This is a genomic window from Candidatus Solirubrobacter pratensis (assembly GCF_000425945.1).
In the GTDB taxonomy this organism is placed as follows: Bacteria; Actinomycetota; Thermoleophilia; order Solirubrobacterales; family Solirubrobacteraceae; genus Solirubrobacter; species Solirubrobacter pratensis.
The window spans coordinates 114,207-170,496 of sequence record NZ_KE384482.1; the positions used below are offsets into that span (position 1 = coordinate 114,207).

General features: G+C 71.1%; 55 protein-coding genes, 1 tRNA gene and 3 pseudogenes (1 of these 59 running past the window's edge). 23 read left to right on the plus strand and 36 right to left on the minus strand.

Translation table 11 applies throughout. From position 1 onward, the window contains the following. Positions 1-709 (plus strand): annotated as a pseudogene (locus H958_RS48040) (hypothetical protein); the annotation flags it as partial. 257 nt (positions 710-966) lie between these two features. Here H958_RS48040 and H958_RS45730 read toward each other — a convergent pair. After that, on the minus strand, positions 967-1,518 hold the full coding sequence (locus H958_RS45730) for a CGNR zinc finger domain-containing protein (protein ID WP_081686564.1): 552 nt from the start codon (positions 1,516-1,518) through the stop codon (positions 967-969). Between the two features lie 263 nt (positions 1,519-1,781). On the opposite strand from H958_RS45730, the gene H958_RS48625 reads away from it, so the two are divergent. Next, the gene (locus H958_RS48625) at positions 1,782-2,015 is read left to right on the plus strand and encodes a hypothetical protein (RefSeq protein WP_156028479.1); all 234 of its coding nucleotides are present in this window, start codon (positions 1,782-1,784) and stop codon (positions 2,013-2,015) included. Positions 2,016-2,462: 447 nt separating this feature from the next. After that, positions 2,463-2,765, plus strand: coding sequence for a hypothetical protein (locus H958_RS0133475; protein ID WP_028061841.1), 303 nt, complete (start codon positions 2,463-2,465; stop codon positions 2,763-2,765). 135 nt (positions 2,766-2,900) lie between these two features. Here the strand turns inward: H958_RS0133475 and H958_RS47170 are convergent, their stop codons facing one another. Beyond that, the gene (locus H958_RS47170) at positions 2,901-3,065 is read right to left on the minus strand and encodes a hypothetical protein (protein ID WP_156028480.1); all 165 of its coding nucleotides are present in this window, start codon (positions 3,063-3,065) and stop codon (positions 2,901-2,903) included. Between the two features lie 318 nt (positions 3,066-3,383). After that, positions 3,384-4,274, minus strand: coding sequence for a helix-turn-helix transcriptional regulator (locus tag H958_RS42360; protein WP_051325179.1), 891 nt, complete (start codon positions 4,272-4,274; stop codon positions 3,384-3,386). A gap of 104 nt (positions 4,275-4,378) precedes the next feature. Here H958_RS42360 and H958_RS0133490 point away from each other — a divergent pair, with 104 nt between their 5' ends. After that, the gene (locus tag H958_RS0133490) at positions 4,379-5,299 is read left to right on the plus strand and encodes an SDR family NAD(P)-dependent oxidoreductase (protein ID WP_028061842.1); all 921 of its coding nucleotides are present in this window, start codon (positions 4,379-4,381) and stop codon (positions 5,297-5,299) included. Between the two features lie 140 nt (positions 5,300-5,439). On the opposite strand, the gene H958_RS0133495 is transcribed toward H958_RS0133490, so the two are convergent. Beyond that, positions 5,440-6,087, minus strand: coding sequence for a dihydrofolate reductase family protein (locus H958_RS0133495; protein ID WP_028061843.1), 648 nt, complete (start codon positions 6,085-6,087; stop codon positions 5,440-5,442). Between the two features lie 116 nt (positions 6,088-6,203). Between H958_RS0133495 and H958_RS47175 the strand changes: the two genes are divergently transcribed. Continuing rightward, positions 6,204-6,362 carry a hypothetical protein gene (locus H958_RS47175; RefSeq protein ID WP_196807702.1) on the plus strand — a complete coding sequence of 53 codons (159 nt, stop codon included), beginning with the start codon at positions 6,204-6,206 and terminating at the stop codon, positions 6,360-6,362. 131 nt (positions 6,363-6,493) lie between these two features. Here the strand turns inward: H958_RS47175 and H958_RS0133505 are convergent, their stop codons facing one another. Then, positions 6,494-7,198 (minus strand): hypothetical protein, encoded by a 705-nt coding sequence (locus H958_RS0133505; protein WP_028061844.1) that lies wholly within the window; start codon positions 7,196-7,198, stop codon positions 6,494-6,496. A gap of 12 nt (positions 7,199-7,210) precedes the next feature. Then, complete coding sequence (locus tag H958_RS0133510; protein WP_028061845.1) at positions 7,211-8,065, minus strand: class II glutamine amidotransferase; 855 nt, start codon at positions 8,063-8,065, stop codon at positions 7,211-7,213. A gap of 559 nt (positions 8,066-8,624) precedes the next feature. Between H958_RS0133510 and H958_RS0133520 the strand changes: the two genes are divergently transcribed. Next, a complete protein-coding gene (locus tag H958_RS0133520) occupies positions 8,625-10,097 on the plus strand; it encodes a DUF2252 domain-containing protein (RefSeq protein WP_081686551.1) in 1,473 nt (490 codons plus the stop codon). A 133-nt stretch (positions 10,098-10,230) separates the two neighbouring features. Here H958_RS0133520 and H958_RS0133525 read toward each other — a convergent pair whose 3' ends face one another. The 3 genes from H958_RS0133525 to H958_RS47180 all read right to left on the minus strand — a co-directional run bounded on the left by H958_RS0133525 (position 10,231) and on the right by H958_RS47180 (position 12,389). Continuing rightward, the gene (locus H958_RS0133525; RefSeq protein ID WP_028061847.1) at positions 10,231-11,226 is read right to left on the minus strand and encodes a 1-acyl-sn-glycerol-3-phosphate acyltransferase; all 996 of its coding nucleotides are present in this window, start codon (positions 11,224-11,226) and stop codon (positions 10,231-10,233) included. Further along, positions 11,223-12,062, minus strand: a complete 840-nt coding sequence (locus tag H958_RS0133530) for a patatin-like phospholipase family protein (protein WP_028061848.1) — start codon at positions 12,060-12,062, stop codon at positions 11,223-11,225. Before H958_RS0133530 ends, H958_RS0133525 begins: the two co-directional genes overlap by 4 nt. A 162-nt stretch (positions 12,063-12,224) precedes the next feature. Further along, complete coding sequence (locus tag H958_RS47180) at positions 12,225-12,389, minus strand: hypothetical protein (protein ID WP_156028482.1); 165 nt, start codon at positions 12,387-12,389, stop codon at positions 12,225-12,227. 155 nt (positions 12,390-12,544) lie between these two features. Here H958_RS47180 and H958_RS44635 point away from each other — a divergent pair, with 155 nt between their 5' ends. After that, the gene (locus H958_RS44635; protein ID WP_028061849.1) at positions 12,545-13,237 is read left to right on the plus strand and encodes a hypothetical protein; all 693 of its coding nucleotides are present in this window, start codon (positions 12,545-12,547) and stop codon (positions 13,235-13,237) included. 72 nt (positions 13,238-13,309) lie between these two features. Here the strand turns inward: H958_RS44635 and H958_RS0133545 are convergent, their stop codons facing one another. The 4 genes from H958_RS0133545 to H958_RS0133560 form a co-directional block, all read right to left on the minus strand. After that, positions 13,310-16,108 (minus strand): hypothetical protein, encoded by a 2,799-nt coding sequence (locus tag H958_RS0133545; protein WP_028061850.1) that lies wholly within the window; start codon positions 16,106-16,108, stop codon positions 13,310-13,312. Between the two features lie 384 nt (positions 16,109-16,492). Next, the gene (locus H958_RS48940) at positions 16,493-17,536 is read right to left on the minus strand and encodes an NHL repeat-containing protein (RefSeq protein WP_051325180.1); all 1,044 of its coding nucleotides are present in this window, start codon (positions 17,534-17,536) and stop codon (positions 16,493-16,495) included. A gap of 161 nt (positions 17,537-17,697) precedes the next feature. Beyond that, on the minus strand, positions 17,698-18,513 hold the full coding sequence (locus tag H958_RS42380; protein WP_196807705.1) for a nitroreductase: 816 nt from the start codon (positions 18,511-18,513) through the stop codon (positions 17,698-17,700). Beyond that, complete coding sequence (locus H958_RS0133560; RefSeq protein ID WP_028061851.1) at positions 18,513-19,022, minus strand: DUF4863 family protein; 510 nt, start codon at positions 19,020-19,022, stop codon at positions 18,513-18,515. The genes H958_RS42380 and H958_RS0133560 overlap by 1 nt, the downstream gene beginning before the upstream one ends. 207 nt (positions 19,023-19,229) lie before the next feature. Here H958_RS0133560 and H958_RS0133565 point away from each other — a divergent pair, with 207 nt between their 5' ends. Beyond that, positions 19,230-19,916, plus strand: a complete 687-nt coding sequence (locus tag H958_RS0133565) for a TetR/AcrR family transcriptional regulator (protein ID WP_028061852.1) — start codon at positions 19,230-19,232, stop codon at positions 19,914-19,916. A 55-nt stretch (positions 19,917-19,971) separates the two neighbouring features. On the opposite strand, the gene H958_RS0133570 is transcribed toward H958_RS0133565, so the two are convergent. Then, positions 19,972-20,544: a TetR/AcrR family transcriptional regulator gene (locus H958_RS0133570; protein WP_028061853.1), complete on the minus strand. Its 573-nt coding sequence runs from the start codon at positions 20,542-20,544 to the stop codon at positions 19,972-19,974. Between the two features lie 102 nt (positions 20,545-20,646). Between H958_RS0133570 and H958_RS0133575 the strand changes: the two genes are divergently transcribed. Then, positions 20,647-21,336: an SDR family oxidoreductase gene (locus tag H958_RS0133575; RefSeq protein WP_028061854.1), complete on the plus strand. Its 690-nt coding sequence runs from the start codon at positions 20,647-20,649 to the stop codon at positions 21,334-21,336. A 106-nt stretch (positions 21,337-21,442) separates the two neighbouring features. Beyond that, positions 21,443-21,625, plus strand: a pseudogene (locus H958_RS49310) (HD domain-containing protein); the annotation flags it as partial. Positions 21,626-21,840: 215 nt separating this feature from the next. Here H958_RS49310 and H958_RS0133585 read toward each other — a convergent pair. Further along, entirely contained in the window at positions 21,841-22,314 is a 474-nt protein-coding gene (locus H958_RS0133585; RefSeq protein WP_028061856.1) for a nuclear transport factor 2 family protein, read from the minus strand. Positions 22,315-22,446: 132 nt separating this feature from the next. Here H958_RS0133585 and H958_RS0133590 point away from each other — a divergent pair, with 132 nt between their 5' ends. Next, positions 22,447-22,926 carry an Rrf2 family transcriptional regulator gene (locus H958_RS0133590; RefSeq protein WP_028061857.1) on the plus strand — a complete coding sequence of 160 codons (480 nt, stop codon included), beginning with the start codon at positions 22,447-22,449 and terminating at the stop codon, positions 22,924-22,926. 44 nt (positions 22,927-22,970) lie between these two features. Next, positions 22,971-23,183, plus strand: a complete 213-nt coding sequence (locus tag H958_RS47195) for a hypothetical protein (RefSeq protein ID WP_156028483.1) — start codon at positions 22,971-22,973, stop codon at positions 23,181-23,183. Here the strand turns inward: H958_RS47195 and H958_RS0133595 are convergent. Further along, the gene (locus tag H958_RS0133595) at positions 23,177-23,602 is read right to left on the minus strand and encodes a sigma-70 RNA polymerase sigma factor region 4 domain-containing protein (RefSeq protein ID WP_028061858.1); all 426 of its coding nucleotides are present in this window, start codon (positions 23,600-23,602) and stop codon (positions 23,177-23,179) included. The genes H958_RS47195 and H958_RS0133595 overlap by 7 nt on opposite strands. A 394-nt stretch (positions 23,603-23,996) precedes the next feature. Here H958_RS0133595 and H958_RS0133600 point away from each other — a divergent pair, with 394 nt between their 5' ends. Then, positions 23,997-25,598 carry an MFS transporter gene (locus tag H958_RS0133600; RefSeq protein ID WP_028061859.1) on the plus strand — a complete coding sequence of 534 codons (1,602 nt, stop codon included), beginning with the start codon at positions 23,997-23,999 and terminating at the stop codon, positions 25,596-25,598. 42 nt (positions 25,599-25,640) lie between these two features. On the opposite strand, the gene H958_RS48635 is transcribed toward H958_RS0133600, so the two are convergent. The 4 genes and pseudogenes from H958_RS48635 to H958_RS48845 all read right to left on the minus strand — a co-directional run bounded on the left by H958_RS48635 (position 25,641) and on the right by H958_RS48845 (position 27,051). Further along, the gene (locus tag H958_RS48635; RefSeq protein ID WP_231379427.1) at positions 25,641-25,832 is read right to left on the minus strand and encodes a hypothetical protein; all 192 of its coding nucleotides are present in this window, start codon (positions 25,830-25,832) and stop codon (positions 25,641-25,643) included. A 181-nt stretch (positions 25,833-26,013) separates the two neighbouring features. Next, positions 26,014-26,253: pseudogene (locus H958_RS49315) on the minus strand (pyridoxal-dependent decarboxylase); the annotation flags it as partial. After that, the gene (locus tag H958_RS48055; protein WP_051325182.1) at positions 26,175-26,723 is read right to left on the minus strand and encodes a potassium channel family protein; all 549 of its coding nucleotides are present in this window, start codon (positions 26,721-26,723) and stop codon (positions 26,175-26,177) included. The pseudogene H958_RS49315 and the gene H958_RS48055, both read right to left, overlap by 79 nt. Before the next feature lie 193 nt (positions 26,724-26,916). Continuing rightward, on the minus strand, positions 26,917-27,051 hold the full coding sequence (locus H958_RS48845; RefSeq protein WP_255325486.1) for a hypothetical protein: 135 nt from the start codon (positions 27,049-27,051) through the stop codon (positions 26,917-26,919). Positions 27,052-27,438: 387 nt separating this feature from the next. Here H958_RS48845 and H958_RS0133640 point away from each other — a divergent pair, with 387 nt between their 5' ends. From H958_RS0133640 to H958_RS42415, 9 genes are all read left to right on the plus strand, one after another. Then, positions 27,439-28,503, plus strand: coding sequence for a DUF2332 domain-containing protein (locus H958_RS0133640; RefSeq protein ID WP_028061862.1), 1,065 nt, complete (start codon positions 27,439-27,441; stop codon positions 28,501-28,503). Positions 28,504-28,665: 162 nt separating this feature from the next. Further along, complete coding sequence (locus H958_RS42395) at positions 28,666-32,811, plus strand: DEAD/DEAH box helicase (RefSeq protein WP_081686554.1); 4,146 nt, start codon at positions 28,666-28,668, stop codon at positions 32,809-32,811. A gap of 132 nt (positions 32,812-32,943) precedes the next feature. Then, positions 32,944-33,615 carry a hypothetical protein gene (locus H958_RS44650; protein ID WP_028061863.1) on the plus strand — a complete coding sequence of 224 codons (672 nt, stop codon included), beginning with the start codon at positions 32,944-32,946 and terminating at the stop codon, positions 33,613-33,615. A 105-nt stretch (positions 33,616-33,720) separates the two neighbouring features. After that, on the plus strand, positions 33,721-34,443 hold the full coding sequence (locus H958_RS0133655) for an SDR family NAD(P)-dependent oxidoreductase (RefSeq protein WP_028061864.1): 723 nt from the start codon (positions 33,721-33,723) through the stop codon (positions 34,441-34,443). Between the two features lie 81 nt (positions 34,444-34,524). Beyond that, positions 34,525-35,262, plus strand: a complete 738-nt coding sequence (locus H958_RS42405) for an HD-GYP domain-containing protein (protein ID WP_051325185.1) — start codon at positions 34,525-34,527, stop codon at positions 35,260-35,262. After that, a complete protein-coding gene (locus tag H958_RS0133665; protein WP_028061865.1) occupies positions 35,259-35,633 on the plus strand; it encodes a response regulator in 375 nt (124 codons plus the stop codon). The genes H958_RS42405 and H958_RS0133665 overlap by 4 nt, the downstream gene beginning before the upstream one ends. Next, entirely contained in the window at positions 35,630-36,664 is a 1,035-nt protein-coding gene (locus H958_RS0133670; RefSeq protein WP_028061866.1) for an LLM class F420-dependent oxidoreductase, read from the plus strand. Before H958_RS0133665 ends, H958_RS0133670 begins: the two co-directional genes overlap by 4 nt. Next, positions 36,661-37,161 (plus strand): GNAT family N-acetyltransferase, encoded by a 501-nt coding sequence (locus H958_RS44655; RefSeq protein WP_028061867.1) that lies wholly within the window; start codon positions 36,661-36,663, stop codon positions 37,159-37,161. Before H958_RS0133670 ends, H958_RS44655 begins: the two co-directional genes overlap by 4 nt. Then, positions 37,158-38,336: a glycosyltransferase gene (locus H958_RS42415; RefSeq protein WP_196807708.1), complete on the plus strand. Its 1,179-nt coding sequence runs from the start codon at positions 37,158-37,160 to the stop codon at positions 38,334-38,336. Before H958_RS44655 ends, H958_RS42415 begins: the two co-directional genes overlap by 4 nt. On the opposite strand, the gene H958_RS42420 is transcribed toward H958_RS42415, so the two are convergent. The 11 genes from H958_RS42420 to recO all read right to left on the minus strand — a co-directional run bounded on the left by H958_RS42420 (position 38,320) and on the right by recO (position 50,961). Continuing rightward, the gene (locus H958_RS42420; RefSeq protein ID WP_196807709.1) at positions 38,320-38,901 is read right to left on the minus strand and encodes an ABC transporter permease; all 582 of its coding nucleotides are present in this window, start codon (positions 38,899-38,901) and stop codon (positions 38,320-38,322) included. The genes H958_RS42415 and H958_RS42420 overlap by 17 nt on opposite strands. After that, positions 38,886-39,152 carry a hypothetical protein gene (locus H958_RS48060; RefSeq protein ID WP_196807710.1) on the minus strand — a complete coding sequence of 89 codons (267 nt, stop codon included), beginning with the start codon at positions 39,150-39,152 and terminating at the stop codon, positions 38,886-38,888. Before H958_RS48060 ends, H958_RS42420 begins: the two co-directional genes overlap by 16 nt. Further along, the gene (locus tag H958_RS42425; RefSeq protein WP_081686556.1) at positions 39,149-39,991 is read right to left on the minus strand and encodes an ABC transporter ATP-binding protein; all 843 of its coding nucleotides are present in this window, start codon (positions 39,989-39,991) and stop codon (positions 39,149-39,151) included. The genes H958_RS48060 and H958_RS42425 overlap by 4 nt, the downstream gene beginning before the upstream one ends. A gap of 395 nt (positions 39,992-40,386) precedes the next feature. After that, positions 40,387-41,649, minus strand: a complete 1,263-nt coding sequence (locus H958_RS0133695) for a hypothetical protein (RefSeq protein WP_028061868.1) — start codon at positions 41,647-41,649, stop codon at positions 40,387-40,389. Positions 41,650-42,109: 460 nt separating this feature from the next. Continuing rightward, a tRNA-Asn gene (locus H958_RS0133705) sits at positions 42,110-42,182 on the minus strand. 24 nt (positions 42,183-42,206) lie between these two features. After that, positions 42,207-42,902: a helix-turn-helix domain-containing protein gene (locus H958_RS44660; protein ID WP_156028484.1), complete on the minus strand. Its 696-nt coding sequence runs from the start codon at positions 42,900-42,902 to the stop codon at positions 42,207-42,209. A 44-nt stretch (positions 42,903-42,946) separates the two neighbouring features. Further along, a complete protein-coding gene (dnaG, locus tag H958_RS42435) occupies positions 42,947-44,869 on the minus strand; it encodes a DNA primase (protein WP_051325187.1) in 1,923 nt (640 codons plus the stop codon). Beyond that, on the minus strand, positions 44,869-45,876 hold the full coding sequence (locus tag H958_RS42440; protein ID WP_037412715.1) for a deoxyguanosinetriphosphate triphosphohydrolase: 1,008 nt from the start codon (positions 45,874-45,876) through the stop codon (positions 44,869-44,871). Before H958_RS42440 ends, dnaG begins: the two co-directional genes overlap by 1 nt. Before the next feature lie 54 nt (positions 45,877-45,930). Then, complete coding sequence (gene ppdK, locus H958_RS0133725) at positions 45,931-48,591, minus strand: pyruvate, phosphate dikinase (protein WP_028061870.1); 2,661 nt, start codon at positions 48,589-48,591, stop codon at positions 45,931-45,933. A 3-nt stretch (positions 48,592-48,594) separates the two neighbouring features. Further along, the gene (locus tag H958_RS0133730) at positions 48,595-48,981 is read right to left on the minus strand and encodes a DUF6636 domain-containing protein (protein ID WP_028061871.1); all 387 of its coding nucleotides are present in this window, start codon (positions 48,979-48,981) and stop codon (positions 48,595-48,597) included. A gap of 1,227 nt (positions 48,982-50,208) precedes the next feature. Then, on the minus strand, positions 50,209-50,961 hold the full coding sequence (recO, locus tag H958_RS42445) for a DNA repair protein RecO (protein WP_081686558.1): 753 nt from the start codon (positions 50,959-50,961) through the stop codon (positions 50,209-50,211). Here recO and H958_RS0133740 point away from each other — a divergent pair. Beyond that, the gene (locus H958_RS0133740) at positions 50,953-51,210 is read left to right on the plus strand and encodes a glutaredoxin family protein (protein ID WP_028061872.1); all 258 of its coding nucleotides are present in this window, start codon (positions 50,953-50,955) and stop codon (positions 51,208-51,210) included. The two genes, recO and H958_RS0133740, sit on opposite strands and share 9 nt — an antisense overlap. Before the next feature lie 75 nt (positions 51,211-51,285). On the opposite strand, the gene mutM is transcribed toward H958_RS0133740, so the two are convergent. The 5 genes from mutM to H958_RS0133765 form a co-directional block, all read right to left on the minus strand. Next, positions 51,286-52,140, minus strand: coding sequence for a bifunctional DNA-formamidopyrimidine glycosylase/DNA-(apurinic or apyrimidinic site) lyase (mutM, locus tag H958_RS0133745; protein WP_028061873.1), 855 nt, complete (start codon positions 52,138-52,140; stop codon positions 51,286-51,288). A 146-nt stretch (positions 52,141-52,286) separates the two neighbouring features. After that, positions 52,287-53,543 (minus strand): hypothetical protein, encoded by a 1,257-nt coding sequence (locus tag H958_RS0133750; protein ID WP_028061874.1) that lies wholly within the window; start codon positions 53,541-53,543, stop codon positions 52,287-52,289. Between the two features lie 79 nt (positions 53,544-53,622). Further along, positions 53,623-54,780, minus strand: coding sequence for a phosphopentomutase (locus H958_RS0133755; protein ID WP_028061875.1), 1,158 nt, complete (start codon positions 54,778-54,780; stop codon positions 53,623-53,625). A gap of 28 nt (positions 54,781-54,808) precedes the next feature. Beyond that, complete coding sequence (gene xerD, locus H958_RS0133760) at positions 54,809-55,750, minus strand: site-specific tyrosine recombinase XerD (RefSeq protein ID WP_051325190.1); 942 nt, start codon at positions 55,748-55,750, stop codon at positions 54,809-54,811. Between the two features lie 169 nt (positions 55,751-55,919). Further along, positions 55,920-56,290, minus strand: the 3' portion of a protein-coding gene (locus H958_RS0133765) for an NUDIX domain-containing protein (protein WP_028061877.1). Its footprint extends 175 nt past the window's final position; the window shows 371 of its 546 coding nt (coding positions 176-546); its start codon lies off the right edge, out of view; its stop codon occupies positions 55,920-55,922.

Here is a 56,290-nt window from a genome sequence, read left to right on the forward strand (position 1 = left end):
GCAGGACGTCACCGTCCCCACCTACCTCGGCTGCGCGCCGAGCAAGACGTTCTACGACCACATCGGCATCGCCGACATCGCAATCGCCCCCGACGCGTCGTTCTCCGGAAGCGCCACGCAGGAAGGCATCCTCGCCGGTTACGCAGCGACGTTCACCTACACCTTCAGCGGCCACCTCCACGGCACTGTCACGGGCGGTGCCGCCCGCTTCGCCGGCACCTTCCGCGAAGACATCGCCTACGACGACGGCACGTCGCGCTCCTGCACGACCGACGACCAAGCGTGGTACGCGACCCGGGAAGCGCAGGGGACCCAGTCTGCTTCGGCGCCCGCCGGGACCTACTCCGGCCGGACCCCGGAGCAGGCCGTCTTCTCGTTCCAGGTCTCGAACGACGGCACCGACGTGCTGAGCGTGACGGTCCCGACCTACCTTGGCTGCACGCCGAGCAAGACGTTCTACGACCACATCACCATCGCCGACATCCCACTCGCGGCCGACGGTTCATTCGCCGGCACGGTGCCCGTGAGCGGCGTGTTCTCCGGCCACACGGCGACGTTCACCTACACGTTCAGCGGGCGCGTCCACGGCACCGCCTCGACGGGCGTGACCCGGATCGCGGGCACGTACCGGGAGGACATCGCCTACACCGACGGCGTCGCGTACAGTTGCACGACGAACGACCAGGCGTGGTCCGCGCTCCACTCCTGAAGCGCTGGGCGATGAATCCGGTGCAACCAGCGCCTCGGCGAGCTCGCGGCGATGTCGTCGAGGTCGGCGAGCAGGCGACGCATGACGGCCGCCCCTCGCGCATGGCGCAAGCGACGGTATTCGAGCTCGCCCTCTCGGAACGCCGCGCCGTGCCTATGCACCGCGTGCACCGGTTCGAGTTGCGTGGCACTTCTGCTGGTCGTCTCGAGCGGGGATGTGTGCCGGCGTCAGGCCTGCGCGGTCGCCCGCAAGTTCGTTCAGCCCTCGCTCGGGGGTTCGACCTCTGTTCTCGCATGACGTGCGCGGTGACGACGCACCTTGCTTCGGTTGCCGCAGGCGTCCATCGTGCACCATCGGCGCGTGCCGTTGCGCGAGGCGTCTAGAAACCAGAGGATGCAGTTCTCTTCGGCGCAGCGGCGGATGCGCTGTGGCCTGTGCCGAAGGAGTGCGACGAGGTCGTGGGCAGCCAGCCAGGCTATGCGCCAGCGCTCTTCATCGACCTGCACGACGGACTCGGGGCCGTCGGCTCCGAGGCGGTCGCGCAGGTGGCCTCGGGCCAGCAGGGCGTTCAGGGCGTCGTGGGCGGCTGGTTGATCCGGCGCCAGCAGGGCTTGGCGGATCGCCTCGCGTCCCTCGCGAAGGACCGGCCCAAGCTGTTCGGCCGAGCACGGGGAGCGCAGATCGCGCTCGTCCAGCCAGGCAGCGACGCCCGCGGGGTCGGCGAGTGCGTCGACGGTGCGCCCATCGTTCACCCACAGCGTGTTGAGCAGGTCGAGGGGCAACGGCTCGCCGATCAACGGGCGGTCCATGGCCACAGTGTAACCGACGTAGCGTCGGACGCCAGGAAGCGCTGATCGGCCAATGTCCGCAGATGGGCCTTGACGAAGAGCGCATGTTCCGGCTATAGTTGTTTTGCAGGTTACATCGATCGACAAGAGAGCGGGCATGGCCAAGACCACGCCATGCCCACCGGCCTCGACGTCAGAACCCTCGCGCCAAAGCGTGCATCGGCGGCCCTGCTTGCACCGATCGAAGTCATGAATGTTTGAGTATGTGAAAGCGCAGGTTCGACATGAAGCCGACACGAATGCGTCTTACGCGGGTCGCGGCCGCCCTCAGTACGATCGCCATCGCCGCCGTGATGTCCACTGTGCGCGCCGGCACCGCCGCCGCCGACCCCGGTGCCGGGCAGGGAACCGCAGTAAGTGGGCCGACGTACATCACCACCGCCCCGTCCACAATCATCAACACGAATATCCAGGTCTCCGACGGCGACATCTCAATGGGAGACCAAACCGCCTCGTGATGGTCCGCCGTTGCCGCGGGGGCGCAGGCACCGCTGCTTCATTTGACAAGCGGGCGTCGGGACGACCACCAGAAACGCCGCGCGGCTCGACCGCGTGAGCGCGGTGCATAGGTACGGCGCCGGCGGCCCCCGAGATCCCCATCGGCCGAAGCTCGAGCATCATCGCGATCGCCATCGCGTGAAGGCAGCGGCGTGCCCCTCGTCTCAAGTGCTCCAGGACGCAGGCACGCCTGAGCGCGACCGTGCATCGGCTCCGCGTTGGCGCAGGAGCCCCGCAGGCGCCCGCGCCATCTCGTGTAAGCCGGAGCCGGCTACGTAGACGTCGGCTCGGTACCCGAACGGGGCGTACCGTCCTGCTGCACCCCCATCTCGACTCCGCTTAATCCAGCCGGACGCCACGTGTCAGTGGCAACCGTGGCGCGTGGCCGGGCCACTACAGTCGCCCGCGTGGACGCCGAGGAGCATCACCGCTGGTGGAAGCAGACGGGCCGCCGTCACGTCAACCAGATCCTCCACGACGACTGGAACCCCATCGGGTTCGAGCTGCCCGACGACGAGTACTCGAGCTACGCCGCAACCGTCGGTCGTCTGCTCCGAGAAGGCGCCGGCGCCGATGAAGTCTCCGCGTTCCTCGCCAACGCCCGAGAGCACATGGGGCTTCAGCGAGAAGACGTCGACGACCGAACCGACAGACGCATCGCGACGTCATTGCGCGCGTGGTATCGAGATCGGATGCGCGAACGCGAATGATCTCGCGCCCATGCAGACGCGCAGCGGATCCTCGCCCGTCGTTTGCGCGACGGCCTCAGGCGCAAGCAGCGGTGTGCTCGGGGAGCGGCGGCGCACCACGGCAGGGTCGCATGGGAAGCGAGCAGCCCTCGATGCTCAGTTCGGCTCGGGTTTTGCGATCGCGTTGAGTGGCGGGAGGAATCCGGCGACGCCCTCGTGCGCACTCGCCTCGAGCATGGTCGGAGGGAGATCGTGGCCGCGCATCGCGTCGGAGATGTCGCTGGTGTCGTTGCGCCACAGCTCAGACAGGTGGCTGGCCATCTCAGACGAAGGTCGTGAGCGCTGTGTGCTCGGCCGCGGGCGGGCACCGCTGACCGGCGCATCGAGAATCGCGTGGCCGTTGGCTTCGGCGTGGCGGGCGAGCTCGACCGCCGCCTCGGGTCGCCGTACGCCACGCTCTCGCAGCGCTCATGGCAGGCGTCGCCGAGCGCCGGGCAGGAGCGCTCGTTTCGCGCCCAGACGCGCAACGGCCACCCGGCCTCGGCGATCGCCCTTGCCGTCGGGGCCCTTGCTCGCCCACCCGACGAAGCCGACTGTGATTCGTGGTCATGCGTCCGAGTCTGCGCCGGACGCGACCCGCTAGGCAGAGGCCCCCGGTTCCCTAGGAACGAGACGGCCAGGCTCGCCGTGCCCAGGCGAAGACGCGGCCATGCTCGCGAGCAGCTGCAGAGTATGTGCCGACGAGCTCGCGGGCTCGGCGTGGTAGATCACGAGCGTCACGCCCTCACCGCCGGCGATCGCCAGCTTCTCGTAGCGCAGCACGAGCTGCCCGACCTGCGGGTGCTCGATCGGCGTGATCCCGCCGGAGGCGCGTGGTTGCACGTCATGACGTGCCCACAAGCGCCGGAACTCCTCGCTGCGCACCGACAGCTCCCCGACAAGCTGCTCGAACGGCGGGTCCTCAGGCTGGGCGCCGACCTGCGTGCGCAAGTGGGCGACCACGCTCTGCGCGATCTTGAGCCAGCCGTTGCCGTACAGCTCGCGCACGCCCGGGTCAAGGAAGGTCGCCCGCACGAGGTTGACGCCGGGCGTGTAGATCGGCGAGAGCGCGTGAGCCAATGGATTGGCGGCCAGGACGTCCATCAGCCGCCCGTGGACGAACGCCGGCGTCGCCGGCCACGACGCAAGCAACTGCACGATTCCCTCCGGAGCACGCTCCGGCTTCGGCTTGCGCCGCGCTCGCGGTCGCGGTCGCGCGGGCTGACCGAGCGCATGCAGATGCTCGGTGGCGTGCTCGTCGAGCTGCAGAGCCCGCGCCAGCGCATCGAGGACCTGCGTCGACGGGTGGTGGTCGCGGCCCTGCTCGAGGCGGACGAGATAATCGGTGCTCACACCGGCCAGCAGCGCAAGCTCCTCGCGGCGAAGGCCCGGGACGCGCCGGCGGCCGAAACGCGGGAGGCCGACGTCTTCCGGCGCGAGCAGCTCGCGCCGTGCGCGCAGGAACTCGCCGAGATGCTGCGCGGGGTTCATCACCGTGCACGGTACCCCCGGCCGGTGCGCCGAGGGTGGCCCTGATATTCCCAGGAAGCGTGGGGATCTGGTTGCCGGTGACTCCCCGGCGAACACTGGCGGCCATGACCCTCATCAGCACCCCCTTCGGCTTCTCCTCCACCGCCGCCGAGGTGGCGGCGGGTATCGACCTGACCGGCAAGCGCGCGATCGTGACGGGCGCCTCTTCGGGCATCGGCATCGAGACCGCCCGCGCGCTCGCAGGCGCCGGCGCCCAGGTCACCCTCGCCGTCCGCGACACCGACGCCGGTGCCAAGACGGCCGCGGACATCGAGACGACGACCGGCCGCGACGACGTCGCCGTCGCCGCGCTCGAGCTGACCGACCCGGCCTCCGCGGCCGCGTTCACGGCGGCCTGGGACGGACCGCTCGACATCCTCATCAACAACGCGGGCGTCATGATGTCGCCTGAGCAGCGCACCCCCCAAGGATGGGAGCTGCAGCTCGCCACCAATCACCTTGGTCACTTCGCGCTCGCATGCGCGCTCCACGACGCGCTCGCCGCCGCCGGCTCCGCCCGAATCGTGGTCGTCAGCTCGATCGGGCACCTCTACTCCCCGGTCGTCCTCGACGACCTGCACTTCCGCTTCCGACCCTACGACCCGCTGCTCGCCTACGGTCAGTCCAAGACCGCGGCCATCCTGTTCGCCGTCGGCGCGACCGCCCGCTGGGCCGCGGACAAGATCACCGCCAACGCGCTGAATCCGGGTGCGATCGCCACCAACCTGCAGCGACATGTCGGCGGCAAGCTCGTCACTCCGCCCGAGCGACGGAAGACCCCCGAGCAGGGCGCCGCCACCTCGGTGCTGCTCGCAACGTCCCCGGATCTCGAGGGCATTGGCGGCCGCTACTTCGACAACTGCAACGAAGCCCCGACCGTCGACCATCGCGACGCCGCGGGGACCGGCGTCGCGTCCTACGCCCTCGACCCCGCCAACGCGCACCGGCTGTGGGACGCCTCGGAAGCTCTCCTGGACCACGCGTGAGCCGTCGCCTCACGCCCGAGAACGCGCGAAGGGAGTGCCGGGCCTGAGGCTGACGGCGATCGACACCTGCTCGCTATCGCGACGTGCGAAATCCGAGCGTCACTCGCCGCGCTCGATTCACGGCCGCTCGCCGACCCCCTTCATCTCACGCTCCTGTACTTGAGGTGGGTGACGCCGGGCGCCTCGACGGCCCGGACCTGCTCGAGCTGCACCTCCGCGTCCCCGAGGTTGTCGAAGAGGCGAGCACCGTCGCCGAGCACCACCGGAACGACGTGGAGCTCAAGTTCGTCCAGCAGTCCCGCTGCCAGGTACTGCTGCGCGACCTTGCCGCCGCCCCAAAGCATGACGTCTTTGCCGCCGGCGGCCTCCCTTGCCTGGTCGAGCGCGGACTTGATTCCGTCGGTGACGAAGTGGAACGTGGTCCCTCCCTCCATCACCACGGGATCACGCGGGTGATGGGTGAGAATGAACACGGGGCAGTGGTAGGGAGGCTCGTCGCCCCACCAGCCCGTCCACTGCTCGTCGCCCCAGGGACCACCGCCGATCGGGCCGAACATGTTTCGACCCATCAGGCCGGCCCCGACGTTCTCGAGCGATTCCTCGAATACCCGTGTGCTCTCGTTCACCTCGCCGCCTTGCTTGCCGTGGGATCGGCGCCAGGCGGCCAGCGGAACCACCCAATCGTGGAGCCGCTCGCCGCCCTCGCCGAGCGGGTTCTCCTCGCTCTGGTTCGGGCCGGCGACGAAACCGTCCAGCGATATCGAGATCTGACACCTCAGCTTGCTCATCGTGCCTCCTCGGTAGGCGGCCGCTGTGGCCGCAGGTTCTTTTTCCATGCCTATTGACCCGTCCGCGCCGGAAAACTCATCGCGCTCCGCCCGGCGGCCTGAGCATGGACGGAGGCGTGCTGCGGATCTGGCGCGACCACCCCGGCTTCTCGCAGCGCTTCACGGGCACGCTCGAGGACGGCGGCGACACGATCACGGGGCAGTGGGAGCTCTCGCGCGACGGCGAGACCTGGGCCGACGACCTCGAGATCACGTTCCGCCGCGCGCCTGCGTGACGCGCGCGGTTCCCCACCGCCTTTCCGGTCGACTTTCACTCTTGGGTCTGGCGAGACGCCGACGACGGTCTGCTCACCTGAACGGAGCCAACATGGCTGCGTCCGCTTCTCCTGTGCTCTGGCTGGTGTCGCTATCCAGGCGGTCCGGGAAGGCGGAGCAGCTGCATCACCGCGAATGCCAGCAGCAGTCCTCCGGCGCCGATCAGCGCCATCCGCGCTTGGCGAATCCGGAAGTGGCCGCTGATCCCCACCAGGAACAGCACGGTCGCAAGGAATACGGTCGCGCGGATGTACTTGTCCTCCGTCGCACCCGCCTTGGCCCCGCCGGCGAACTCGGCGTCGGCCCGCGCGTCGTAGGCCTTCGCGGCGGCCTGCTGGGAAATGACGTATTGCGGCATGTAGGCGGGCCCTGGAGGGGCGTTTGAATTGTGTTCAGGATCTGTCGCCAGCCAAGCGTTGAACGCCGGGCGATATCCAGGACGCATCCGCTTTTCGGCCAACCGCTCGTCGTTGGCGCTTCCGGCGGTGAAGGCGGTGAACCAGGCATTGAAGGAGGCGGAGTCCTGTGCGCGGGTCACGATTGCCTCGGTGTCGGCGCGGTTTGCCTTCGTGCGTGCCGCCGATGCGCCGGCGAGGGTCACCGACGACTCCGTGCCCCACTTCGCCGCGGCGTAGCCCGAGTACGCGGCGAGGACGGCCACCAGCGACAACAGCAGGGCTTCGACGATCGACAACCACCGATCGTGCCGATCATGTTCGGTGTCGGCGGCGACGGTGTGCTGCTTGTGCTCGGCGATCTCCTTGCCGACCTCGCCGGGTGAGAGACCCTCAGGCACGGCTCAGTCGTGTCACGCGCGGACCGGCACGGGGGTTGTCGGGGCCTTGGGCTCGAACGGCCGTATCTCAGCGCGGTCTGGGCCGACGATGCCGTAGGTGGATTCGGGTACCTCGTTCCAGACTCCGGCGACGTCGCCGAGGGGTTCGGAGACGATCAGCCGCGCGTTGTCGGAGACCTCTTGGAAGAGTTGCCGTGTGGGGTAGAGCGTCCGCAGGGTGGGAACGTCGGTGGTGTAGAACAGCGAGCGCGAGTTCTTCTCGCTGGAGTACCGGAACGCCCAGATGGTCTCGCCGTCGGTGGTCGCAATCGTGCCCTGGAACGGGTTTGGCACCCCGTGGTGAGCGGCGACCGCTTCGACGAGTCCGATCGCCCGCTCGACGGCGGCCGCCGGGTCGTCCTCGAGCCCGAGCGTGAGGGCGAGAAAGAAGAGCAGCTCGGTGTCGGCCTGACCCCGGATCTCTGGGTAGAGCGATGGGTCGACCGCGAGGACGAGGTCGCGCTTGATCGTGGCGAACCCGTTGATGTAGCCGTTGTGCATGAACAGCCAGCGGCCGTGGCGGAAGGGGTGACAGTTGGTCTGCTGCACGGCGCTGCCGATCGCGGCCCGGATATGCGTGAAGAACAACGGGGAGCTGATGTGGCCGGCGAGTTCGCGCAGGTTGCTGTCGTTCCAGGCCGGCTCGGTGCTGCGGAAGACCCCCGGCGTGTCCGGAGCGCCATACCAGCCGACGCCGAACCCGTCGCCGTTGGTCGGCTCGGCCCCGAGGTGCGAGTGCAGGCTTTGGCCGACGAGCGAGTTGGGCCCCTCGTAGAGCGCCTCTTGGATCAGGATCGGGGAGCCGGAGTATGCGAGCCAGCGGCACATTTGCCACGCCCTTTCGTCGGAGCGCCGGAGCCGTGTTCACGCGCGCGGTCGCGCCATCGCGGCGAGCCGACACCGCGCGTGGAGCAGGCCGAGCGCCTAGCGATCAGATGGTCGAGACTCCCGGCCGGACGCGAGTCATCCGAATCGGATGATCCCCCCGCCCCAGCATGCGCCCGCAGGTCGTGTGAAGGCGCCGCGCTCGTCGCGCGTAGTGGGATTCCAGACTTCGGCTCTTCGCCTGGTGTCGGCTCGGGTCGCGAACGAGCTCTTCGGTGGGAGTCACGAGACGATCGGGTTGGACAGGTCTCCGGTCCCGAACGTTCTTGCCGTCGTGGATTTCGTCCCGTTCGGGTGATGCCGGCGATCCGGCGGCGCGTTGGAATCGGGAGCTTCCCGGCCGATGGTGCCGAGACGGCTTCGCTGAGCTCATGCGCACGTGGCTGCTCGACCTGACGAGGAGCAAGACGCAGATGGCGATGCCGAACGCAGTGACACAGCCCGGGTTGCTCGCCCACCGCGTTGCTCGCGCCGGCCGGCCCGGCAAGCGAGGAGGAGCCTGATGAACACGGCCACTGCCACACACAACGGCCCCGCGGGCGACGGCGCGGATGCGCGGCGTACGCGCGTGGAGATGGGCCGCGTCGCGCATTTCACGAGGGCGGAGCGGGAAGCGCGAGGGAAGGCGGCGCGCGCCGAAGTGCCGCGCTCGTCGCACGCCGCGTGGGAGCCGGCGCCGGGCCGGCGCGATCCCGTCGACGTGCTCGAAGAGCAGGCGCAGACGCGCGTGCCGGAGTTGGTGCCGATCCGCTACGGGCGCATGCTCGTCTCGCCGTTCACGTTCTACCGCGGCGCCGCCGCCCTGATGGCGGCCGACCTCGCCGGCACGCCGCGCACGGGGCTGCACGTGCAGCTCTGCGGCGATGCGCATCTGTCGAACTTCGGCGCGTTCGCGGCTCCCGATCGGCGGCTGGTGTTCAGCGTCAACGATTTCGACGAGACGCTGCCCGGGCCGTTTGAGTGGGACGTCAAGCGGCTCGTGGCGAGCTTCGCGGTCGCCGGCCGCGATCGCGGATTCGACGCCAAGCCGCGCGAAGCGGTCGAGCTCGCGGCCGGGCGGTCATATCGCGAGGCGATGCGCGAGTTCGCCGAGATGCGGGCGCTCGAGCTCTGGTATGCCCGCATCGACGTCGAGGACCTGGCCAGGCAGTGGGCCGCGCAAGCGACCACCAAGCAGCGCAAGCGCTTCGATCGCAACGTCGCCAAGGCGCGTACGAAGGACAGCATGCGGGCGTTCGACCGGCTGACCCACCTCGTCGACGGCCATCCTCGGATCGTCAGCGACCCGCCGCTGATGGTGCCGATCGAGGAGCTGGTCTCCCCAGAGCAGCGCGTCGTGCTCGACGACGCGCAGCGGAAGCTGATCCGCGCCTACCGCGGCACGCTGCCCAGCGACCGTCGCCGCCTGCTCGAGCGCTTCCGCTACGTGCACACGGCGCGCAAGGTGGTCGGCGTCGGCAGCGTCGGCACGCGCGCGTGGATCGTGCTGATGCTCGGCCACGACGACGGCGACCCGCTGTTCCTGCAGTGCAAGGAGGCCGAGCGCTCCGTGCTCGAGCCGTTCCTCGGCAACAGCGAGTTCGCCAACCACGGACAACGAGTCGTCGAGGGGCAGCGGCTGATGCAGTCCGCCAGCGACATCATGCTCGGCTGGCTGCGCACGCCCGGCATCGACGGGGTCGAGCGCGACTTCTACATCCGCCAACTGTGGGACGGCAAGGGCTCCGCGATCATCGAGACGATGAACCCGGCCGCAATGGCCGAGTACGCGCGAGTCTGCGGCTGGACGCTCGCGCGCGCCCACGCACGCTCCGGCGACGCCGTGGCGATCGCCGGCTACCTCGGTTCAGGCGACGGATTCGACCGCGCGATGGCGTCGTTCGCCGAGACCTACGCCGACCAGAACGACGCCGACTACGCCGCGCTCCGGCACGCGGCCGACGCCGGCAGGATCGCCGTCGAAACGGGGCTGTAGCGCGCCCGGCGCCTGCGGCCCGCTCACCAGTACGCGCGGCGCCGCCGGGATCGAGATGCCACCGACCGGAACGCGACATCCGAAGCCGCGGGAACCATCCGGAAGCGGTTACTCATCGTAAGTGGAGTACCCCTTAGCGGGCGGTGGCCACTCCCACAGGTCGCTTTCCGACCCACTCGTCGAGCGTCCGCCACCAGTCGAAGAGCCAGTCGATTCGCGCCTGCTCGTCCACCGGGATCGCGGCGGCCGGAACCAGCCACAGCGCGACCGTGACGACCTTCGCGTCGGGCAACGTCCGCCACGTCTCGCGCAGCGACTGCGGGAAGCCTTGGTGGGCGACGAACACGACGTCGGCCTGCGGCGCGGCGGCGATCGCGGCGAGCGCGCCGCCCGGCCGCGGCGCGGCGACGTGGCGCATCGCGCGCGCCGAGGCCGCCTCCTCGAAGTGACCCCGCCGCTCCAGCCGCTCGATGCTCTCCCGCCGCCGCCGCGCCGAGAAGTTGCCGCCCTCCGGGAAGATCAGCACCGCGTCGCGCGGGCCGAGACCGCCGCTCATCGCAGCGATCTCCGTCTCGGTCTCGCCGCCGCGGGGGTCGACGAAGCGGTTGGGCAGACGGCGGCCTAGCACCGCGATCAGCGGATCCAGACGCAACGTCTCGTGCATGACGACCCGCGGGCGCCGGCCGTAGCGGCTGAGCAGGTGGTCGAGCACGAGCAGCGAGTCGCCCTCGCCCGAGTGCATGCTCAGCACGATCACCGGCCGCTCGCCCGCGCGCAGCGCCGCCTCGGCCTCCGGTCCGTGCACCTCGACGCGCGTGCGTCCGGCGCGCAGCGCCGCACGCGCGATCCCGCCGACGAACCAGCGAAGGACGCGATAGTGCGCGCCGAGCAGGCGACGCCCGCGTACGCGTCCGGCGGCCCACAGCCCACCGCACGCGGCGAGCCCGGCGAGATGCCGGCTGACGTAGACGAGCAGGAACGCCAGCAGCCGCAGGGGGCGCCGGCCGCCGAACAGCGGTGAGAGGATCGCGGCCACGGCGGCCAGCACCGGCGAAGCGGCGAGCGTGACCAGCTCGCCGACCAGCACGAGCGGCGCGATCACGCGCCGGCGGACGAGGCGCAGCGTCATCGGCCGAGCTCCTCGAGGTAGGCCAGCGACGCGCGATACGCCCGCTCGATGCTCTCCGCAACGCCGCTCGAAGGTCGGTAGCGCAGCTGCGAGAGGTCGTTGTACCGCGGCGCCTCGGGCTGCCCGGTCGGCATCACATGGATCGCGATCGAGCCGGGCAGCGACTCCAGGTCGCCGAGGAAGCGATGGCGACGGGCGATCTCGAATGCGACGAGCCCGACCTCCCACGGCCACCTCGGCGGCGTCAGCGCGCGATCCAGGCGGCCGACGTGCAGCACGTAGATCTCCATCGCGCCCAGCTGCGCCGCCCGCCCCACGGGAATGCTGTTGACGATCCCTCCGTCGAGGAAGTGCTCCGCACCGACCCGCACCGGCGGCAGGATCCCCGGCACCGCGGCCGACGCGAGCACCGCGTCGACCAACGGCCCCTCGGTGAACCAGTGCTCAGCTGAGCGCTCGATGCTGGCCGCCACGCACTGGAAGCGGACGGGCAGCGCCTCGATCGTGGCGACCGGGAGGCCCGCGGTCAGCAGGTCCCGCAAGCGATCGTTCCCGTGCAGGTGCGTACCCGTGCGCGCAAGCGTCCCGAGCCGGCGCAACAGCGAGCCCGCGAACAGGTCACCGCGCTCGATCGCCGACCAGATCTCGGTCAGCCGCGCCACCATCGCGACGCTCGGCTCCGCGGCCACCGCGGCGCCGTTGATCGCGCCGACGGACGTCCCGACCACGAGGTCGGGCACGATCGCGCGCTCGAGCAGCGCGCGCAACATCCCGACCTCATGTGCGCCCAGCTGACCGCCACCGCCCAACACGAACGCGACCGTTTCGCCCCCCACGCCACGGGGCCTACCCGCATCTCACCACGACAAGCCCGCGCGAACGCCACTGCCGCTCTGCCCGCGCTCGAGGCCCGCGGGCTGTGCGCGTGGGCGCCGCCCGAGGACCAGTTGCAACGCCCGGCTGATGGGGCGTCCGCGCGCCTCCGCTCACGAGGCTGGTCAGGCCCCCACCGGCTCCAGGTCCTCGTCGCGATCGGCGACGACGAGCTGGATGTCAGCGCGCGGACGCATTCTCGGGCTACCCGCCGGCCCGGCCCAGGAACCGAGCCGCGCCATCTCGTCGCGCGGGCACTCGGCCGCGGCGGTGAGCCGATCGCCGATCACGGCCCGCCGCCGCCGTGCACGCCGCGCACGCGGCTGGCTAAGAGCGCACCGACGGCTCGCGCTGCACGGCCTGTGCGTCGTGTGTACCGCGCGGGCCGTGTCCATCCTTTGGTCGTGTGCTGCCGCCGCGGTCCGGGGGTAGGTTCAGGCGCTTGATGGATCGCAACGACGTCAACGACCGCAACGGCGCATCCGCCCGCATCGCTGCGGACTCGCCATGGCACAAGCTGCGCGAGGCCGAGCGCCAGATCTCTCGGCTGTTCGCCGAGCGTCCACAAGCGACGGTGCGCGAGATCGCCCCCGACCTCGAGCGGCTTGCCCGAGCGATCGCCGATGTCCGCGAGGAACTCGGGACACCCGCAGACCGAGCGCGCCACGAGCGGCACCAGACGCGCCATGAACGGGTCGCGGACGCCCTCCTCCCTGCGGACGTCGCGCCGCCATCGTCGATGCCCGGCTGGCGACGATCCGCCGACGCGCGGCTCGCACTCGTGCGCGAGTGGGGCGCGTGGAGCGCCGACGAGCTTGCCGACCGGGCGGGGTCGGCAGCGGCCAACGGCTCGGCGCTCGCCGCTGCCTGGCGAAGCGTGGGACGCGTGATCGGCGTCGAGTGGAGAGGCCGCACGATCTACCCGGCCTTCCAGTTCGCCCCCGACGGCCAGCCGCGGGCGGTGATCGGCCGCGTGGTGTCGCACCTGCGGCGCGCCGGCCTGAGCGACTGGCAGATCGCGCTCTGGTTCACGAGCCCGACCCGCTGGCTCGACGACCGCCGTCCGGTTGACCTCCTCGAGGATGAGCCGGCGGCGGTCGAGGGCGCGGCAGCAGGGTTCGACGAGCGCCCGGTCTGAGCGGCAGCGATCCGGCGCCTCGGTGATCCACACGCAGGCCGGCGCCGAGCTCGTCGCCTCGCGCACGTTCCGCTAGCGCCGGCGCCCAACGACGAGAGCCTGGGCGTTGCGTTTCCCGCCGGCGGCGAGCACGAGGCGCAGCCGGACTGCTTTACGCCCGGCCCGGATCCGCGGCCTGAGTCCTCGCGCGCGCCGGTCAACGGAGAAGCGCTGCGGGCGCAGTCCCGGAGCCTGCACGATCAGAATCGCGGACGCCGAACTGGACACCGTGATGCGCAGTGAGCGCGCACCGCGCCTAACCGACCGTGGTGTCCGCAGCTTGAGGAACAGTGGCCGGGACGCGCCAAGCCTCACAACCGCCGACGCACGCCCCACCCGCCCGCCTCTGTCGCGGGCCAGGAGATCGATCCGGTCTCTGCCGGCCGGTAGCCCCGTGACGGTGATCTGAGCGCCGGTGCCGAGCAGTCGCCGCCCGAGCATCCAGCGCAGCCGCCGTCCCGTGAGCTGGCGGGAGCGATCATCGAACGCCTGTCCCGAGAGCAGGAGTGGGGCATCGTTTGCTTCATGAAATCGGCGCGCCGGCAGCGCGATCGACACCAAGGGCGCCTCCCCGGGCGAGCGGAAGCGGCGGGAGACGGCGATCGCCGTGCGGAACCCGTCATTCACCTCCACGCGGATGCGCGCTCTGCGCGCGCTGAACAGGTACTGCGCCGGCAGCCTCACCCGACCGCGATTCGGCCCCACCCACACCAGCTTCCAGGTACGGCCGTCGTCACCGGAGTAAGAGATCTTCGCCTCGACGTGATCGTTGTCGGCGTCGTGTGCACTCCACCGGACGACGGCGTTCTTGATGCCGAACGTCGGCCGCGCGCCGAGCCTGACGGTCGGTGCGTGTGGGCTTTGACGACGACGGGCGAGCACCGTCGCACCCTTGACGATTTCCACCTCGGCGACTCCCGCAGCCGGCACGACACCTTCCAGGCGATGTTCGAGCGCCGGCCCATCGACGTGGGCGAAGGACTCGAACATCCGCAACGTCGCGTGTGTCGTACCTGTCGAACCGAGCCCAGAAAGTGCGTAGTCCGAACGGCCCGGCGGCGTCTGAAGACGCGCGGTCACCGGATGGACAGAGGTGATCGTGACGGCGCCATCGCCGCCCACGGACCCGGTGACGTAGAGCGACGAGGTCGATCGTCCAGGCGCCCTGACCCTCGGGACCACGACTCGAGAGGTGTTGGCGCTTGCAAGCGACGCGCCGTCATCGATGGCGGCGTTCCAGTTGTGCGTCGAGATCCACACATTGCTGATGAGAGGGGCGGTGCCGAAGCTGGTGGAGCCGCAGTAGGACATGAAGTCGAACCAGTCCGTCGTCGCCATGGTCGGGCACGGCTTGCCGCTCTTGCCCTCGCATCCCGACCGGGCCGGTGACGGGGGCATCCCGAAAATCACGTGGTAAGGCGAAGTCGCAAGGGGGCCGGAGCTCTCAGGCGCGAGTCCAACGCTCTGGATGAATCCGACATCATCCAGCGGCCAGGACTCGTGATTGTTGATCGCAAGGCCAAGGTTCAAGAACGTGTCGTTGTCGGCCCCGCCGCACGCTGCCGAGGCATGACCACGTCCGAGCAGATGGTGCAACTCGTGCGGAACGCTATATGCGGGGAACGAAGCATCCACGACCGCATAGCGATACGTCCCGCTGATCGGGAATCCCCAGCACCAGGTGGCTACCACATTCCCCATGCCCTGGAGGATGTTGCGGCTGACGCCGATGATCAACGCATCCGGAAGGCCACCGTGGTCGCAGACGTAGGTGCCGACCCGGTCGTTCATCGTGTTGAGCGCGTCCTTCCGAGGCTTCCCGGCGAGATCGCTCACGTCGATCGTCGTGTCGTACGGCTCGATCAACAGGTGGACCGGCGTGAGGTTTCGTGCCCACCCGAAGGCAGTGTTCGGAGCCGGGAACGTGCTGTCGCCGGTGACCGTCAGCGCGAGTGGACGGATCCGCACGCTTCCCACGTCCGCGAAGGGAATGTCGGTGATGCCCATCGTGTCGTTGAGATCGCATTCCTGGGTGGTGCATGGCACGTCCACCGGCAGCCCGCCCTGCCCGGGCGCCGCGGCCCGTGACGCCCCCTCGGTGGCCACCGGGATCGATTGCGCCGGCAGCAGCCTCGCACTGAGCTCGATCCTGCCGTGAGTCCACGAAGAAGGAACGGTGAACTCGTAGGCGGCTGTGTCGCTGCCCTCCTCGTCGGTGCTCGCCTGGTCGGGTCCCGGCGTCAAACGAGGCGGGCTGTACGTAGGCAGGATCGGATTCCCGGGCAGCGGCACACGGTGGCCTGGGCCGACGATCTTGAAGCCAAAGAGGACGGCGGGGACGGGAACGCCTTCGGGGGGACCGAAGCGCAGATCAGCGTAGACCCGCACCACGGTCCATCTGCCGGCCTCGAAGTGAGCCGCGGCCTGCTGGGTCCCGGGCTGCGCTGCCTGCTCGATCTGTGAGTACGGGACCGGCGAGTCGCTACGACTGGGCAGATACGGAATCTGTGTCCCTTGGGTGATCTGCATCGAGGTGATCCGGGGATCGAACTGCGCTGGGCCGCCGGAATCGGCGTATTGGTTCGTCAAGGCGGTCCCCGCGGCCGGATGCTCGAAGTCGATCGTGCTCGCGGCCAACGAACCTGGCAGCATTAACATCAGCCCGACGGCTGCCGCGAGGACTAAGCGCAGCGCTCTCCGTCCCACAGCCCTTGCCACCATACGCCCGCCAAGGGGTAAGGAGCAACTGGCCGTCGCGCTCAGAAGCTGGGCCGCTCCGGCGACCGCTTCGCCGTCGATGTTGGGGGCCCCGTCGTGCTGATCGGCGCGCACCGCGGAGAATGACGTGGACCGGGTGGCACTGAGGAGCGAGACGAGCTCCGGGATCGTGAGCCTGCCGTCGCCGTCGAGGTCGCGGTCGATTTAGGGTGAGATCTGCGGCTACCAGGTGGAGGAGCCGGCACCGGCGATGGGCGACGGCGGCAATTCGCGCACAACCGGCACGCAGTAGGCGTGCCTGGCGATGCGACGCGTCATGACCCTAGCCCGGAACACCTGTTGCACATTCACTGCGATCCTCCTCTTGGAAGACAATGGGGTTGCGGTGAGTAGGGTCGGGGACGACAGCGTCCCCCGGTAGGCCTCCTAGGGGTGGTCGTGACCACCTCGCGCGCGCCACGGTTGTCAGCTTTGGCTTGACAGACGTACAGCGCGGCTCTACGGCTTCCCGCACACCGGGTGTCGCGGCGCAAACCACTTCGCGTCGCTTCGGCTCCGGCCGGCCACCGGCAACACGGCGGCCAGCCGTCGCGACCTGGAGCCACGTTCGGCCCAGCGGCGGACAGCCCTGGGGCGGGCCGGGCGAGCGTTCAGCGCGCGGCGGGATGCGGTGATGGTGAGCCACGCGCGGTCGGTCTTGCGCCGGCCGTCGTCGGTCACGGCGGTGAGCACTATCCGGTAGCGGCCCGCGCCGCGTGGGGCGCGCAGGCGGATCGTGTTGCGTCCGCTGCGCCCGTTGCCCCGCACGCGGGCGACGCGGCGAGCGCCGCGCAGCGCGCGCAGCTCGACCGTCGCTGTGCGGGTGGCGACGTAGCGCAGCATCAGGCGCTGGAGCGGGCGGGCACGCAGGCGGTCGACGGCGAGAACGACCGCAAGCCGGTCAACCACCTGTCCCGGCCCGACGGGCCCCGTCGGACCGACGGGACCCGACGGGCCGGCCGCTCCGGCAGGCCCTGTTGCCCCGGTTGCCCCCTCGGGCCCTGCCCCGGTCGCGCCCTGGGGCCGTGTTGCCCCGGTCGTGCCCTGGAGGCCGGTGGGTCCGGTTGGGCCGCTGGCGGGGCCGCGCAGGTCGGCGTCGACGAATCGCACGCGATCGTTGTGCCGGTCGGTGATCAGCAGGCCGCCCTCGGCCGTCGCCGCCACCCCGTGCGGACCGAACAGTTGGGCGGCGGTCGCCGGCCCGCCGTCACCCGAGAGCCCGTGCGTGCTCCCGGCGACGGTGGTGATCGTCCCGCCCGGCGACACCCGCCGCACACGATCGTTGTTCGCGTCGGCGATCACAAACCCGCCGTCAGCCGTCGCCGCCACCGCGATCGGGCCGCTGAGTTGGGCGGCGGTCGCCGGCCCGTCGTCACCCGAGAGCCCCGGCGTGGTCCCTGCGACGGTTGTGATGGTCCCGTCCGGCCACACCCGCAGCACGCGATGGTTGCCGAAGTCGGCGATCACAAAGCCGCCGTCGGCCATCGCCGCCACCCCGACCATGCACGATCCGACATCGAACCCTCCGTGTCATGCGGGACAGCCAATAGCGCACGAGCCACGTCGATCCCGCCACGCCGAAGCTCTTCGCCGACCGTAGCCCAAGCGAGACCCAGCGCCACATTCACGCGCGCGCCGCGGCTCGACGGCGTGGCCTGCGACCGTCATGCCGAGTCGGCTCGCCGTGTCACGTCGGAGTAGAACGTGGCGAACGACGCGACCGGCTCACGGGTCGTGCGAAGCGTGCTGAGACGGTGGCTGTCGTCGGCGTATCCCAGCGCGACCCCGCATACGACGACGTAGTCGTCGGGAATCGTCACGTGCCGCCGCAGGATCGTGTGGTAGTCGGTCAGCGACGCCTGGGCGCACGTGTGCAACCCGCTCCCGCGGGCGGCCAGCATCAGCGCCTCCAGGAACAACCCGGCGTCCACCAGCGCGCCGAGCAACGGCGCGCGGCTGACGGTGAGGAGGATCCCGACCGGCGCGCCGAAGAAGTCGTAGTTGCGCCGACGGTGCGCGCGGCGGCCGGCGATGTCGTCCTTCGCCATCCCGAGCGTGTCCCGGTACAAGCTCTCCCCGAACCGGCGGCGACGTGAGCGAAACGGCTCGGGCCATTGGTCCGCGCGTGGCTGATAGTCGAACTCACCGACGTCGGCTTCGCGTCCGGCGTCGTACGCGCGCACGAGGTCGGCGGTCAGGGCGCGCTTCGCGGCGCCGGTCAGGACATGCACCTGCCATGGCTGGGAGTCGGAGTTGCTGGGTGACCGGGCCGCCAGCGCGAGCAGTCGCTCGACGTCCGCGCGCGGCACCGGCGTCGGCAGGAACGCGCGGCAGCTGCGCCGCGTGAGCAGAGCCTCCTCGATCGTCGTCACGGGGGCCACGACGCCGCCACCCGGTCCGGTGTCGTTCTCGCTCGAGGTCGCCTTCACGCCGGGCATCGGCGGCGGGATCTCCATGCCCATGTGGGGCACGGCGTCCATCAGGCGGCGGGCGGGGCGATGTCGTAGGAGATTCGGCCTGCCGGCAGGTAGAACAGCGCGATCAGCGCGCCCCCCTTGACCTCCGGGTAGTGGTGGCTGCCCGGTCCCGGCGCCGTCCAGCCCGGCCCGCTCCACCCACGCGGCCCCATCAACTTGGCGTCGGCATCCAGCGGCACGACGAGGTTGATCTCGCCGTACGGGTGCTGGTGGTATTGCCCGCGATACGGCTCGACGCTGTCCATGTAGACGGCCGTGATGCTGAAGTAGTTCAGGACGTCGCGCGGTTCGGCGATGCGGCCGCGCCGGTACTTGCGGCCATCCAGCTCCACGTTCGCCGCCCAGCCGTCGCTGACGCCGTCCGTGATCATGCGGGCCAGGTCGTCGTACAAGTCGCTCCCAGGTCCGTAGTTGGTGTTCAGCCAGGTCTCCAGCTCCCCGCCCGCAGTCCGGTGCTTGACCTCATCGAGGAACGGGATGCTCCGGTCGATCAGGTCCTTGGCGGTGGTCATCGTCGACGCCTTTCGGTTCAGCTGGGGCCTGCGCGGATCCCAAAGGTTACGTTACGAGTGATAGTCGTAACGTAACCCCGCCGACGACCTCGGACCCTGGATCCGGCACCTTCGGGGGTCAGGACGGCCGGAGCCAGTTCCGTTACGATGAATGACCGTAATTGTCCAGGTAGCGGCGGTGGTCGACATCGCGGACGAGGTGGGTTCATGGCCCGAGCACGCGAAGCGACGAACGAGCGAGCGGACATTGGTGCCACCCGCCTGCGTCGCGGCGGCCGGCCACGCGATGCCGCACTCGATGAGGCGATCATCCAGGCCACCCGCGACCGCCTCGTCCGGGACGGCTACTCGCGCATGACCATCGGCGACATCGTCGCCGATGCGAACGTCAGCCGACCGACGCTCTACCGGCGATGGAGCACCAAGTTCGATCTGGTCGTCGACGCGCTGGACTACGGCTTCCGCAGGCAGCAGGACCTGTACACCCTGGACCTGAGCGGGATCGAGCCACGGGACGCCCTCGTCGAGGCCGTCCGCCGCCTTGACCCCGCGTATTTCAATCCGGACGCCATGGTGCTGATGGGCAACTTCGCCGGGGAGGCGAGCCGCACCCCGGAACTGCTCGACACCCTTCGCAAGCACGCGGTGGAACCACGCGTCAGCCTGGTCGAGAACGTGCTGTCGCAGCTCCAGCAACGCGGCGCCGTGCGTGGCGACGTCGACAAGCACACCATCGCCATGATGTGCTTCGGCAGCTACTTCGCCGCCTTCTACCGGGGCGAGAGCAAGAAGGAGCTCCCGGAGGCGGTCGTCTCCGTGTTGTGGCCGGCGATCGCAAGGAAGACGCCCACTACCAAACGGCGCTCCACCGGTACGGCGAAGCTCGCACCGTGATCCGCCACCTCCTCGTGTACGTCTCGACGACGCCGTAGGCGCGAGCGGCTGCGGCTCAGTCGAGCAGCGCCAGCAGCCCGTCGATCATCTGCGCGATCTGCTCGGGCTCGCGACCCGCGCGCGCCTGGATGCGGACGCCGATCCAGCCGTTGTGCAGGGCGTTCGCCAAGGCCTCGGGCTCATGCCGGGCGGGGATCTCGCCGGCGCGCTGGCCCTCGAGCACGAGGTCGAGGATGAGCCGCTCGGAGGCGGCGAAGAAGTCGCCCACCCGGCGCGCGACCTCCGGGTCGTCGAGCGCAGTCTCCGATGCGCAGTTGACCGCGAAGCACCCGCGCGGGTTGCTGCCGTCGTTGATCGACGTCGAGAGCAGGGCGCGCAGCGCCGCGCGCGGGCTCTGCGCCCCGTCCAGGGTCGCGGCCAGATCGGCCCGCGCCGCACCGACATAGCGGTCGAGAGAGCGCAGATAGAGACTGTGCTTGTGACCGAAGGTGTCGTACATGCTGCGCTTGTGGACGCCCGTCCGCTCCACGAGGTCCTGCACCGACGTCCTCTCGTAGCCGCGCTCCCAGAAGAGCCGCATCGCCCGTTCGAGGGCTTGGTCGGGATCGAACTCCTTGTGTCGCGCCACGTTCACTGACTCCGTCTGTCTGCCTCTAGAACAGAGTTTAGCTATTTGAGAACGATCGGTGTAGTATCGGCTCGAGCTTCAACCCTCCCCAAGGAGATCCCCGTGAACATCGAGAACTCGGTCGCCTTCGTCACCGGCGCCAACCGCGGCCTCGGCCGCCATTTCGCCTCCCAGCTCCTCGAGCGCGGCGCGACCAGGGTTTACGCCGCGGCGCGCAACCCCGAGCGCGTGGACCTGCCCGGGGTCGTGCCCGTCCGGTTCGACCTCACCGACCCGGAATCGATCGTGCAGGCGGCCGCGCTCGCGTCAGACACGACGCTGCTCGTCAACAACGCCGGCATCTCGACGCACACGCGGCTGACCGACGGCGACTTCGACCAGATCCGGCTCGAGCTGCAGACGCACTTCTTCGGCACGCTCGCCACGACGCGCGCGCTGGCACCCGCGATCGCCGCCAACGGCGGCGGCGCGATCCTCAACGTGCTCTCCGTCCTCTCGTGGCGCCACCTGCCCGACTACGGCGCCTACAGCGCCGCCAAGGCCGCCGCATGGGCGATGACGAACGTGATCCGCCAGGAGCTCGCGCCCTCTGGCATCAGCGTGACGGCGCTGCACGTCGGCTACATGGACACCGACATGGCCTCCTACGTCGCGCCCGAGAACAAGACCGACCCGGCCGCGGTCGCCGCAGCCGCGCTCGACGGCATCGAGGCGGGCGACACCGAGGTGATAGGAGACGAGCTCACCCGGAACGTCAAGCGCGGCCTGGCGGAGGCGACGGCACTGGTCTAGGGCCCGAGACGGGCGCGGGGCGGTCAGGCGGCGGGGTCGCCGGCCCGGACTCGGCGCCGATCGCCCGCGCCGGCACTCCGGTCCGTCGGCGCCGGAGCGACGGGCGCAGCGGAAGAGTCTGGCGCTCGACTTCGACCCCGAACTGCTCTACGTCGGCGCGATGTTTCACGACGTGGGACTCATCGAGGGCCACCGCTCCGAGCGCGAGCGCTTCGAGATCGACGGTGCGAATGCGGCGCGCGCGTTCCTCGAGCGGCATGGGCCTTCGGAGGAGTCGGTGATGACCGTGATGGAAGTCGATTGCGGCGCAGCGCCCGCGCGAGATGCGATCGCTCGCACCCGCCGTCGGGCGCCCGTCACGCCGCGAGCGTCCGCCGCTGAAGGACGTGGTGTCCGGCCGCTGCGCCTCGGACCGAGCCGCGTGCCGCACCCGGTTTAGACCCGTTGGTCCGAACAGACCCGGCTCCGCCCCAGCGGGCGGGGCCGTCGCCTGTCCGGCCGTGATCAGAAGACGTAGGGGATGTCGTGGATGACGTCCAGGTGGCGGATGCGCCATCCGCCGTCGGTCCGACGGAAGGCGAAGCGGTAGTACCCGGACTCGATGGGCTTGATGGTGCCCTGGGCGCCGAAGGTGCCGACGGGCCACCCGGCCTCGGGCTTCGTGGTTCCGACGACGTCGAAGGTGATGAACTGGGTATCGATGCCGGCCTCGTCGCCGTCGACGGAGACCAGGTGGTCGTAGGTGGTGTGGTGGCTCCAGCCCAGGGGCGGGTGCGGCGCCATTGCCGTGGTCATGGCCGCTGCGATCTGCTCTCCTCCGGAGAGGGTTCCGAGCAACTCCATCCCATCGGGCCCGCGGTAGTAGATCTCGACGACTGCGTCGGCCTCGCAGAGCTTTGCCAGCGCCTCGCCGTCGCGCGAGTCCGCAGCCCGGGTGTATCGGGAAATGATCTCCCTGATCTCGCTCTCGGCGCTCATCACGTTTCCCGGTTCGCTTGTAATATGCATCCATGTAAAGTACATATCCCGGGCATAAATGCAACTATAAGAGTTGCTAATACTGGGGTCGGGAGCCACCCCGACCAAACGGCGGAAGAAAGAGGTACGAGCATGCTGGACGTGAGGTTCTCCAGCGCCTTGAAGGCCATGCTCCTGCTCGGCCATGCCGAGGAAGAGGGCAGTCCCGTCCTCAGCTCGACCCAACTCGCCAGGAGCCTGAACACGAACCCCAGTCTCGTGCGCAAGCTGATGGTCCCGCTGGTGCAGGACGCTCTCGTCGCGTCCATCAAGGGCCGCGGCGGCGGCGTCCGCCTCGGCCGGTCTGCGGACCAGATCACACTGCGAGAGATCTACTGCTCATCCATCGGCGACAAGCCGCTGTGGGCCCCCCGGCCCGAGGGACCCCGGGAGTGCCTGGTCACCAACCATTCCGCTGAGTACTTCGTCCAGCTCACCAACGAGACCGAAGCAGCCGTCCTCGCCGCATTGGCAGGCCGCACCCTCGCCGACAGCCTCGACGAGCTGCGTGCCATCGACCGGGCCGGCGGTGCCCCCGCTTCGGAACGGCCGTTCTCCGCGCCCCGTCAGTAGCCGGGCTGGTTGCCGTTGGGGCTTTCGCGCAGGGTGGCCCCCGCGTGGATGTTCCCGTCGGCGGCGCGCAGGCTGCCGAAGTCGATGCCTGGTACGCCGGCGCCTACATCGCCCGGCCGCTCACCCACGCGTTCCTGCGCTGGGCGACGCGCATCAAGCTGCTGGCCCGCGTGACGACCCCGCACCAGCACACCCGCAAACCGCACCCCGCTCAGCCAACACCATCGCCTCGCCCTGATCCGGCAGCTGCTCACTGACGAGGAAGGCGCAGCGCCTCGGCTGTGAGGTGGATCTGCACAGCCTCGTCCGGGGCCGGCGCGTCGTCTGGGGTGTCCGCGATCAGCGGCCCAGACGGATCCACCGAGACGAGCCGACGATGCCGCGACGAGTCCAGCGCGCGACGCCACGCGATCTTCTTCAGCAGCGCCTTGCGATTCTGCACCACCTCGCCGCGAGCCTCGAGCTCGAGCAGCTCGGTCCACGCCTCTTGGTAGAGCCCGTCGAAGTCCCGCAGCCACGGGAAGTCGGTCTGGACCATCGCGCGCAGGGGGCGGCGCAGCGCCTCGTAGTCGCGCTCGATCGCGGTATCGCGTGCCGCGCCTGCTGTTGCGTGGGGTCCCCGCACGACAACATCGAGCTGATAGCTGCCAGACGCTCTGTCGTCGAAGACCGCCACAACCCCCTCCCAAATGCCGAGAAAAGTCGCAGGGGGGATCCTACGCCCGAGAACGACTGAGCACAGGTGGGTTTCGACCGGGTCCAGCTGCTGACCGAACCGTCCTCCCGGCGGCCGCCGGGCCGTCGACACCCATCACTCCCCCCAACCCGCCGGCGCCCTTCGTGCGCCCTCCTCACGGCCCGCGAGCGTGCATGTCCTCGTCGGCGGGATCGCGCCCGTCGGGCGCCGGCGTGGTGTGCCGTTCTAGCCCGTCATAGCGCCGCGTCGAACCTCTGTCGGAGCCGGAAGGCTGCACATCACTCGATCGGGGTGACGCGCGGGGGCCGCGGGCGCTCGACGATGCCACGGATTGATCGAGAGAGCCCCGGGCCGCAGCCGAAAGGGTGGTGAGATGAGCAGAACCGCCGAGACCGCCCCGCGCGCCGCCGCCGAGCCTTCGAGCTCGCCGGCGCGCGCGGGGCTGATCCTCGCGTCGCTGATCGCGGTCGCGGCGGTGGCGAACCTCGGCCTCGCGGTCGCCAACGTCGCGTTGCCGGCGATCGGCAAGCACTTCGACGCGTCGCAGACGTCGCTGAACCTGATCGCGGTCGGCTACTCGCTCGGGCTCGCGGCCTCGGTGCTCTATCTGGGAGCGGTCGGCGACCGCTACGGCCGCAAGCTCCTGCTCGTTCTCGGCATGGCGCTGTCCGTGCCGGCGGCCTGCCTCGCGGCCTGGGCGCCGTCCCAGGGCGTCCTGATCGCCGCCCGGATCATCGGCGGCCTGGCCGCCGGCATGGCCTACCCGACGACGCTCGCGCTGATCACGGCGCTGTGGTCGGGGCCTGCTCGGACGCGCTCGATCGCGCTGTGGGCGGCCACGGGCGGCGCGATCAGCTCCCTGGGCCCGCTCTGCGCGGGGATCCTGCTCGAGCACCACTGGTGGGGGTCGGTGTTCCTGATCACGCTGCCGCTCGCGGTCGTGGCGCTCGTGATGGCAGTGCTGCTGGTGCCGAGTCACGTCAACGAGTCGACCGATCCCGTCGACAACCTCGGCGGCATCCTCTCGGTCGTGCTCGTCGCGGCGCTGCTCCTCGGGATCAACTTCGCGCCGGTTCCCGGCGAGACCGCGCTCGTGCTCGGGCTGTTCGCGATCGCCGCCGCCGCGCTGGTCGCGTTCTTCCTGCGCCAGCGACGGGCTCCGAATCCGCTGTATGACCTGAACTCCGCCTCCCGGCCCACGTTCTGGGTGGCGGCCTGCGCCGGACTGATCGTCTTCGGCTCACTCATGGGAGCCATGTTCATCGGTCAGCAGTTCCTCCAGAACGTGCTGGACTACTCGACCGTCGACGCCGGGCTCGCGATCCTGCCCGCGGCCGCCTGCATGGTCCTGGTGGCGCCGCGCTCCGCGAAGCTCGTCGAGCGCAACGGCGCGCGGCAGACGCTGCTGTCCGGCTACGTGTTCGTGCTGCTGGGCTTCCTCACGATGCTGCTGCTGTGGAAGGAGGGGATCGCGTACTGGAAGGTCGCGCTCGGCTACGCCTTCATCGGCATCGGCGTCGGCCTCGCCGGCACGCCGGCGTCGCACTCGCTCACCGGCTCGGTGCCGGTCAAGCGCGTCGGCATGGCGTCCGGCACCGCGGACCTCCAGCGCGACCTCGGCGGCGCGATCATGCAGTCGATCTTCGGTGCGCTGCTCACCGCGGGCTACGCAGCCGCCGGCGGCGCGGCGATCGCAGCCTCGGGCAAGAGCGTCAACGACACCGTCCAGACCGAGCTCACGAAGTCGTTCTCGAGCGCGGCGGACACCGCCCAGCGCTATCCCGAGTCGACGCAGGACGCGATCATCGCGGGCGCCAAGACGGCGTTCCTGCAGGGCGACCAGTGGGCCTACCTGGCCGGGATCGTCGCCGTGCTGCTCGGCGCCGCGCTCGTGTTCTTCAAGTTCCCGAAGGCCGAGGCGGAGAAGCGGCTGCTCGCCTCCTACCACGCCGAGGACACCGGCTCCGGGGAGTGACTCCGGCTGCGGGCGCACCGGCGATGACGCCCCTGGCCGCGCTCAGTATCCGGTTCCCGTCTTCACGCGCGTGCGGTCGAGCTCGTGCAGGCCGCCCTTGCGGTCGAGCGTCTTACACGCCTGCGCGATGTCGGACGCCAGCGTCGAGGCGAGGCCGTGGCCGAGCGTCAGCTTCACGAGCGCGCGCATGATGGTCACGTGATCGGCGTTGGGCGGCAGCGTGTAGGCGGGCACCATCCAGCCGCGCTCGGCGGCCAGCTGTCACGCGATGTCGAACTCGTCGTAGTCGCGCTCCTCCGCGAGCTGGAACGCCACGAGCGGCAGCTGCTCCGCGCCCGGGTCGCCACGCGGAGTCCGGGTACAGGAACGGCCACACGAACCCGCCGCTGGCGGCGTCGACGTGCAGCGGGACGTCGAGGCCCTTCTCATCGCGCATGCGGACGAGCAGGTCGTTGATCCCGCGGATGTCGTCGGCGTGGCCGGTGAAGGTCGTGCCGAGGACGGCCGCGACGCCGATCGTGTTCTGGTCGACGAACGGCTCCACGTCCTCCGGGCCGATCGTGTACTTGTCGGGTTTCAGCGGGATGATCCGCGGCTCCACGTCGAAGTAGCGGCAGAACTTCTCCCACACGACGTGCACGTCGCCGCCGAACACCAGGTTCGGGAATCGAGCGCGTCCTTCGCCGGCGGCGCGCCGGCGGCACGCACCTCGGCCCGCAGCTCTGCCAGCTCGCTCCGCATCTGCCTGACCTCGGCAAGAACGGCCTCGTCCGGGCGGGCGCCGCGCCGCCGCGCCGCCGCTTGAACGAACGCGTTCGTCACGGCGGCGGTCGTCACGGCCAGGAAGCTCAGTCCGACCAGCATCACGACCGCCGCGGCCACGCGCCCGGCCACGGAGCCGGGCACGACGTCGCCGTAACCCACGGTCGTGATCGTCTGCAACGACCACCAGAACCCGGCGGTCAGGCTCGAGATGTTCGCCCGGTCGGTGAGCCGCACGAGCACACCCCCGGCGATCGTCACGGCCACCGTCACGATCGCGATCCCGCGCCACGCCCGCTCGAACGGGTTTGCGGCGAGTTGCTCGATCCACCGGTCGATTCGCTTCCGCAGGCGCGGCAGCATGTGCTCACGCAGACAGGTCGCGGCCGAGCGCGGGGCTCAGTCGGGGCTCTGTGAATGAAGCGGGTGGACCTGGACGACCGTCGGCATCACGATCACGATGGCCGTCCGCTCCGGCGGGCGCCTCATCCAAAGCGGGTGATCAAGCCGGGCGAACCCGCCGCGGGTACGCAGCGAGGCGCTGACTCGTCCCCGGCTACCAGGCCGAGCCGGCCGAGACGCGCATCGACTGCGCGGGAAGCTCACGCACGACCGGGACGACGAAGGCGTGCGAGGCGGGGCGGCGAACGGTGGTGGCGAGGACGGGCAGGTGGACCAGCGAGGAGTTCATGACACCTACCAGTGTCCTCCCGCAGCGCCCGCGTTCCAGGGCGGCTGGCAGGCCTCTACGCGGCGCTCACCCCGCCTGTTGACTTCGGGATCTCGAACCCCGAACGGGGGCTGCCCGAACCCGCCCGGGAGGCTCCCTGCGTCCCGCACCGAGGTCGCCCGTCGAGGACCTCGAGGACGCCCTTCGTCAGCTCGCGAGTCGGCGGCCTCATCCCGACGGGCATCTCGGCGAACCGGATCGACACGCCGGCGTCCAGGGTCACCGTCGTGAAGGGTCCCCAGTCCTCGGGCTCGGGCAGGCCGAAGATCGAGGCAAGGAAGGTTGCGACTCGAGCCGGTCGCGCGCGGGCAGGATGCTGTGGGGTTGAACGTGACAGCCACGCCTCCCCTGATAGCAGCGGCCAAACTCGCTCAGGTGTACCGACACTTCGGTGAGGTCGACGCCGCCGAAAGATCGCCGCTGTACGAGCGCGTCGCCGTCGCCCTGAGTGAGTCCGGCGAGGCGCTGCGCGCGATCGAGGCGGCGCCGGCGCGCAAGCGGCACCCCACGGTGATCCTCGCCGCCCTGCACGACCTCGCCCTCGCCGGACGCGCCCCGGCGCTTGCCGCGGCCTATGCCGCTGCGGACGGCGACGCTGCCGCCGGCGCAGCGATCGACACGCTGCTGCGAATGACCGACTCGGTCGTGGCCATCGCCGTGCGCCGGCAGACCAAGACCAACGAGACCGGACACTGCGCCGTGCTCTATCCGGCCATCGCCGAGGCGGCGCGACGGGTAGGCGCGAATGCGGTCGGGCTGATCGACGTGGGCTGTTCGGCTGGGCTCAATCTCAATGTCGATCGCGTTGGCATCACGTACAGCAACGGACAATCGCTGGGCGACCCGTCATCTCCCGTGCAACTGTCGTGTTCGATCGTGGGAGACCGGCCCATCCCGACGCGGGCGATGCCCGAGCTCGTCGCCCGGGTCGGCGTCGACCTCGATCCGGTCGACGTGACCGACGCGGATGACGCCCGCTGGTTGCGCGCCTGCCTGTGGCCGGATCAGCCGGAGCGGGTCGCGAGGCTCGAAGCGGAGATGGCCTTGACAGCCACGGCCCCTGCGCTGCTGCTGCAAGGTGACGCCGTCGAGGTGCTGCCCGGCGCCTTTGCCCGTGTGCCCGCGGACGCCCTGCCTGTCGTCACCACGACGTGGGCGCTCTCGCACTTCCCGCTCGCGAGCCGCCTGCGCTTCCTGCAGCGCCTCGACGAAGCGGCGGCCGGCCGGACGGTGGCGTGGGTGTCAGCGGAGGGCGTCGGAGTCGCGCCGGCGATACCGACACTTGGCGATCGCCGCGCCTCTGGCCACAGCATCATCGGCCTGGCGGTGTTCGACCGGTCGGCTCGGCGCGCCGACGCCATTGGCCGCTGCTGGTCGCACGGCCGCTGGCTGGCATGGCTGGCAGACTCCTAGCGTCCTGTCAGGTTGATCGCTGCCGGAACCCCACCCGACCGCGTTGGCGGAGCGCCTGCGCCGTCGCGATCGCCGCGCCGGTGCCGGCGCTGCCGAGCGCACAATGTCCGCAGCCGTGCCCGCCCGCGCGGATGATGGCGAGACACCCGCTGTGATGCACTGATGGTTGTGCGTTCGCTGCCGTCGACGTCCGCCGGTTCCGATGCGCCCGAGATCCTCGAGCGATTCCATCCGGCGGTACGGGCGTGGTTCACGCGGCGGTTTCCCGATGGACCGACCGAGGCCCAGGCCGGCGGCTGGCCGGCGATCGTCGCCGGCCGGCACACGCTGGTCTGCGCGCCGACCGGCTCGGGCAAGACGCTCGCGGCCTTTCTCACCGCCATCGACGCTCTGTATCACGCCCACGATGCCGGCGAACGCATCAGGGGCGTCACTCGGGTCGTGTATCTGAGTCCGCTGAAGGCGCTGGCCGTCGACGTCCACACCAACCTCGAAGAGCCGCTCGCCGAGATCGCCGAGATGGCCCGGGAGATCGGCCACGAACCCGCACCGATCAGCGTCGGCGTGCGAACCGGTGATTCCACGTCATCGGAGCGCCAGATGATGATCCGGCGACCTCCGAACCTCCTCGTCACCACGCCGGAGTCCCTGTACCTGTACCTGACCGCCGAGCGGTCCCGCGCCACCCTCGCCACCGTGGAGAGCGTCATCGTCGACGAGATCCACGCCCTGGCCCGGGACAAGCGGGGCTCGCACCTCGCCCTCTCGCTCGAGCGGCTCCAGGCCGTCACCGAGCGTCCGCCCGTCCGTATCGGCCTCTCGGCGACGGTCAAGCCGGTGGAGACGGCGGCACGGCTGTTGGTGGGCGCGAGCGAGCCACTCCCCACCGTCGTCGACAGCGGAGACCGGCGGCGCCTCGACTTGTCGTTGGATCTGCCCGACGGGGAGCTCGAGGCGGCGGTCTCGGGCGATCAGTTCAACGAGATCCTCGACCTCATCGCCGCGCACGTCGCCAACCATCGAACCACCTTGGTGTTCGTCAACACCAGAAAGCTGTCGGAGCGGGTGGCCCATGAGCTGGGCGAGCGGCTGGGCGCCGACCAGGTGGCCGCCCACCACGGATCGCTGTCGCGGGAGCGTCGCCAGCGGGTCGAGCAGCGCCTGCGGGCCGGCGACCTGCGGGCCCTGGTGGCCACCGCCTCGCTGGAGCTCGGCATCGACGTCGGGCCCGTCGAGCTCGTGTGCCAGATCGGTTCGCCCCATGGCATCGCCACCTTCGTGCAGCGGGTGGGCCGCGCCAACCACCAGCGCAGCGGTGTTCCGCGGGGGATCATGTACCCGAGCACCAGGGACGATCTCGTCGAATGCGCCGCGCTGCTGGCCGCGGTCAGGCGGGGGCGCCTCGATTCCCTCCATCCGCCCGAGCAGCCGCTCGACATCCTCGCCCAGCAGATCGTGGCAGAGGCGGCGGCCAGGGGCGAGGACGGCGTGGCCGAGGACGAGCTGTTCGAGCTGGTCACGCGGGCCGCGCCATACGCGGGGCTCGCGCGCGAGGAGTTCGATGAGATCGTCGAGCTGGTCTCGGCCGGCATCGAGACCGGGCGCGGTCGGCGCATGGCGTACCTGCATCGCGACAGGGTCAACAGGCGGCTCCGCAGCCGCCGCGGCGCCCGGCTGGCGACCCTCACGTCGGGCGGCGCGATTCCCGAAACCGGCGATTACCGCGTGCTGATGGAACCGGGCGACGTGCTCGTCGGCACCGTGAACGAGGACTTCGCGATCGAGTCCTACCAGGGCGACGTGTTTCTCCTCGGCAGCCACCCGTGGCAGGTCGTGCAGGTCACCAACGGCGTCATGCGGGTGCGCGACGCCGCCGGCAAGCACCCCACCATCCCGTTCTGGTTGGGCGAGGCCCCCGGGCGCACCGACGAGCTGTCCGAGGAGGTCTCGCGGCTGCGGAGCGCAGTGGCAGGACGGCTCGACGCCGGCGGGCGGGAGGCGGCTATCGCCGTCGTACAGGACGCGTCGGGTGCCGACGTCGTCGCCGCCGCTCTGATCGTCGACTATCTGCGGACCGGCCGGACCGAGCTGGGCGGGGTGCTGCCGACCCACGACGACATCGTGTTCGAGCGGTGCTTCGACCAGACCGGTGGGATGCAACTCATCGTCCACGCCCCGCTGGGCGCCAGGATCAACCGGGCGCTCGGCCTCGGGCTGCGCAAGAAGTTCTGCCTGACGTTCGATGTCGAGCTCCAGGCGGCCGCCAGCAACGACGCCGTACTGCTGTCGCTCGGTCCCCAGCATTCGTTCCCGCTCGAGGACGTGCCCGTCTTCCTTCGCTCGCACAACGTGCAGGACGCCGTCTCCCAGGCCGTGCTGCGCAGCCCGATGTTCACCGCCCGCTGGCGCTGGAACCTCAACCGTTCGCTCGCCGTGCTGCGCCGCAAGGGCGGCCGGCTCAACCCGTTCAGCATCCAACGCATGGAGGCGGCCGACCTCATGGCCGCCGTCTTTCCGTCGCTCGCCGCCTGCCAGGACAACACCCCGGCCGGTCCCATCGAGATCCCGGATCACCCACTCGTGCGGGAGACCCTGGGCGACTGCCTCAACGAGGCGATGGACATCGACGGCCTGCAGGCGCTGGTGCGCCGGTTCGAGCAAGGGAGGATTCGCCTCCACTTCGTCGACACCGTCGAGCCCAGCGTGCTGGCCCACGAGATCCTCGGCGGCGCACCCTTCACCTACCTGGACGAGGACACCGAGATCGGCGAGCGCCGGTCGCGGGCGGTCCCGCTGCGCCGTGGACTGCCGGTGGAGCCCCGCGAGCTCGGCCGGCTCGACCCGGACGCCGTCGAGCGGGTGCGGGGTGAGGCGACCCCCGACGTGCGTGGGCCCGACGAGCTCCACGACGTGCTGCTGTCCCTCATCGCCGCCCGGCCGCGGCGCGAGTGGTCCGAGCACTTCGAAGTCCTGGCGAACGCGGGCCGGTGCTTCGAGATCCACAGGCCTGGGCGGCGCAGCGTCCTGTGGGCGGCCACCGAACGCCGGGGCCAGATCGAGGCCCTGTTCCCGGGCGCCAGGTCGGTACCCGATCACCGACTCCCGCCCGGGCCGGCCGACGAGCTCGACGCGCCCTTCGACGAGGCGGCTGTGACCCTCGTTCGCGGGCATCTCGACGTCTGTGGTCCCGTCACCGCCGATGAGCTCGCCGCCGCCACAAGCCTGTCGCGGTCCTCAGTGACCATCGCGCTCGAGGCCCTTCGGGCGCGCGGGTTCGCGGTCAGCGGACGGTTCGAGCCGGAGCGGGCCGAGCAATGGTGCGCCCGCCGACTGCTGGCCCGCATCCACGACTACACGCGGGAGCGCCGGCGGGCCGAGGCGCGTCCCGTCAGCCAAGAGGAGTGGCAGCGTTTCCTCCAGTCCTGGAGGCACGCCACCCCGGGCACCCGTCTTCAGGGCCGGACCGGTCTGGCCGAGGTCATCGAACAGCTCCAAGGATCCGAGTGGCCGGCCGGGGAATGGGAGCGGCTCCTCGCCGCGCGGGTCGAGTCCTACCGTCCCGAGTGGCTCGACGACCTGTGCCTGTCAGGCGAGGTGGCCTGGGGCCGCGTGTCCGTCCTCGAGCCTGCCGGCGAGCCCGCGGCCGGCGACGCTCGCCACTCGAGCAAGACGCCGTCGCGGCGGACGCCCATCACCTTCATGCTCCGGCAGGATCTGCCATGGCTCCTGCAGGCCCACCGCGGGACCGTGGCGCCCGCCGAACCCACCAGCGGTCCCGGGCGAGAGGTGCTCGACGCCCTGCGCGGGCGCGGCGCCCTGTTTCATTCCGACCTCCAGGCCATCACCGATCTCCTCCCCACCGAGGTCGAGGAAGGCCTATGGGACGGCGTCGCCCGCGGCCTCGTCAGCGCCGACGGATTCAACGCCATCCGGTCGCTTCTGCACGCCCGTACCCGGTTCGCCCGCCGGCGACCGTACGCGCGTCCCGGCGCCCGTGGGCGACGTGGCACATGGCGGCAGGGTGTAGAGGGCCGCTGGACGCTCCTGCCCCCTGCCGAGCCGATCGACGATGTCGAGGAGCTGGCCGAGACCGTCGCCTGGCAACTGCTGCTGCGATGGGGCGTGGTGTTCCGCGACATCCACCTCAAAGAGCGGCTGGCCGTTCCATGGCGAGAGATCCTCTGGGCCCTGCGCCGCCTCGAAGCCCGCGGCCTGATCCGGGGCGGGCGGTTCGTCACCGGCGTGAACGGCGAGCAGTTCGCCGGCGAAACGGCTGCGCCCCTCCTGCGCCACCGCCGCGCCGGCTGAGCCCCCAATACAGGCGACTCCCCTCTCCCGCACGAACGTGGCGACGGACCGCCGGCCCACCCGGAGTTCCCCCTTATGTTGTTCTCACACGCACATCAGGGGGCGTTCAGGGCCTGGTGGTTGGATCGCCACATGTCCAGTGCCAAGCGCAAGATCGCCGCGAGCGCTGCCGGACTCGCCGTGCTCGCGGGAGCCGGTGGGGCGTATGCGGCGACGCAGCAGTCCTCGACCGCGACGCCGCCGGACCGCGCGGCTGAGCAGAAGGCGTTCCTCGACGACCTCGCCAAGCGCCTGAATGTCACGCGCGACAAGCTCGACGCGGCGCTCAAGGGCGCGGCGAGCGACCGCATCGACGCGGCGGTCGCCGCCGGGCGGCTGACCAAGGAGCAGGGCGACGAAGCCAAGAAGCGGATCGCGTCCGGTGGCGGCCTGGCGCCGCTCGGGCTGCGCGGCGGTGGAGGCCCCGGCTTCGGACACGGCCATGGCGCGCCCGGCCGGCCCGGATTCGGCTTCGGCCCCGGGATGTCGCTCAGCGCGGCCGCGAAGTTCCTCGGCCTCAGCGACGACCAGCTGCGCACGCAGCTGCGCGCCGGCAAGTCGCTGGCCGATCTCGTGAAGGACAAGGGCAAGACCACCGCGGACCTCAAGGCCGCGATGAAGTCCGCGATCACAGCGGAGCTCGACCAGGCCGTCAAGGACAACAAGCTCACGGCCGACCAGCGCACGAAGATCCTCGCCGGCATCGACCAGCGGCTGGACAGCCTGATCGCGAACTCGCCGCCCGGGCCGCCGCGCCACCCCTAGTAGCCGGCGGGGAGGCGGGCAAAGCACGACGAGCCGGGCGAGCACGATCGCCATCGAGAGCCAGGCCGTGCGCATCCGCGCTCGAGATTAGGTTGGATACCGGTCATGTCCGCCCGTGCCGCGCTGGTCACCGGAGCGTCCTCCGGTATCGGCCTCGCCATCGCCCATGTCCTCGGCGAGGAGGGCTACGGCCTCACCGTCGCCGCCCGCCGTCCCGACAAGCTCGAGGCCGCCGCGGAGGAGCTCCGCGGAGCCGGCTTCACCGTCGAGGCCGTTGCGGGCAACATGGCCGACGCCGACGACGTCGCCCGCGTGGTCGCCGCGCATCGCGAGCGCTTCGGCCGCCTCGACGTGCTGGTCAACGGCGCCGGAGTCGGCGTCGGAGCCGCCGTCGGGGAGATGCTCGACAAGCGCGTGGACCTCCAGCTGGACGTCAACCTCCGCGCCCCGATCCTCTTCTACCGCGAGACCGCCGACCTGCTCCGCGCCGCGGGAGCCGAGCACCGCAACGCGCTCGTGGTCAACCTCGCCTCGATCAGCGGCAAGTCAGGCCAGGCGTGGCTCTCGGTCTACTCGGCGACCAAGGCGGGCCTGATCGGCTTCACCCAGGCCATGAACCGGGAGCTTGCCGGCGAGGGCGTCAAGTCGGTCGCGCTCGCCCCCGGCTTCGTCGACACGCCGATGGCGGACTTCGTCAAGGAGGCGATCCCGGCGGAGGAGATGATCCGCACCTCCGACATCGCCGAGGCCGTCCGCTTCCTGCTGCGCCTCTCGCCGAACTGCGTCATCCCGGAGATCGTCTTCCAGCGCCCGAACGAGGCGCTCTGAATCGCAGCAAGATCGGGGCATCGCGTCCGTTTGAGCCTCAGTAGGCTAATCCGCGCGTTGGAAGGCCCCGATGGTGACGACTTGAGCGCCGTTAACGAGGACACGGTCCCGACCCTGCGTGCACGCCTGCGGCAGACTGAGCAGGAGGCCGCTGCACGCCAGCGGCAGCTCGAGCGCTATGCCGCGGACCTGCGCGAGGTCTTCAAGCAGGAGCGCTCACGCGCGCAGGAGCTGCGCCGCTCCTACCGCGCGACTGTCCGCGCGCTGTCCAACGCCGTCGAGGCGCGCGACGCGTACACGGGCAAGCATGCGGAGCGCGTCACCGCGTACGGGATGGAGCTCGCCCGCGCCGTCGGGCTCTCGATCGAGGAGTCGCCGCAGATCGAGTTCGGCTTCCTCCTCCATGACATCGGCAAGGTCGCGGTGCCGGACGCGATCCTGTTCAAGACCAGCAAGCTCACCGAGAAGGAGTACGCGCTGATCGCGCAGCACCCGGTCGTGGGCGCCGAGATCCTGCGCGACGTCGATTTCATCGGCGAGGGCAAGCTCGTCGTGCGCCACCACCATGAGCGCTGGGACGGGACCGGCTACCCCGACGGGCTCGTCGGCGAGGAGATCCCGCTCGCCGCGCGCGTGTTCGCGGTCGCCGACACGCTCGATGCGCTGACGACGGACCGCCCGTACCGCCCGGCGTCGGACTGGACGCAGGCGCGCGTCGAGATCCGGCGCTTCTCCGGCATGCAGTTCGACCCGTCGGTGGTCAGCGCCTTCGAGGCGATCCCGGACGAGGTGTTCGCCGGCCTGAGGGGCGCGCTGTGACGCGGACGATCCTGATCGTCGACGACGATCCGATGATCCGCAAGCTCATCGCCACCACGCTCGAGGACATCTCCGGCTACCGGCTGCAGGAGGCGGGCGACGGGCTCGAGGCGGTCGAGCGCGCGGTCCACGCGCGCCCGGAGATCGTCTTCCTCGACATCGACATGCCGCGGCTGAACGGGATCGAGGCCTGCCGCCGTCTGCGCTCGGACCCCGCGACGGCCGAGGCGACGATCGTGATGCTGACCGGCGACTCCGGCGACATCGCCGAGCGCGGCGCGCAGGACGCCGGCGCCGACCTGTTCCTGACCAAGCCGTTCTCGCCGCTGCACCTTCTGCGGCTGGTGGACCGGATCGGCGCCGCGCGTTGAGGCTCGGCCTCCACGTGGGCTACTGGGGGCTCGGGCTGAGCGCCTCCGAGCAGCTCTCGCTGGTGCTCGAGGCGGAGCGGCTCGGCTACGACTCGGTCTGGACCGCGGAGGCCTACGGCTCCGACGCCGCGACGATCCTCGCCTGGCTCGCGCAGGCGACGACGAAGATCAAGCTCGGCAGCGCGATCTTCCAGATGCCGGGCCGCTCGGCGGCGATGACGGCGATGACCGCGGCGACGATCGACCAGCTCTCGGGCGGGCGGATGCTGCTCGGGATCGGAAGCTCCGGTCCGCAGGTCGCCGAAGGCTGGCACGGCCAGCGGTTCGCCCGCCAGCTGCAGCGCACGCGCGAGTATGTGGCGGTGGTGCGCATGGCCCTCGCGCGTGAGCGGGTCGAGTTCCACGGCGAGACGCTTCAGCTCCCGCTCCCGGACGGCCCGGGGAAGGCGCTCAAGCTCACGATCGCTCCCGCGCAGGAGCGGATGCCGATCTACGTCGCGGCGATCGGGCCGCGCAACACGGAGCTGACGGCGGAGATTGCCGACGGCTGGCTCCCGACGCTCTTCTCCCCCGAGCACGTGAGCGAGTTCCGGCCGCTGCTGGACGCCGGCTTCGCGCGCGGCGGCGTCGGGTACGACGCGTTCGACATCGCCCCGACCGTCAACGTGATGATCAGCGACGATCTCGACTCGGCGCGCGACGCCATGCGGCACTTCGTGGCGCTCTATGTGGGCGGCATGGGCTCGCGCAGGCAGAACTTCTACAACGCGCTCGTGCGGCGCTACGGGTTCGAGGCCGCCGCCGAGAAGGTCCAGGATCTCTACCTGGAGGGTCGCACGGACGAGGCGGCCGCGGCGCTGCCGGGCGAGCTGATCGACACCGTGTCGCTCGTAGGCCCGGCGGATCGCGTCCGCGAGCGGCTGGGCGTGTACCGGGACGCGGGCGTCGGGACGCTGATCGTCTCGCCGATGGCTTGGTCCTTCGAGGAGCGGCTCGAGCAGCTGCGGCTCGTCGCCGAGCTCGCCGCGTGATCGAGCGCCCGTTCCGCGCCGAGGACGCGGAGCCGCTCGCCGCGCTGGTGCGGGCGTGCGACGCGACATACCGCGACTGGCTTCCGGCCGGCTGGACGCCGCCTGAGGTCGGGGCGGACTGGGCCGCGCGGTTCGGCGACCCGGACCGCTGGTGCGTGGTCGTCGAGGACGCCGGCGAGGTCGTCGCGTTCGCGTCGTTCCGGCCGGCGCTCGACGAGCCGTCTCCCGGCGCCCCTGGGCCGTTGCTGCCCGGCGTCGCGCACGTCGGCGCGGTGTTCGTCGCGCCATCGCACTGGCGGCGCGGGATCGGTGCGCGGATGCTGGGGCTGGCCGAAGAGGAGATGCGCGCGCAGTCCTACGCGCGCGCGGTGCTGTGGACGCCGGACGGCGCTCCCGCCGAGCGGCTCTACACGGCGCTGGGCTGGGCCCGCGACGGGCGGCGGGCGTGGCATGACTGGGTCGGCGTGATGGTCGTGGGGTACGCGAAGGACCTATGAGGGTCTTCCTCGGGGCGTTCGGCGACCCGGGCCATGCGTTCCCGATGCTTGCGCTCGGCGAGGCGCTGGTCGCGGCCGGGCATGAGGTGGGAATCCAGACGTGGCGGCGCTGGGAGCCGTCGGCGGTCGCGGGTGGGATGACGTTCGCCGCGGCGCCGGAATATCAGGTGTTCCCGACGCGCGAGCGGCCGCTGAAGCCCTACGCGGCCGCGGTGCGGGCGGCGTCGGAGACGGTGCCGTTCGTCGTCTCGTTCGCTCCCGACATCGCGGTCTCCGACATCCTGACGCCCGCGCCGGCACTGGCCGCGGAGCTCTGCGGCGTCCCCGTGGCGACGCTCGTGCCGCACCTACACCCGTGGGTCCCGCCGGGATTCCCGCCGTTCTCGATCGGCGCGCGGCTGCCGCGGACGCGCGTGGGCTCGCGACTGTGGCGGTTGACCGACGGGCTGGTCGCGCGCGGGCTCCAACAGGGGCGGCGGGAGTTCAACGAGTCGCGCGCGCGGCTCGGGCTTGCTCCGCTGGATTGGGTCCACACCGGGCTGTCGCGGGAGCTGACGATGATCGCCACGTTCCCGCAGCTCGAGTACCCGCGCGACTGGGAGCCGTGGCTGCGGGTCGTGGGGCCGCTGATGTGGGAGCCGCCGGGGCCGGCGGTCTCTCCGCCGGAGGGCGAAGGCCCCGTCGTCCTGATCGCGCCATCGACGGCGCAGGACCCGAAGCGGCGGCTGCTCCAGGCGGCGCTCGAGGGCCTCGCGGACGAGCCCGTGCGGGTGCTCGCGAGCACGAACGGCGATGCCTCCCTCCCGGCGCCGGCCAACGCGCGGCTCGTGCCGTGGATGTCCTATGCGAAGACGATGCCGCAGTGCGACCTGGTGGTGTGCAGCGGCGGGCACGGGACGCTCGTGCGGGCGCTGGCGTCCGGCTGCCCGGTGGTGCTGTGTCCGGCGGGCGGCGACATGGCCGAGAACGGCGCGAGGATCGACTGGGCCGGCCTGGGCGTGCGGCTGCCGCTGCGGTTCTGCACGCCGGCCGGCGTGCGGCTCGCCGTCCGGCGCGCGCTGGCGCGGCGCGGCGCGCGGCGGCGGGCCGGGGCTCTCGCCGCCTGGGCGGCGTCGCACCCCGGCCCCGCACGCGCGGTCGCCGAGCTCGAGTCGTGGGCTAACCGGCGCGCTTGAGCTTCCCGGTCCGCTTGGCGTAGCGCTCGCCCGCCCGGAAGGTGGCGAGGCCGAGCGGGATCGACAGCGCGCCGATCGCGATCAGCGGGATCAGGTCGTCCGCCGTGACGCCCTGGCCGTCGAGCACCGCGCCGCGGATGCCCTCGAGCGCGTACGTCGCCGGGCTGATCGTCGAGATCCACTGCATCCACTGCGGCATCACGTCGACCGGGTAGTAGACGCCCGAGACGACCAGCAGCATGCCCTGGGCGACGAAGCCGAGCTGCGCGCCCTTCTCCGGCGAGATCAGCGGGAGGACCGCGGTGATCATGCCGACGCCGACGAAGCTGACCGACGCCGTCGCCAGCAGGATCAGCGCCGCCGCCCAGTTCGCGTCGGGGAATGCGAGCCCGAAGAACAGCGCGACGACGGCGAACAGCAGCGCCGTCCGGATCACGCCGTAGAGCACGGCGAAGGCGCCCATGCCCAGCAGGTGCACGGCGCGGCTGAGCGGCGCCATGAACGTGTACTCGATCGTCCCTTCCCAGCGCTCCCACGCGACGGTCTCGGTCAGGACCTCGAACACGATCCGAGGTAGGACCAGATCACTGCGCCGATCAGCAGGATCGTCGTCTGGCGCTCCACGTCCAGCGTGCCCCCGCCGGCCTGGACGCCGTCGGCGATGAACACCACCGTGAGCGTGTTCGCGATCGTCCAGACGAAGAACGCGAGCTCCCACCATCCGTAGCGCTTCACGAGGTACGCGTTGCGCTCGACGATCCCGAGCAGCGCGATGCTCTGCAGGCGTGCGGCCTGGAGCGCGCCGCCGCCGGTCATCGGGCCGCCTCGGGCGCCACCGGCACCGCCGCCCGGCGCGATCGCCGTCTGGCGCGCGTCTTCCTCGGCGCCCATGACGCGGCCTCCTGGTCTTCTTCGTCGTCCAACTCCCGGCCCGTGGCCGCCAGGAACGCCTCCTCCAGCGTCCGCGCGCCGTAGTGCCGTCGCAGCGCGGACGGCGTGTCCAGCGCGAGCAGCCGGCCGCGGTCGAGGATCCCGACCCGGTCCGCGAGCGCGTCCGCCTCGCCCATGTCGTGCGTGCACAGCAGCGTCGTGGTGTCGTGCTCGGATCGCATGCGCATGATGAACTCGCGCACCTCCAGCTTCGAGCGCGGGTCGAGCCCCGTCGTCGGCTCATCGAGCAGCAGCAGCGTCGGCGACGTCAGCAGCGCACGGGCGAGCGCGACCTTCTGCTGCATCCCGCGGCTGAGGTCCTCCATCGGGTTTTTCGCGCGCTTGGCCGGGAACCCGACCGCCTGCAGGATCTCCGGCACGCGCCTGCGCGTGTGCCCGGGCGTCAGGCCGTAGAAGCGGGCGGCGTAGCTCAGGTTCTCCGCCGCGGACATGCGCTTGAAGAACGACGCCTCGACCGAGACCCGGTTGACGAGCCGCCGCACGGCCCGCTCCTCGCGCACGACGTCATGGCCGAACACCCGCGCCTGCCCCTGCTCGTGCAGCAGCAGCGTGGCGAGCACCCGCACCAGCGTGGACTTCCCCGACCCGTTCTGGCCCAGCACGGCCACGCACTCGCCCCGGCCGACGGTCAGCGACACGCGATCCAGGGCCAGGCGGCCGCGGGAGAACGATTTGACGAGATCGACAATCTCTACTGCGAACACGGCGATGCTCCTTGACAAAGACGGAAAGGTGGGCAGGGTCGACCGTCCGGGGCGGAGCCCGGCTCTGTCCTGCGGGGACCTAACCGTGGAGGCGCATCGGTGCCGAACGTACCACGGCGCGGGCCGGGACGCGCGTTCCCGCCGTCGCCCCCAGGCGGCGGGGTTCGAACCCGGCGTGGTGAGCCGGTGGGACCGTCGCAGCCGCGGCGAGGCACGCCCGCGGTGTTCACCCCGGGCGTCGCGCCGTCGCACGCGCCGTGAGATGCCGGCGCGCGGGCATCTCCTCGGTCACGACGCGGCGGCGGCCTGGCCGGCTGGGCCGCGGCCCTCGACCACCGCTCGGTCCCCGTGGGCCCGGGATCGCTCGGGCTACCGGAAGCTGCCCGCCCGCGCGATCACGAGCCGATCGGGGCTACCGGCAGGGCGGTCCGGTAGAGGACTCCGCCGCCCGCGGGCAGCGCAGCGCCGACCGCCGTCGCGCTGCCGGCCGCGCTGACGGCCGACCACGTGCCGGAGGGGCCGAGGCGCTCGAGCGGCGAGGTCCCCGTGGCGACCTGGAGCGTCGCGGTGCGCGCCGTTTCGGCGTCGCGGTTGGTCACCAGCGTGTAGAGGTAGGTGCCGTCGTCGAAGACCCCGATCGTGAGCGGCGTCGAGCCGTCGACCCGGACCGGGGCGCCGACGGGCCGCGCGATCGCGCCCGCCACGGGCTTCCCATTCTGGAACGTGTAGCGGTTCGTCGCCCCGAGCAGCGCCTGCCCGATCGACTGCAACTGCGCGTTGACGTCGGTGATCTCCGAGTACTGCGAGGTCTGCGTCCCGGCGCCGTCGATGATCGCCTCGCCCCAGTTGTCGGGATCCTCGAGGCCGACCGTCCAGTAGGTGAAGAACATCACGCCCTTGCCACCGTAGGCCAGCGTCTGCATGCCCTCCCACAGCTTCTGCGCCTGCGTGGGCTGGTCGTAGGAGAGGTGTCGCGTCGAGAGCACGATCTGCCAGAACGGGACGCCGTGGGCGGCCGCCGCGTCACGCGCGGCGGCCAGGTTGGTGAAGAACCCGTCCGTCGGGTAGTGGTCGTAGCTCAGCAGCGATATGCCGGACGTGCCGAGGTACTGGTCGAGGTACGTCGCATAGTCGCTCACGCCCAGCTGGCCGGGCGTCGCGAAGTCGGGGATCACATTGACGTAGGCCGGGTGCTCGGGATCACGCGCGCGCAGGTACGAGACGACCGCGCCGACCCGGGAGAAGGCGTCCGTCGACGGCTCGTCTCCAAGGTAGTAGCCGCCGAGGGCGGGATACGAGGCGTAGTCGGCGAGCACCTGGTCGAGCTGCGCCGTGCTCCCGCCGGCAACGGCGTCCGTGAGGCGCTGGTCGGAGACGATCACCTTGATGCCGGCCTGCTGGGCGGCCGTCAGCACGCGCTGATTGGTAGCGGTGTCGTACGGCGGTTCGCAGGGCGGCGAGGCCATGTTGAAGCCGGCGGCCTTGATCTCGGCCATCCGCGCGGCGGCGGCGGCCGCGTCGGCGACGAACGCCCTGGGCGGGCCGCACCAGAAGCCGATCGGCAGCTGGCCCGGCGGCGCCAGGCCCGCGCGCGCCGGAGCCGCCGCCCACAGCGCTACGAGCGCGCACACGAGCGCGGCGAGGCGGACGGCGCGCACACCGCGGCGCCGAGGGCAGCAATCGAGTTCGGCCGGACCGGTCGCCGCAGCGCGCATCCATCCTCCCCGCGGATTCGTTGACATCGCCGCGCCGGTTGCGAGGCGTCGTCAGCGGGCGGATGACGACGTGTCCGGCGTTGTTCGCCGAGGCTAATGCCCGCCGCGGGATCGCGGGCGCAGACCCTGCCCAAGTGGGCGGGCGCCGCGCCGCCGGCCGTCCGGGACCTGACTTCACCGAGGAGCGGCGGCCCGCGGCAGAGTCTCCGAGCCCACCGCGACGCTGCTCGAACGCTCGCGGCGCCTCGCTACCAGCCAGGCCATCTCGCAGCTCACGAGCGTCGACCGCCGGCACGGGGCGCTGCTGAGGCACTTCGCCGAGCGGGTCTGGCGCGCGATGGCCGCTGCGACCTCAGCAAGGAGCAAGCCCCACATCCAGGCACCGGCAGGATGTGGGGCTCGACTCGGGGGGTGGGACTCGAACCCACAACCCTTCGGTTAACAGCCGAATGCTCTGCCGATTGAGCTACCCCCGACCGACGTCGCGCGCGGCGACGCGCTCATAGTAGTAGGCACGGCGGGAGCTCGAGGTCTCCGGCCTCGACTTCCGCGTGGCAGTTGGAGCACAGCAGCATGCACTTCTCCGCTTCGGTGCGTGCGGAGGCGAGCGAGCGGGTCACGCCCTGGCGCGAAAGCGCGAACGCCTTCTGCGACGGATCGCGGTGATGGAAGTGCAATCCACCGAGGGTGCGGTCGTAGCCGCAGAGCACGCACGCTCCGCCCGCCTCCGCGACCAGGATGCGCTTGATCTCCCGGCGGCGGCGCTGGACCGCCCCTGTGCGGCACAGCCGGCAGCGAAAGCCGTCGGTCCCGCGGCGCACGAACGTCGTGACCCCGTGGGTGGGGCATTCGGCCTGAGTGGTCTCCGCCCCAACCGCCCGGGCGGGCAGGGTCTCGGCAAGCCGCCGCGCCCGCGGCGTCACGAGCCCATGCCTGGCGAGCCAGTGGCGGACGGTGGTGTACGAGACGTCCAGCTCGGCCGCCATCGCCCGGATGGAGAGGCCTTGCTCGACGAGCTCTTGGAGCCGCTCTCGTTCGATCCCTCCGCGGGCCGCGTGCCGGGGCGCGTGGGACGACGTCAGGCCGTGCTTGTTGACCCAGTAGGCGACCGTGGACGCAGGCTTTCCGGCCTCGCGAGCGATGGACTCGATCGACCGCCCCTTGGCGAGCTGCGCTGCGCGTGTGGCGACGTCCATCACCACACGAACACTAGTTCGTGTGCCGGACGGAAAAGTCCTGCTCAGGTGAGCTTATGGCGAATCGCGTCAAGGACGCGCTGGCGCTCCGCGGCAAGGGCCTGGACGCCCGACCCGCCAGAAAGCCGCGCGGTCGACATCTGGCGCTCCAGGCGCTGGAGGTCCATCTGCAGCGCTTCGAGCTCGAGCTTCGCCGGAGTCGCCTCGAGGTTCCCCGACCGGATCACGAGCTCGGCGACCAGCCGCGCGAGTGCTTCATTGCCCGCGGGCAGCTCGGAGGCCGGCCTCCGCAGCCGGCCGCGCAGATACGCCGCGGCCTCGCGCGTCGCCGGCGCGAAGAAGTAGTCGTCCAGATCGGCCTCGGCGAGCCGGCGCTCGCCTTCCTCGGGCAGCGCCAGGCACAGGGCGAGGAACGCGCGCTCGCTCTGCTCGCGCCGGGCCAGTGCCGCGTGCGGGTCGACCGGCTCGGGAGGCGGCGGCGCGTCGAAGCCCCGGCCACGCCGCGCGTCCCAGCGCCCGCCGCGCCGCGGCCCGCCGGGCCGGAAGCGCTCGCCGCGCTGCGGCCATCCGCCACCCCTCTGGGACGGCCCGCCGTCGCGCTCCCACGCCCCTTCCCGCGGAGCGCCCGCGAGCGCGTCGCCCCGCAGCGCCGAGGCCAGCACCTCGTTGATCAGGTTCTCCCCCAGCTGCAGCCGGCTGGCCACGAGCTGCGTCAGGTCCGCGCGCAGCACGCTCGCCGGCAGCGGCGCGATGATGCCTGCGACCTGCCGCAGGACCGCGTCGCGCCCGTCGGGGCTCGCCAGATCGCCCAGCTCCAGCGCCCGCTCGACCTCGAACCGCTCGATCGGCACCGCCGCCTCGATCCGCTCGCGCATCGCGTCCGCACCCTCGCGCTGCACCACGTCGGCCGGATCCTGTCCCGGCGGCAGCCGCACGATCCGGAACTCGACCGAGGTCGTCGACCGCGACTGGTTGTGCTGGCGCAGCCCCGCGATCCCGCGCGCGACCGACTCCTGCCCCGCGGTGTCCGGGTCCTGGCAGAACAGCGCCCGCGGCGCCAGCCGCGCGATCGCGTCGACCTGAGCATCCGTCAGCGCGGTGCCCATCGACGCCACGGTCTCGGGCACCCCTGCCTGCCGCAGCGCGATCACGTCCGTGTAGCCCTCCACGAGCACCACGCGCCCCGCCTTCGCCGCCGCCGCCCGCGCGAGATCGGCGCCGTACACGAGCCGGCTCTTGTGGAAGAGCTCGCTCTCGGACGTGTTGAGGTACTTCGGCGTGTCCCCCGCCTTCATCGCCCGCGCTCCGAACCCGAGCACGTGCCCGCGTACGTCCGCGAGCGGGAACGTGATGCGGCCGCGGAAGCGATCAACCAGGCCGCTGCCGTCGCGGCGCCGCTGTGCGAGCCCCGCCGCGAGCAGCTCCGCGGCCGAGAAGCCCGCGCGCGAGGACGCGGCGACGACCCGGTCCCACGCGTCCGGCGCCCAGCCCACGCGGTACTCGCGCAGCGCCCCCTCTTCGAGCCCGCGCGAGCCAAGGTACTCGCGCGCGGGAGCCGCCTCGTCGCTCTCCCACAGCAGCCGCACGTACCAGGCCGCCGTCCGCTCCAGCAGGGCCAAGAGCCGCTCGCGAGCCTGGCGCTGCTCGGCCTCGCGCGGGTCCTCGGCCTCCCGTTCGAGCGGTACGCGATAGCGCTCGGCGAGCCACTCGAGCGCACTCGCGAAGTCGAGTCCCTCGGTCTCCATCACGAAGCTGAAGACGTCGCCGCCCGCGGAGCAGCCGAAGCAGTAGTAGAGCTTCTCGACGGGGTCGATGCCGAACGACGGCGTCCGCTCCTCGTGAAACGGGCATAGGCCCTGCAGCCGGTTCACGCCCGAGCGCTTGAGCTCCGTCCGTGCGCCGACGATCTCGGCGAAGTCGACGGCGTCCCGTACCCGTTCGCGCGACTCTCGCGTGTAGCGCGCCATTAGAGGGCGAGGCCCTGCGGCACGAAGCGATCCGTCCAGGCGCGGATGGCGAAGCGGTCGGTCATCCCCGCCAGGTAGTCCACCACGCGCTCGGCGTCCGTCGCGCCGTCGGCCCCTTCGGGCAGCTCCTCCAGATGCTCGCAGTAGTACTCGAACAGCCCGCGCAGCACCCGCTCGATCTTCGTGTGCTCCTGCCGCGCGCGCGGGCCGAGGTAGACGCGCTCGAACATGAACGAGCGCAGCGAGTACATCGCGCGGCCGACCTCCCCGCCCTGCGCGATGTCGCCCGCCCGCTCGGAGTGCTCGACCAGGTCGTGCACCAGCGTGTCGATGCGCTTGGAGCCCGTCGGGCCGAGGATCTCGATCTCCTCGCGCGGCAGGTCCGCGTCGGAAAGCACGCCGGCGCGCACGGCGTCGTCGATGTCGTGGTTGATGTAGGCGATGCGGTCCACGAGCCGCACGATCTTGCCCTCGAGCGTCGCCGGCTCGCCCGCCCCGCTGGAGTGGCGCAGGATGCCGTCGCGCACCGGCTCGGTCAGGTTGAGCGCTTCGAGGACGGAGACCACGCGCAGCGAGTGCTCGTTGTGCCGGAAGCCGCGGCCGAAGCGCTCGCGGCCGCAGCGGTCGAGCACGTCCTCGCCGGTGTGCCCGAACGGCGGATGCCCGACGTCGTGACCGAGCCCGATCGCCTCCGTCAGATCCTCGTTGAGCCGCAGCGCGCGGGCGACGGTCCGCGAGATGCCGGTGACCTCGAGCGTGTGGGTGAGCCGCGTGCGGTAGTGGTCGCCCTCGGGCGCGACGAACACCTGGGTCTTGTGCTTGAGCCGCCGGAACGCCTTGGAATGGACGATCCGGTCGCGATCGCGCTGGAACGGCGTGCGCACGCCGCAGTCGGGCTCCTCGCGCGCGCGGCGCGCGGGATACGACGGCGTCGCGAGCTCCGACAGCCACGCGGACTCCCACGCGCGCTGACGCTCGGCGAAGTCCTGGGGGCCGACGGCGGTCACACCGTCAATTGTGACCGCCCCGGCGGAGCGACCTGGCGAAAAGATGCACTTTCGTCACGCTTGCGTGTACGCCCAGTCACGATCGCCCGCATGGATGACGGCCGCCTGGGCCGCCGCGACACGCGCGATCGGGACGCGGAACGGGCTGCACGAGACGTAGTCGAGCCCGGCCATGTGGAAGAACTCGATCGAGTCCGGATCGCCGCCGTGCTCGCCGCAGATGCCGAGCTTGAGGTCCGGCTTGCGCTCGCGTCCGACCCACGCCGCCAGGCGCACCAGCCAGCCGACCCCCGGCTTGTCGATCGTCTCGAACGGACTCCGGTCGATGATCCGCCGCCTCATGTAGGTCGGCACGAACTTCGACTCGACGTCGTCGCGCGAGAACCCGAGCGCCGTCTGCGTGAGGTCATTCGTGCCGAAAGAGAAGAAGTCTGCGAATTCCGCGATCCGATCTGCAACAAAACACGCGCGGGGCAATTCGATCATGGTCCCGACGGTGTAGTCCTCACCCTCGTGCAGCCCTTCCCCGTCGCCGACCCGGACCACCAGATCGCGCATGATCTCGAGCTCCTGCTCGTAGTCCACGAGCGGGATCATGATCTCCGGGTGCGGAGGCTCGTCCATCGCCTTCGCCGCGCGCATGATCGCCTGCACCTGCATCTCGTAGATCTCGGGAAACAGGATCCCCAGCCGGCACCCGCGCGTGCCCAGCATCGGGTTCTCCTCCGAGATCGCCTCGGTGCGCGAAAGCAGCCGCTCCAGCTGCTCCAGGTCGTCCGTGCACTCGATCCGCGCGCGCTCCACCTGCGCGGAGAGGTCCACCAGGTTCGGGAGGAACTCGTGCAGCGGCGGGTCGAGCAGCCGGATCGTCACCGGCAGCCCCTTCATCGCCTCGAACAGGCCCTCGAAGTCCTCCTGCTGCAGCGGCAGCAGGTCCGCCAGCGCCTCGCGGCGGCCCTCCTCGTCGGCCGCCATGATCATCGCTCGCATCTTCGGCTGGCGGTCCTCGGCCATGAACATGTGCTCCGTCCGGCACAGCCCGATGCCTTCGGCGCCCAGCTCGCGCGCCTTCGCCGCATCGTCCGGCGTGTCCGCGTTCGTGCGCACGCCCAGGCGGCGGATCTCGTCCGCCCACTCCAGCACCTGCTCGAAGTGCTCGTTGACCTGCGCCTCCACGAGCGGCACGTCCTCGGTCGTCACCTGGCCCGTCGTGCCGTCGATCGCGATCCGGTCGCCCTCGTGGAGCTCGGTTCCGTTGACGGAGATCGTCCGCGCCTTGAGGTCGATCGCCAGCGCATCGGCGCCGACGACCGCCGGCCGGCCCATCCCGCGCGCCACCAGCGCCGCGTGCGACGCCTTGCCCCCCTCGGAGGTCAGGATGCCCTTCGCGGCATGGAAGCCGGCCACGTCGTCGGCCTCGGTGAACGGACGCACGAGGATGACGTCGCGGCCTTCGCCGGCCGCGTCGACGGCATCCTGTGCCGTGAAGACGACCTCGCCCTTGGCGGCGCCGGGCGAGGCGCTGACGCCCTTGGCGATGACGTCGTAGTCGGCCGTGGGGTCGAAGGTCGGGTGCAGGAGGGCGTCGAGCCGGCCGGCGTCGATGGTGGCGATCGCCTCCTCCTTCGTGAGCAGCCCCTCGCTGACGGCGTCGACCGCGAAGCGCACCGCGGCCTGCGCCGGCCGCTTGGCGTTGCGGGTCTGCAGCATGTAGAGCTGCCCCTCCTCCACCGTGAACTCGGTGTCCTGCATGTCCTTGTAGTGCGACTCGAGCGTGCGCAGGATCTCCATCAGCTGCTCGTGGGCCTCGGGCAGCCAGTCCTTCATTTCGGCGATGTCGCGCGGCGTGCGGACGCCGGAGACGACGTCCTCGCCCTGCGCGTTCGGGAGGAAGTCGCCGCTCGGCTCCGGCGCGCCGGTCACCTCGTCGCGGCTGAACGCGACGCCCGAGCCCGACGTGTCGCCCTTGTTGCCGAACACCATCTGCTGCACGTTGACGGCGGTGCCCCAACTGTCCGGGATGTGGTTGAGGCGGCGGTATTCGACGGCGCGCTTGCCCATCCAGGAGTCGAAGACCGCACGGATCGCGAGCCGCAGCTGCTCCTCGGGCTCCTGCGGGAAGTCCTCGCTGGTGTGCTCGCGGTAGATGCCCTTGAACGTGTCCGTGAGCTCCTTCAGCGCCTCGACGTCCAGCTCCGTGTCGTCCTTGACGTTCCGATCGCCTTTCGCGTTCTTGATCGCGTCCTCGAACGCCTCGCCCGGGATGCCGCGGGAGACGTTGCCGAACATCTGCACGAAGCGGCGGTAGGAGTCCCACGCAAAGCGCTCGTTCTCGGTCGCGCGCGCGATGCCCTGGACGGAGGTGTCGTTGAGGCCGAGGTTGAGGACGGTGTCGAGCATGCCGGGCATCGACTCGCGCGCGCCCGAGCGAACGGACACGAGCAGCGGATCCTCGTCGTCGCCGAGCCGCTTGCCGGCCTGCTCCTGCAGCCGTTCGAGCGCGCTCTCGACCTGCTCGGCCATCCCCTCCGGCTCCCGCTTGTCGGCGCGCATGTAGGCGACGCAGGCCTCCGTGGTGATCGTGAAGCCGGCGGGAACGCGGTCAGCGCCGAGTACGCGCGTCATCTCCGCGACGTTCGCGCCCTTGCCCCCGAGCAGCTCGCGCATGTCCTTCGAGCCCTCGGAGAAGTCATAGACCCACTGCTCGCCGGCCATGCCTCAGTACACCTCCTGCTTCTGGACGGACACGGTGAAGCCGTGGCCCGAACGCGTGCTCCGGCAACTGATGCCGGCCTCGCGCGACGTGCACCGCAGCTTCCGGAACGTCGTCGTCTTGCCGTACGCCAGCGCCCTCGCCTTCGAGTCCATGACCGTGTCTGTGATCTTCACGCGCTTGGCCTTCCCCGTCTCGGCGAGCGTGATTGCACGATCGTCACCGCCGCTCCACTCGCAGCGGACGGCGGGCGGGGTCTCCGCGTCCGAGTAGAACGCGCAGCCGAGCTTGCCGGTCGGCGAACGGAACGCCCGGTAGGCGGCCGAGGCGGTGGCGGGAACGGCCGCGAGGGCCACGGCGGCCGCGAGCGCGGCGGCGGTCGGGCGGATCATCTGGTCCGGGAGCCTACCCGCCGACGGAAGCCGCGGCGCGGTTCCAGGAAGCCGCGAAACGGCAAGCGGCCGATCGGCGTCACCGCCCGGCGCACGTGGTCTCCGCCCCGCCGCGGCCCCGCCCCGCGCATGCCTCCGCGCCCCGCCCGCGTGCGCGGGTCTGCGCCCCGCCGCGGCCCCACCCCGCGCGGGTCTCCGAGCGCCCGTTCGCGTGCGCGGGTCTCCGCCCCGCGCCGGATCTCCGCGCACCACCCCGCGTGCGCGCGTCGCCGGGCGACCGCTCCGCGGTTTGGGCGAAGTGCGCAGGTGAGGGAGTGGCTCCGTTTGGCCGCGCGGTTCGCGCGGTCCGTCGTTTGGGGCGCCGGGCAAGGAGATTTGCGACGAACCTTCAAATGGTTCGAAGCGTCGTCGCAACCCCGTGGGCTCGCTCGGCGGCGGTGATCGTTCGTGCGTGATCGGGCCGAGCGACGGGTCCATCGTGGCTGCCAGGGCCGGTGGGCGATGTAGACCCGCATCCCTTACCCGTGCAGTTCGCCGGTACCGGGGTCTTCACGCTGCCGCTTCGTAGGTTCCGGCGAGCTGCGCAGGTAGCGGAGTCGGTCCCGTTTGGCTGCGCGGTTTGCACGGCCGAGTGATCGCTTTCAGGGGACCGAGCGAGCGGTGTGCTACGAACCTTCGAATAGTTCGAAGCTTCGTCGGGCACCCCTTGGTCTCATGCGCGACGATGATCGTTCGTGAGCGATCGGGTCCTCGGACTGGTCGATTGTGGCCGACGGGCCGACAGGCGAGGTCGGTCCGCATCCCTTACCGCACAGAGCTGTCGACGATGGCGAATGCGGCGCCGGCGAGCAGCGTCGCGCCCGTGGGCGAGTCTTCCGACGCGGCGGCGAGCGGCGAGAGAGCCCTTCGCGGGCGCCCCCAGTCCTGCCGTCCTCGCGGGCAGGAGATCCGTCCCACCACGCGTCGACACGCCCGAGCCCGCAGGCCCGCCGCCGTCGTTCACCGCGCGCCGACACGCCCCCCAGGCCCGCCGCCCTGCTCTGCCGCGAGCCGACACGCTCCACCCCGCAGGCCCGCGCCGCCCCGCCCTCCGCGAGCCGACACGCCGCGGCCGCGCCGCCCGCGCCGCCCGCGCCGCCGCGCCACGCCCGCCCGCTGCCGCAGCCGCGCCGCCCGCCCTACCGCGCCCCGCCCGCCCGGCCGTTGCCGCAGCCGCGGCGCCCCGCCCTACTGCGCCCCGACGGGCCGCAGCCGCAGGTGCGCGTGGTGCTCGAGCGTGTCGAGGATCGCGCGCTCGGCCTGCGCCAGCGCGCGGGGCTCCGCGGCGGGAGCGCTCGCGAGCGGGTTGCCGAGGGCGGCGACCATGAACGCGTGGGCGTCCTCGTCGAGCCGGAAGGCGCTCGCCTCGCATGCGCCGCAGACGACGCCGCCGGCCGCGCCCGAGAAGCCCACGATGTGCTCGCGCTCGCCGCATGAGGCGCAGCCGGCGAGGTGCGGCGCGAATCCGGCCGCCAGCAGCAGCTTCAGGCGGAACGCAAGCGCATTCGCGCGCCCGGCGGTGTCCGGCGCCTGGTCGAGCAGCGCGAGCTCGTTCGCGAGCAGGTGGTAGACGCCGGCGTGCGGCTCGCCGTCGTCGAAGATGCGGGCCACCGCCTCGCACGCCCGGGCAGCGCCGTCAAGCGCGCCCGCGTGCTCGCGCAGGCGCCGATGGGCGGCCACGGTCTCGGCCGAGGTCACGGTCAGGAGATCGCTGCGCCCTTCATAGAGCACGAGATCGAGACGGAAGAACGGCTCCAGGCGGCCGCCGAAGCGCGACTTCGCCTTCCGCACGCCCTTCGCGATCGCGCTCAGCCGGCCGCGATGCGGGGTATACAGATGGAGGATCCGGTCCGCCTCGCCGTAGCGTATGGACCGCAACACGATCCCTTCGGTCTTTAGCGATCCGGATATCGCACTATACTTTCTGAAGTCATGAGCCAAGTCACCGTCTACACCACCGAGCCCTGCGGCTACTGCCGCGTTGCCAAGGCCCTCCTCAACAAGCGAGGCGTCCCGTTCGAGGAGATCAACCTCGCGAAGGACCCCGAGGGTCGTGCGGAGCTCGTGCGTCTGACGGGAATGATGACGTTCCCCCAGGTCGTCATCGACGGCGAGACGATCGGCGGCTACCAGGAGCTCGTCGCGTTCGACCGCGGCGGCAGCCTTGCGCCGCTCGCCGCCGCCGCATAGCGACTCGCCTCTGACTGGGCCGCCCTGCCGGGCGGCCCATTCGATTTCGGGGCGGCCGGAGGCGCAGCCGCGCGGTCAGGCCGCCGCTACGCGCTTCTTGCGCGGCGCCCGCGGACGCGTCTGGCAGGTCTCGCAGACGTAGGTGCCGCGCCCGGCAGCGCGGAGCTTGCGTACCGGCGTGCCGCAGTTCGGGCACGGCTCATGCTCGCGCAGGTGCACCAGGAACTGGTCCTGGAAGGTCCCGCTGACACCGTACGGGTCGCGGAAGTCGTCGATCGTCGCGCCCTTGGCGGCCAGCCCTGCCATCAGCGACGCCACCACGGCGTCGCGTAGTGCCTCGGCTTGTGCTCGGGTGATCCGGTTCGCCGGGCGCAGGGGGTGGATGCGGGCGCGGAAGAGCGCCTCGTCCGCGTAGATGTTGCCGACGCCGGCGATCTTCTTCTGGTCGAGCAGGAACGCCTTGATCGGCGCACGCGATGCACGCGCCAGCGCATACAGATGCTCGGCGGTGAACTCGCGCGCGAGCGGCTCGACGCCCAGCCGGGCGTCGAAGAACGCCTCCAGCGCCTCCGGCCCGAGCGCGAGCTCGCCGGTGCCGAATCGGCGCGGATCGTCGAAGACCAGCAGGTGCTCGCCGAGCGTCATCAGCACGCGGGCGTGCTTGGACGGCTCAGCGGGATCGAGCAGCAGCGCCCCGGTCATGCGCAGGTGCATGAGCAGGTAGACGTCGTCCTCGAGCTCCCAGATCAGGTACTTCCCGCGCCGCGAGAGGCGATCGACGCGGCGGCCGCGCAGCGCGTCCTCGAGCTCGGCGGGCGCGAGCGGCCGGCTCCAGCGCGGGTCGCGGATCTCGATCGCCTCGAGCGTGCGCCCCTCCACATGGGGCGCCAGATGGGAACGGATCGTCTCGACCTCGGGCAGCTCCGGCATCGCCCGCCCGAGGCTAGAGCACGCGACCGCGGGAAGCCGGCCCCGCGCCGGACGCGACCGACCCGCAAAGGCGCCTCGTGGCGGCGCTGGACCCCGCGGCACCGCGCCTCGCGCGACCCCCGACCCGGTCCCAGCGATCTTCCCGCCTACGGGATCTCCGCGTGCGCGCGGGCGAACGCGTCGACGTCCTTCTGCACCGACGCCAGCGACTGGTGGAGCGTCTTGCGCATGACGCGATCCATCAGCTTCCGCCCTGGGCGCCCCTTGATCTCCTCGCTGTCGAACCCCTCATAGAGCCGCAGCAGCCCTTTGCGTCCGTGCGTGGCCGCGATCGCGTATGCGGCCGCCGCGGAATACGAATACGCGAACGCGAGCGGGGTCGAGGCCAGGTTGACCATCGACGCCGGGCGCCCGAGCGCTGTGAGCGAGAGCACGCGCTTGGATGCCGCCTGCTGCGAGTGGTCGCGCAGCTGCGCGCCGCTCAGGAGCGCGCCGGCCTCGCCGTAGCGCGGATCGCCCGCGGTGTACATCGCCATGCCCTCCACGAGCCAGACCGGCATCCGCCCCGAAGTCTTCCTCACCAGCGACGCATGCGTCATCTCGTGCGCGATCGTCCGCCTCCGGCCCGCATGGTCCTGGCGCCCGAACGAGCGCCAGACGACGAGCAGCCGCTGCCCCGCGACCGAGGTCACGCGCCGCGCAGGCCCGTTCTCGTTCACCGACGCCTCCGCGATCGCGTTGAGCGTCCCGAGCGCGCGCACGTCGCGCGTGAGCGCCTTCGTGTCGGAGTTGGAGCGCGAGACGACGACGAGCATCCGCCCGGGTGCCTTCAGCCCCGGCAGCGCTTTCTTCATCCTTGCGCGCCCCGCCTCGAGGTCCCGCATGAACCCAGCGACTTTCAGGCCCTTCGGCGTCAGCGCGACGAAGTGCTCGCTGCGCCGCACCGTGTACGCACCGCGCTGCCACGGCGCCTCGATCCCCGCCGGGCGGTCGAGCTTCACCCGCCAGCCGGCCGGCGTCTTGATGAAGCGCATCGAGGAGCGGATCGCGAACGTGCTGTCCACGCCATCGAAGTCGTACCGCGTCAGCGTGTGCATCGTCGCCGAGCGCTTCCCGACGGTCGTCGAGGTCGCCTCGATCTCAACCGACGCGAGCGGGAGAGCGGCCGCGGACCTGGCCGCGCGGCGGTCGCGCACCTGCTGCGATCCGGTGCTCGTCGCCGCAAGCCGCTCCACGTCGCCGTCCTGGATCGCACGCGAGCGCTCGAGCAGCAGGTTCTGCATCTGCTCGGCGTCGCCCGGAGGCTTCGGCCTCTCCGCCGGCTTGCCCGCCGTCGCCGTCGGCTTGGAGACGGACGGCTTCTTGTCGCCGCAACCCGCGGCGAGCAGAGCGGCGCCGGCCACGGCCGCGAGGCACTTCGCTGCACCCGACGCGCATGTCACCCGATACAGATGCCCGGCCGTGGCGAAGTCCTCACCACTCTCACACGATGAACGGGGTCCCGGGCAGCGCGCCGGCGTCGCGGCCGGCGAGCCACCGCAGCACCGAAGCGCCGACGTCGGCGAAGGGACCGTCGTGACGGCGGTGGCCGTTGCCGTCGAAGCGGGCAAGCAGCGGCGCGTGCTCGCGCGTGTGGTCCGTGCCGGGCGTCGTCGGATCGCAGCCGTGATCGGCGGTGATGACCAGCAGATCGCGCGAGGGATCGAGGCGCTCCAGCCAGCCGGCGACCTCCGCGTCGATCTCCTGCAGCGCACGGTGGAAGCCGGGGACGTCGCCGCGGTGCCCGTACACCTGGTCGGTCTCGACGAGGTTGGTGAACACGAACCCGGACTCGAGCTCGTCGATCAGCCGCGTGGTCGCGTCCAGCGCAGCGCGGTTGGTCGCGCCCTTGTGCGAGTGGTCGACGCCGACACCCGCGAAGACCTGGCCGATCTTGCCGACGGTGTGGACCGCCATGCCGTCGGCCTGCAGCTCCTGCATGTAGGACCGCGATGGCGGGACGATCGCGAGGTCGCGCCGGCCGTCGGTGCGCACGAAGTCGCCGGGCTCACCGCGGAACGGCCGGGCGATCACACGCCCGACGGCATGCTCGCCGGACATGATCTCCCGCGCGGCGGCGCAGATCTCATACAGCTCGTCGGTCGGAACGACATCGACATGAGCGGCGATCTGCAGCACCGAGTCCGCCGAGGTGTAGAAGATCAGGTCCCCAGTGGCGAGATGCTGCTCACCGAAGTCGTCGATGACGGCGGTCCCGCTGTAGGGCCGGTTGCAGAGCACACCCCGGCCGCTCGCCTCGCGTAGCGCGTCGACGATCTCCGGCGGGAAGCCGTCTGGATAGGTGCGCAGCGCGACCGGCGTGACGACGCCCATCAGCTCCCAATGGCCCGTGATCGTGTCCTTGCCCGGGCCGAGCGGGTGCAGGCGCCCGTGCAGGACGCGCTCAGGTGAGGACGGAACTCCCTCCAGCGGGATCACGTCCCCGAGCCCGAGCCGCCCGAGGACCGGCAGGTCGAGACCTCCGGCGGCCTCCGCGACGTGCCCGAGCGTGTTCGTGCCGGTGTCACCGTAGTCGGCGGCGTCGGGCAGCTCCCCCGCGCCGCACGCGTCGATCACGATCACGAAAGCCCGTCTGTTCACGGGCCGGATTCTGGCAGCGGCGCCTAGGTCAGCGCGACTTTGCGCGCGGATGGGCGTCGAAGTAGACGTCCTTCAGTCGCTCGGCCGAGAGGTGCGTGTAGAGCTGGGTCGTCGCGATGTCGGCGTGGCCGAGCATCTCCTGCAGCGAGCGCAGGTCGCACCCGCCGGCGAGCAGGTGGGTCGCGAAGGTGTGGCGCAGGGTGTGCGGGCTCATCGCGTCCGCGAGACCGGCGCTGGCCGCGTGGCGCTGGACAATCTTGTACAACCCCTGACGGGTGAGGCCGGCGCCGCGGTGATTGACGAACAGGCGCGACTCCAGGCGGTCGCCGACGAGCTTCGGACGCCCGCGGGCGAGATAGATCGTGACCGCGCGGGCCGCGGCCGAACCGACCGGCACCAGGCGTTCCTTGGAGCCCTTGCCGCGCGTTCGCAGGACGCCCGCGTCGAGGTCGACGTCCGTCGTCTCGAGGTCGATCGCCTCTGACGCCCGCAGCCCGCACGCGTACATCAGCTCCAGCAGCGCACGATCGCGCAGCGCGGCCGGCTCGGTGCCCTTCGGCTGCTCGAGCAGCTTGCCGACCTCGTCGCGCGACAGCACGTGCGGCAGCCGGCGGCTTTGGCGCGGGGCGCGCAGGTTCGCGGTCGGGTCGGAGTCGAGGATGCCCTGGCGGCGCAGATGGCGATAGAAGGAGCGCAGGCACGCGACCTTGCGCTGCAGAGTGGCCGGCGCGACCGAGGGCCGGTCGCCGTCCCCCGAAGCGAGCGAGGCCACGAAGGCCGAAAGGTCGGAATGCGTGACCGCCAGTGGATCGCGACCCGCCAGGTGCGCGCCGTACTGCAGCAGGTCGGACCGGTAGGCCTCGAGCGTGTTGCGCGACAGCCCGCGCTCGAACTCGAGGTACGCCAGGAAGTCGAGCACGAGGTGCTCGATCGGCTGAGCTGCGGCAAACGGCGTTTCGACGGCGGCCATCGCCAGACCCGTTCGTCGGACCCTCGGGGTCCCCTTTGCGATGCAACGACCCGCCCGTGAGGCGCGGCGGCGGGCCCGCACGCCGACACGGCCATGCGTCGCCGGCGCGCGTAGACGCGTCGCCGGAGCGATCGCGGCGGCGGACGCGCGGCCCGAGCGATCGCCGCGGTCAGCCGGCCGCGAGGCGGACCTTGAGCTTCAGCAGTCCGATCAGGGTCTTGGAGTCCTTGGTTTCCTCCAGGATCGTGTCGAGGTCCGACAGCGGGCGGACATCGACGTCGATGCGCTCGTTCTCGTCCACCTCCGGGCGCTCTTCGGCGTCCGTGATCCCGGTGGCCAGGAAGAGGTGGACCTCTTCGTTGGCGAAGCCGGGCGACGTATAGAAGGAGCCCAGCGACTCCCAGTGCTCGGCGCGCTTGCCGATCTCCTCCGCGAGCTCCCGCTTGCCGGCCTCGAGCGGGCTCTCGCCGTCCTCGTCCAGCTTGCCCGCGGGGATCTCCAGCAGGTCCGGTACGCCGACCGCTTCGCGCGGCTGGCGGA

Coding starts and splice junctions, on each gene's coding strand:
- H958_RS48625 (WP_156028479.1), top strand. CDS start 1,782: ATGAAGCCGACACGAATGCGTCTTACGCGGGTCGCGGCCGCCCTCAGT.
- H958_RS47170 (WP_156028480.1), bottom strand. CDS start 3,065: ATGGCCAGCCACCTGTCTGAGCTGTGGCGCAACGACACCAGCGACATC.
- H958_RS44650 (WP_028061863.1), top strand. CDS start 32,944: ATGTCCAGTGCCAAGCGCAAGATCGCCGCGAGCGCTGCCGGACTCGCC.
- H958_RS0133565 (WP_028061852.1), top strand. CDS start 19,230: ATGGCCCGAGCACGCGAAGCGACGAACGAGCGAGCGGACATTGGTGCC.
- H958_RS42360 (WP_051325179.1), bottom strand. CDS start 4,274: ATGAACCCCGCGCAGCATCTCGGCGAGTTCCTGCGCGCACGGCGCGAG.
- H958_RS0133590 (WP_028061857.1), top strand. CDS start 22,447: ATGCTGGACGTGAGGTTCTCCAGCGCCTTGAAGGCCATGCTCCTGCTC.
- H958_RS48940 (WP_051325180.1), bottom strand. CDS start 17,536: ATGGTCGGGGTGGCGGCGATGGCCGACGGCGGCTTTGTGATCGCCGAC.
- ppdK (WP_028061870.1), bottom strand. CDS start 48,591: ATGGCCGGCGAGCAGTGGGTCTATGACTTCTCCGAGGGCTCGAAGGAC.
- H958_RS42380 (WP_196807705.1), bottom strand. CDS start 18,513: ATGGACGCCGTGCCCCACATGGGCATGGAGATCCCGCCGCCGATGCCC.
- H958_RS48060 (WP_196807710.1), bottom strand. CDS start 39,152: ATGACCGGCGGCGGCGCGCTCCAGGCCGCACGCCTGCAGAGCATCGCG.
- H958_RS48055 (WP_051325182.1), bottom strand. CDS start 26,723: ATGCTGCCGCGCCTGCGGAAGCGAATCGACCGGTGGATCGAGCAACTC.
- H958_RS0133525 (WP_028061847.1), bottom strand. CDS start 11,226: ATGACGCTGCGCCTCGTCCGCCGGCGCGTGATCGCGCCGCTCGTGCTG.
- H958_RS48845 (WP_255325486.1), bottom strand. CDS start 27,051: ATGAACTCCTCGCTGGTCCACCTGCCCGTCCTCGCCACCACCGTTCGC.
- H958_RS0133560 (WP_028061851.1), bottom strand. CDS start 19,022: ATGACCACCGCCAAGGACCTGATCGACCGGAGCATCCCGTTCCTCGAT.
- xerD (WP_051325190.1), bottom strand. CDS start 55,750: ATGGCCGCCGTCGAAACGCCGTTTGCCGCAGCTCAGCCGATCGAGCAC.
- H958_RS0133600 (WP_028061859.1), top strand. CDS start 23,997: ATGAGCAGAACCGCCGAGACCGCCCCGCGCGCCGCCGCCGAGCCTTCG.
- H958_RS44635 (WP_028061849.1), top strand. CDS start 12,545: ATGGATCGCAACGACGTCAACGACCGCAACGGCGCATCCGCCCGCATC.
- H958_RS0133740 (WP_028061872.1), top strand. CDS start 50,953: ATGAGCCAAGTCACCGTCTACACCACCGAGCCCTGCGGCTACTGCCGC.
- dnaG (WP_051325187.1), bottom strand. CDS start 44,869: ATGGCGCGCTACACGCGAGAGTCGCGCGAACGGGTACGGGACGCCGTC.
- H958_RS42395 (WP_081686554.1), top strand. CDS start 28,666: ATGGTTGTGCGTTCGCTGCCGTCGACGTCCGCCGGTTCCGATGCGCCC.
- H958_RS0133495 (WP_028061843.1), bottom strand. CDS start 6,087: ATGAGCAAGCTGAGGTGTCAGATCTCGATATCGCTGGACGGTTTCGTC.
- H958_RS45730 (WP_081686564.1), bottom strand. CDS start 1,518: ATGGACCGCCCGTTGATCGGCGAGCCGTTGCCCCTCGACCTGCTCAAC.
- H958_RS0133730 (WP_028061871.1), bottom strand. CDS start 48,981: ATGATCCGCCCGACCGCCGCCGCGCTCGCGGCCGCCGTGGCCCTCGCG.
- H958_RS0133510 (WP_028061845.1), bottom strand. CDS start 8,065: ATGTGCCGCTGGCTCGCATACTCCGGCTCCCCGATCCTGATCCAAGAG.
- mutM (WP_028061873.1), bottom strand. CDS start 52,140: ATGCCGGAGCTGCCCGAGGTCGAGACGATCCGTTCCCATCTGGCGCCC.
- H958_RS0133585 (WP_028061856.1), bottom strand. CDS start 22,314: ATGAGCGCCGAGAGCGAGATCAGGGAGATCATTTCCCGATACACCCGG.
- H958_RS0133655 (WP_028061864.1), top strand. CDS start 33,721: ATGTCCGCCCGTGCCGCGCTGGTCACCGGAGCGTCCTCCGGTATCGGC.
- H958_RS0133520 (WP_081686551.1), top strand. CDS start 8,625: ATGAACACGGCCACTGCCACACACAACGGCCCCGCGGGCGACGGCGCG.
- H958_RS44660 (WP_156028484.1), bottom strand. CDS start 42,902: ATGGACGTCGCCACACGCGCAGCGCAGCTCGCCAAGGGGCGGTCGATC.
- H958_RS42415 (WP_196807708.1), top strand. CDS start 37,158: ATGAGGGTCTTCCTCGGGGCGTTCGGCGACCCGGGCCATGCGTTCCCG.
- H958_RS0133490 (WP_028061842.1), top strand. CDS start 4,379: ATGACCCTCATCAGCACCCCCTTCGGCTTCTCCTCCACCGCCGCCGAG.